Source organism: Paenibacillus sp. Y930 (assembly GCF_056786375.1).
Map to the genome: position 1 here is coordinate 230,687 of NZ_JBXCIX010000004.1, position 57,671 is coordinate 288,357.

The 57,671-nt window shown below is 39.6% G+C and carries 61 protein-coding genes, 1 other RNA gene and 1 other annotated feature (2 of these 63 running past the window's edge); of the genes, 53 read left to right on the top strand and 9 right to left on the bottom strand.

Annotation, left to right across the window (positions count from 1 at the left end; all coding sequences use genetic code 11):
* The 18 genes from AC1TO5_RS13380 to rnpB all read left to right on the top strand — a co-directional run.
* On the top strand, positions 1–735 hold the 3' portion of the coding sequence (locus AC1TO5_RS13380; RefSeq protein ID WP_482063323.1) for a PhoH family protein. Its footprint begins 237 nt before the window's first position; 735 of the gene's 972 nt are visible here — the last part of the coding sequence; the start codon falls outside the window, past its left edge; it ends in the stop codon at positions 733–735.
* 39 nt (positions 736–774) lie between these two features.
* Positions 775–3,024 carry an HD family phosphohydrolase gene (locus tag AC1TO5_RS13385; RefSeq protein WP_482063324.1) on the top strand — a complete coding sequence of 750 codons (2,250 nt, stop codon included), beginning with the start codon at positions 775–777 and terminating at the stop codon, positions 3,022–3,024.
* A 5-nt stretch (positions 3,025–3,029) separates the two neighbouring features.
* The gene (gene ybeY, locus AC1TO5_RS13390; protein WP_482063325.1) at positions 3,030–3,527 is read left to right on the top strand and encodes an rRNA maturation RNase YbeY; all 498 of its coding nucleotides are present in this window, start codon (positions 3,030–3,032) and stop codon (positions 3,525–3,527) included.
* On the top strand, positions 3,527–3,889 hold the full coding sequence (locus AC1TO5_RS13395; protein WP_482063326.1) for a diacylglycerol kinase family protein: 363 nt from the start codon (positions 3,527–3,529) through the stop codon (positions 3,887–3,889). Before ybeY ends, AC1TO5_RS13395 begins: the two co-directional genes overlap by 1 nt.
* 35 nt (positions 3,890–3,924) lie before the next feature.
* Positions 3,925–4,329 (top strand): cytidine deaminase, encoded by a 405-nt coding sequence (cdd, locus tag AC1TO5_RS13400; protein WP_482063327.1) that lies wholly within the window; start codon positions 3,925–3,927, stop codon positions 4,327–4,329.
* Positions 4,330–4,693: 364 nt separating this feature from the next.
* On the top strand, positions 4,694–5,611 hold the full coding sequence (gene era, locus AC1TO5_RS13405; protein ID WP_482063328.1) for a GTPase Era: 918 nt from the start codon (positions 4,694–4,696) through the stop codon (positions 5,609–5,611).
* 95 nt (positions 5,612–5,706) lie between these two features.
* The gene (locus tag AC1TO5_RS13410) at positions 5,707–5,865 is read left to right on the top strand and encodes a YqzL family protein (RefSeq protein WP_482063329.1); all 159 of its coding nucleotides are present in this window, start codon (positions 5,707–5,709) and stop codon (positions 5,863–5,865) included.
* A gap of 51 nt (positions 5,866–5,916) precedes the next feature.
* A complete protein-coding gene (recO, locus tag AC1TO5_RS13415) occupies positions 5,917–6,660 on the top strand; it encodes a DNA repair protein RecO (RefSeq protein ID WP_482063330.1) in 744 nt (247 codons plus the stop codon).
* A gap of 334 nt (positions 6,661–6,994) precedes the next feature.
* The gene (gene glyQ, locus AC1TO5_RS13420) at positions 6,995–7,873 is read left to right on the top strand and encodes a glycine--tRNA ligase subunit alpha (RefSeq protein ID WP_482063331.1); all 879 of its coding nucleotides are present in this window, start codon (positions 6,995–6,997) and stop codon (positions 7,871–7,873) included.
* Position 7,874: 1 nt separating this feature from the next.
* Positions 7,875–9,959 (top strand): glycine--tRNA ligase subunit beta, encoded by a 2,085-nt coding sequence (gene glyS, locus AC1TO5_RS13425; protein ID WP_482063332.1) that lies wholly within the window; start codon positions 7,875–7,877, stop codon positions 9,957–9,959.
* 13 nt (positions 9,960–9,972) lie between these two features.
* Positions 9,973–10,788: a pyruvate, water dikinase regulatory protein gene (locus AC1TO5_RS13430; protein WP_482063333.1), complete on the top strand. Its 816-nt coding sequence runs from the start codon at positions 9,973–9,975 to the stop codon at positions 10,786–10,788.
* Positions 10,789–10,868: 80 nt separating this feature from the next.
* Complete coding sequence (locus AC1TO5_RS13435; RefSeq protein ID WP_482063334.1) at positions 10,869–11,312, top strand: YaiI/YqxD family protein; 444 nt, start codon at positions 10,869–10,871, stop codon at positions 11,310–11,312.
* A gap of 60 nt (positions 11,313–11,372) precedes the next feature.
* The gene (dnaG, locus tag AC1TO5_RS13440; RefSeq protein ID WP_482063335.1) at positions 11,373–13,214 is read left to right on the top strand and encodes a DNA primase; all 1,842 of its coding nucleotides are present in this window, start codon (positions 11,373–11,375) and stop codon (positions 13,212–13,214) included.
* 25 nt (positions 13,215–13,239) lie between these two features.
* Positions 13,240–14,373 carry an RNA polymerase sigma factor RpoD gene (gene rpoD / locus AC1TO5_RS13445; protein WP_482063336.1) on the top strand — a complete coding sequence of 378 codons (1,134 nt, stop codon included), beginning with the start codon at positions 13,240–13,242 and terminating at the stop codon, positions 14,371–14,373.
* A gap of 77 nt (positions 14,374–14,450) precedes the next feature.
* Complete coding sequence (locus AC1TO5_RS13450) at positions 14,451–15,287, top strand: hypothetical protein (RefSeq protein WP_482063337.1); 837 nt, start codon at positions 14,451–14,453, stop codon at positions 15,285–15,287.
* The gene (locus AC1TO5_RS13455) at positions 15,287–16,060 is read left to right on the top strand and encodes a tRNA (adenine(22)-N(1))-methyltransferase (protein ID WP_482063338.1); all 774 of its coding nucleotides are present in this window, start codon (positions 15,287–15,289) and stop codon (positions 16,058–16,060) included. Before AC1TO5_RS13450 ends, AC1TO5_RS13455 begins: the two co-directional genes overlap by 1 nt.
* Positions 16,036–17,157, top strand: a complete 1,122-nt coding sequence (locus tag AC1TO5_RS13460) for a Nif3-like dinuclear metal center hexameric protein (RefSeq protein WP_482063339.1) — start codon at positions 16,036–16,038, stop codon at positions 17,155–17,157. Before AC1TO5_RS13455 ends, AC1TO5_RS13460 begins: the two co-directional genes overlap by 25 nt.
* Before the next feature lie 417 nt (positions 17,158–17,574).
* Positions 17,575–17,978, top strand: an RNA gene (gene rnpB, locus AC1TO5_RS13465) — RNase P RNA component class A.
* Between the two features lie 80 nt (positions 17,979–18,058).
* Here rnpB and AC1TO5_RS13470 read toward each other — a convergent pair.
* A complete protein-coding gene (locus AC1TO5_RS13470; RefSeq protein WP_482063340.1) occupies positions 18,059–19,900 on the bottom strand; it encodes a S8 family peptidase in 1,842 nt (613 codons plus the stop codon).
* Positions 19,901–20,062: 162 nt separating this feature from the next.
* Between AC1TO5_RS13470 and AC1TO5_RS13475 the strand changes: the two genes are divergently transcribed.
* From AC1TO5_RS13475 to AC1TO5_RS13525, 11 genes are all read left to right on the top strand, one after another.
* Positions 20,063–20,563, top strand: coding sequence for a YpuI family protein (locus AC1TO5_RS13475; RefSeq protein ID WP_482063341.1), 501 nt, complete (start codon positions 20,063–20,065; stop codon positions 20,561–20,563).
* Between the two features lie 55 nt (positions 20,564–20,618).
* Positions 20,619–20,831, top strand: coding sequence for a DUF1540 domain-containing protein (locus tag AC1TO5_RS13480; RefSeq protein WP_482063342.1), 213 nt, complete (start codon positions 20,619–20,621; stop codon positions 20,829–20,831).
* Between the two features lie 6 nt (positions 20,832–20,837).
* The gene (locus AC1TO5_RS13485; protein WP_482063343.1) at positions 20,838–21,281 is read left to right on the top strand and encodes a hypothetical protein; all 444 of its coding nucleotides are present in this window, start codon (positions 20,838–20,840) and stop codon (positions 21,279–21,281) included.
* Between the two features lie 215 nt (positions 21,282–21,496).
* Positions 21,497–22,276, top strand: coding sequence for an ABC transporter ATP-binding protein (locus AC1TO5_RS13490; RefSeq protein ID WP_482063344.1), 780 nt, complete (start codon positions 21,497–21,499; stop codon positions 22,274–22,276).
* Positions 22,252–24,714: a hypothetical protein gene (locus tag AC1TO5_RS13495; RefSeq protein ID WP_482063345.1), complete on the top strand. Its 2,463-nt coding sequence runs from the start codon at positions 22,252–22,254 to the stop codon at positions 24,712–24,714. The genes AC1TO5_RS13490 and AC1TO5_RS13495 overlap by 25 nt, the downstream gene beginning before the upstream one ends.
* Positions 24,695–27,001 (top strand): RNA polymerase recycling motor HelD, encoded by a 2,307-nt coding sequence (helD, locus tag AC1TO5_RS13500; protein ID WP_482063346.1) that lies wholly within the window; start codon positions 24,695–24,697, stop codon positions 26,999–27,001. Before AC1TO5_RS13495 ends, helD begins: the two co-directional genes overlap by 20 nt.
* Positions 27,002–27,132: 131 nt before the next feature.
* Positions 27,133–29,037 carry a 1,4-alpha-glucan branching protein GlgB gene (gene glgB, locus AC1TO5_RS13505; RefSeq protein ID WP_482063347.1) on the top strand — a complete coding sequence of 635 codons (1,905 nt, stop codon included), beginning with the start codon at positions 27,133–27,135 and terminating at the stop codon, positions 29,035–29,037.
* A gap of 16 nt (positions 29,038–29,053) precedes the next feature.
* Positions 29,054–30,214 carry a glucose-1-phosphate adenylyltransferase gene (locus AC1TO5_RS13510; protein WP_482063348.1) on the top strand — a complete coding sequence of 387 codons (1,161 nt, stop codon included), beginning with the start codon at positions 29,054–29,056 and terminating at the stop codon, positions 30,212–30,214.
* Positions 30,214–31,329: a glucose-1-phosphate adenylyltransferase subunit GlgD gene (gene glgD, locus AC1TO5_RS13515; RefSeq protein ID WP_482063349.1), complete on the top strand. Its 1,116-nt coding sequence runs from the start codon at positions 30,214–30,216 to the stop codon at positions 31,327–31,329. The genes AC1TO5_RS13510 and glgD overlap by 1 nt, the downstream gene beginning before the upstream one ends.
* Positions 31,330–31,748: 419 nt before the next feature.
* Positions 31,749–33,173 (top strand): glycogen synthase GlgA, encoded by a 1,425-nt coding sequence (gene glgA / locus AC1TO5_RS13520; protein ID WP_482063350.1) that lies wholly within the window; start codon positions 31,749–31,751, stop codon positions 33,171–33,173.
* 17 nt (positions 33,174–33,190) lie between these two features.
* Positions 33,191–35,158 (top strand): glycoside hydrolase family 15 protein, encoded by a 1,968-nt coding sequence (locus tag AC1TO5_RS13525; RefSeq protein ID WP_482063351.1) that lies wholly within the window; start codon positions 33,191–33,193, stop codon positions 35,156–35,158.
* Between the two features lie 153 nt (positions 35,159–35,311).
* On the opposite strand, the gene AC1TO5_RS13530 is transcribed toward AC1TO5_RS13525, so the two are convergent.
* The 5 genes from AC1TO5_RS13530 to AC1TO5_RS13550 are packed head-to-tail and all read right to left on the bottom strand — an operon-like array spanning position 35,312 to position 37,274.
* Entirely contained in the window at positions 35,312–35,749 is a 438-nt protein-coding gene (locus AC1TO5_RS13530) for a spore germination protein GerPE (protein WP_482063352.1), read from the bottom strand.
* Positions 35,739–35,990 carry a hypothetical protein gene (locus AC1TO5_RS13535; RefSeq protein WP_482063353.1) on the bottom strand — a complete coding sequence of 84 codons (252 nt, stop codon included), beginning with the start codon at positions 35,988–35,990 and terminating at the stop codon, positions 35,739–35,741. Before AC1TO5_RS13535 ends, AC1TO5_RS13530 begins: the two co-directional genes overlap by 11 nt.
* A gap of 10 nt (positions 35,991–36,000) precedes the next feature.
* The gene (gene gerPC, locus AC1TO5_RS13540) at positions 36,001–36,807 is read right to left on the bottom strand and encodes a spore germination protein GerPC (protein WP_482063354.1); all 807 of its coding nucleotides are present in this window, start codon (positions 36,805–36,807) and stop codon (positions 36,001–36,003) included.
* A 33-nt stretch (positions 36,808–36,840) separates the two neighbouring features.
* On the bottom strand, positions 36,841–37,050 hold the full coding sequence (locus AC1TO5_RS13545; protein ID WP_482063355.1) for a spore germination protein GerPB: 210 nt from the start codon (positions 37,048–37,050) through the stop codon (positions 36,841–36,843).
* Between the two features lie 5 nt (positions 37,051–37,055).
* The gene (locus tag AC1TO5_RS13550) at positions 37,056–37,274 is read right to left on the bottom strand and encodes a spore germination protein (RefSeq protein WP_258202207.1); all 219 of its coding nucleotides are present in this window, start codon (positions 37,272–37,274) and stop codon (positions 37,056–37,058) included.
* A gap of 398 nt (positions 37,275–37,672) precedes the next feature.
* On the opposite strand from AC1TO5_RS13550, the gene AC1TO5_RS13555 reads away from it, so the two are divergent.
* The 14 genes from AC1TO5_RS13555 to AC1TO5_RS13620 all read left to right on the top strand — a co-directional run bounded on the left by AC1TO5_RS13555 (position 37,673) and on the right by AC1TO5_RS13620 (position 47,908).
* Positions 37,673–38,098, top strand: coding sequence for an Hsp20/alpha crystallin family protein (locus AC1TO5_RS13555; RefSeq protein WP_482063356.1), 426 nt, complete (start codon positions 37,673–37,675; stop codon positions 38,096–38,098).
* A gap of 65 nt (positions 38,099–38,163) precedes the next feature.
* Positions 38,164–38,364: a hypothetical protein gene (locus AC1TO5_RS13560; protein ID WP_482063357.1), complete on the top strand. Its 201-nt coding sequence runs from the start codon at positions 38,164–38,166 to the stop codon at positions 38,362–38,364.
* 17 nt (positions 38,365–38,381) lie between these two features.
* Complete coding sequence (locus tag AC1TO5_RS13565; protein WP_482063358.1) at positions 38,382–38,606, top strand: hypothetical protein; 225 nt, start codon at positions 38,382–38,384, stop codon at positions 38,604–38,606.
* Positions 38,607–38,680: 74 nt separating this feature from the next.
* The gene (locus AC1TO5_RS13570) at positions 38,681–39,118 is read left to right on the top strand and encodes a Fur family transcriptional regulator (protein ID WP_482063359.1); all 438 of its coding nucleotides are present in this window, start codon (positions 38,681–38,683) and stop codon (positions 39,116–39,118) included.
* A 2-nt stretch (positions 39,119–39,120) separates the two neighbouring features.
* Positions 39,121–39,369, top strand: coding sequence for a membrane protein insertion efficiency factor YidD (yidD, locus tag AC1TO5_RS13575; RefSeq protein WP_482063360.1), 249 nt, complete (start codon positions 39,121–39,123; stop codon positions 39,367–39,369).
* Positions 39,370–39,630: 261 nt separating this feature from the next.
* Positions 39,631–39,880: a binding site (T-box leader), on the top strand.
* Positions 39,881–40,015: 135 nt separating this feature from the next.
* The gene (metG, locus tag AC1TO5_RS13580; protein ID WP_482063361.1) at positions 40,016–41,977 is read left to right on the top strand and encodes a methionine--tRNA ligase; all 1,962 of its coding nucleotides are present in this window, start codon (positions 40,016–40,018) and stop codon (positions 41,975–41,977) included.
* 171 nt (positions 41,978–42,148) lie between these two features.
* Positions 42,149–43,264: a metal ABC transporter solute-binding protein, Zn/Mn family gene (locus AC1TO5_RS13585; protein ID WP_482063362.1), complete on the top strand. Its 1,116-nt coding sequence runs from the start codon at positions 42,149–42,151 to the stop codon at positions 43,262–43,264.
* A gap of 79 nt (positions 43,265–43,343) precedes the next feature.
* Positions 43,344–44,135 (top strand): metal ABC transporter ATP-binding protein, encoded by a 792-nt coding sequence (locus AC1TO5_RS13590; RefSeq protein ID WP_482063646.1) that lies wholly within the window; start codon positions 43,344–43,346, stop codon positions 44,133–44,135.
* A 1-nt stretch (position 44,136) separates the two neighbouring features.
* Positions 44,137–44,949, top strand: coding sequence for a metal ABC transporter permease (locus tag AC1TO5_RS13595; protein WP_482063363.1), 813 nt, complete (start codon positions 44,137–44,139; stop codon positions 44,947–44,949).
* Positions 44,950–44,968: 19 nt separating this feature from the next.
* A complete protein-coding gene (locus AC1TO5_RS13600; RefSeq protein ID WP_482063364.1) occupies positions 44,969–45,682 on the top strand; it encodes a cytochrome c biogenesis CcdA family protein in 714 nt (237 codons plus the stop codon).
* A 110-nt stretch (positions 45,683–45,792) separates the two neighbouring features.
* Complete coding sequence (gene mntR, locus AC1TO5_RS13605) at positions 45,793–46,218, top strand: transcriptional regulator MntR (protein ID WP_482063365.1); 426 nt, start codon at positions 45,793–45,795, stop codon at positions 46,216–46,218.
* Positions 46,219–46,703: 485 nt separating this feature from the next.
* A complete protein-coding gene (locus AC1TO5_RS13610) occupies positions 46,704–47,225 on the top strand; it encodes a hypothetical protein (protein ID WP_482063366.1) in 522 nt (173 codons plus the stop codon).
* Positions 47,203–47,376 carry a hypothetical protein gene (locus tag AC1TO5_RS13615; RefSeq protein ID WP_482063367.1) on the top strand — a complete coding sequence of 58 codons (174 nt, stop codon included), beginning with the start codon at positions 47,203–47,205 and terminating at the stop codon, positions 47,374–47,376. Before AC1TO5_RS13610 ends, AC1TO5_RS13615 begins: the two co-directional genes overlap by 23 nt.
* A gap of 196 nt (positions 47,377–47,572) precedes the next feature.
* Positions 47,573–47,908 (top strand): hypothetical protein, encoded by a 336-nt coding sequence (locus AC1TO5_RS13620; RefSeq protein WP_482063368.1) that lies wholly within the window; start codon positions 47,573–47,575, stop codon positions 47,906–47,908.
* A 294-nt stretch (positions 47,909–48,202) separates the two neighbouring features.
* On the opposite strand, the gene AC1TO5_RS13625 is transcribed toward AC1TO5_RS13620, so the two are convergent.
* Together AC1TO5_RS13625 and AC1TO5_RS13630 are read right to left on the bottom strand one after the other, a co-directional pair.
* Positions 48,203–48,508 carry a hypothetical protein gene (locus AC1TO5_RS13625; RefSeq protein ID WP_482063369.1) on the bottom strand — a complete coding sequence of 102 codons (306 nt, stop codon included), beginning with the start codon at positions 48,506–48,508 and terminating at the stop codon, positions 48,203–48,205.
* Positions 48,509–48,528: 20 nt separating this feature from the next.
* Positions 48,529–49,509, bottom strand: a complete 981-nt coding sequence (locus AC1TO5_RS13630; RefSeq protein WP_482063370.1) for a DUF1385 domain-containing protein — start codon at positions 49,507–49,509, stop codon at positions 48,529–48,531.
* Between the two features lie 187 nt (positions 49,510–49,696).
* Here AC1TO5_RS13630 and AC1TO5_RS13635 point away from each other — a divergent pair, with 187 nt between their 5' ends.
* The 5 genes from AC1TO5_RS13635 (at position 49,697) to AC1TO5_RS13655 (ending at position 53,860) form a co-directional block, all read left to right on the top strand.
* A complete protein-coding gene (locus tag AC1TO5_RS13635; RefSeq protein ID WP_482063371.1) occupies positions 49,697–50,194 on the top strand; it encodes a YqhR family membrane protein in 498 nt (165 codons plus the stop codon).
* A gap of 96 nt (positions 50,195–50,290) precedes the next feature.
* Positions 50,291–50,737 (top strand): type II 3-dehydroquinate dehydratase, encoded by a 447-nt coding sequence (gene aroQ, locus AC1TO5_RS13640; protein ID WP_482063372.1) that lies wholly within the window; start codon positions 50,291–50,293, stop codon positions 50,735–50,737.
* Positions 50,738–50,772: 35 nt separating this feature from the next.
* On the top strand, positions 50,773–51,843 hold the full coding sequence (locus AC1TO5_RS13645) for a M24 family metallopeptidase (RefSeq protein WP_482063373.1): 1,071 nt from the start codon (positions 50,773–50,775) through the stop codon (positions 51,841–51,843).
* Positions 51,844–51,902: 59 nt separating this feature from the next.
* Positions 51,903–52,460, top strand: coding sequence for an elongation factor P (efp, locus tag AC1TO5_RS13650; RefSeq protein WP_482063374.1), 558 nt, complete (start codon positions 51,903–51,905; stop codon positions 52,458–52,460).
* Between the two features lie 146 nt (positions 52,461–52,606).
* Positions 52,607–53,860, top strand: coding sequence for an aspartate kinase (locus tag AC1TO5_RS13655; RefSeq protein WP_482063375.1), 1,254 nt, complete (start codon positions 52,607–52,609; stop codon positions 53,858–53,860).
* An 85-nt stretch (positions 53,861–53,945) separates the two neighbouring features.
* Here the strand turns inward: AC1TO5_RS13655 and AC1TO5_RS13660 are convergent, their stop codons facing one another.
* A complete protein-coding gene (locus tag AC1TO5_RS13660; RefSeq protein WP_482063376.1) occupies positions 53,946–54,674 on the bottom strand; it encodes a 2-phosphosulfolactate phosphatase in 729 nt (242 codons plus the stop codon).
* Positions 54,675–54,897: 223 nt separating this feature from the next.
* Between AC1TO5_RS13660 and spoIIIAA the strand changes: the two genes are divergently transcribed.
* The 5 genes in view from spoIIIAA to spoIIIAE are tightly spaced (at most 15 nt apart) and all read left to right on the top strand, a layout consistent with a single transcriptional unit that may run on beyond the window.
* On the top strand, positions 54,898–55,848 hold the full coding sequence (spoIIIAA, locus tag AC1TO5_RS13665) for a stage III sporulation protein AA (protein WP_482063377.1): 951 nt from the start codon (positions 54,898–54,900) through the stop codon (positions 55,846–55,848).
* A complete protein-coding gene (spoIIIAB, locus tag AC1TO5_RS13670; RefSeq protein WP_482063378.1) occupies positions 55,848–56,366 on the top strand; it encodes a stage III sporulation protein SpoIIIAB in 519 nt (172 codons plus the stop codon). Before spoIIIAA ends, spoIIIAB begins: the two co-directional genes overlap by 1 nt.
* 9 nt (positions 56,367–56,375) lie before the next feature.
* Positions 56,376–56,582, top strand: a complete 207-nt coding sequence (gene spoIIIAC, locus AC1TO5_RS13675) for a stage III sporulation protein AC (RefSeq protein ID WP_373425830.1) — start codon at positions 56,376–56,378, stop codon at positions 56,580–56,582.
* 9 nt (positions 56,583–56,591) lie between these two features.
* Complete coding sequence (gene spoIIIAD / locus AC1TO5_RS13680) at positions 56,592–56,987, top strand: stage III sporulation protein AD (protein ID WP_482063379.1); 396 nt, start codon at positions 56,592–56,594, stop codon at positions 56,985–56,987.
* Between the two features lie 15 nt (positions 56,988–57,002).
* Positions 57,003–57,671, top strand: partial view of a stage III sporulation protein AE gene (spoIIIAE, locus tag AC1TO5_RS13685; protein WP_482063380.1) — the 5' portion only. 540 nt of this gene lie beyond the right edge of the window; the window shows 669 of its 1,209 coding nt (coding positions 1–669); it begins with the start codon at positions 57,003–57,005; its stop codon lies beyond the right edge, outside the window.

Genomic DNA, 57,671 nt, shown 5'->3' on the forward strand with positions numbered 1-57,671 from the left:
GATATGACTTATGCACTGGATCTTGCATTGAAGATGCAAGCAGAGGAGCTATTAGATTTATTCAAAAAACCGTTAGCTACTACATATCGCGGTAAAAAGATTATGGTCAAAACGCTTGGCCAACGTCATTACGCAAAATTAATTCGCAAGCTTGATATTGTGTTTGGTATCGGTCCAGCTGGAACAGGTAAAACATATTTAGCTGTTGTACTAGCTGTTGCGGCATTGAAAGAGAATTTAGTAAAGCGGATTATATTGACACGTCCAGCAGTAGAAGCAGGTGAAAATCTAGGCTTCTTACCAGGTGATCTGCAGGAAAAGGTAGATCCATATTTGCGTCCGCTATATGATGCTCTTCACGATGTACTTGGCGCAGAACAAACGGTTAAAGCGATTGAGCGTGGAATGATAGAAATTGCTCCACTTGCCTATATGCGGGGAAGAACGCTTGACGATGCTTTTATTATTTTAGATGAAGCTCAGAACACAACGCCTGAACAGATGAAAATGTTTCTTACTCGACTTGGTTTCGGAGCGAAAATGGTTATCAATGGTGATGTTACGCAAATTGATTTACCAAGAGGGAGAAACTCTGGATTAATTGAAGCGAAGCGTGTTCTTTCAAATATCGATGAGATTGGGATGATGATTTTCACGGAACAGGATGTTGTTCGTCACACGCTTGTTCAAAAAATTATTATGGCATACGATCGTGATGCTGAATCCCAATCATAATCCATATAAATCTAGATTTTAAGGAAAGGATGATGGTGAATGACACATCAAAATAATAGCCGAAATGTTAAGGATAGTAACTTAAAGTTCACGGGCTGGAGACAAAGTACTCTAGTAAAATGGATGTTGATGGCGTTATTCGTCGTTCTTTTCTATTTCAATCTAGCATCACATATTATCCCCGAGACGTACAATATTTCTGAGGGATCATTGAGTGACAAAGAGATTAAAGCACCAACACAAATTAGAGATGAGAAAGCAACGAGAGAAGCAGAGGAAGCAGCTGCCAATCAAATCGATGATGCTTATTCGGTCGTTGTCTTGCGTAATGAATCTTTAGTTGAATCTATATTTCTAAGAATTGAACATTTAAATGCAGATGATCAAGTTAGCAAAGAGGATAAAATAGATATTTATCGCTCAGAAATTCCTAGTCGCTATGAAGAACATATTAAATTATTTGTGAAAACCACTCATGCTATTAGCACTTACAATGAACTATTGCTGGAAGAAATGAGTAATATAGTGAAAGAGCAACGCTACACGATTCCTGAAGAGACCTTCTACAAGCTACCACAGATGACACAAGAACAGCTTGCTGAGATGAGAATGGTAGCAAAGGAAATTGTACGAAAGCTGACAAGTGATCCAATTCGGAGTGCTGAAACGGTTCGAACTCAAGTAGCTGAAATGGTCAATTCGAGTGTCATATCTAACCGCACAGCTCGTGAGATTGTTCAGGAAATGGCTCGGTTTTCAATTATGCCGAATAAGTTTTTGGACAAAACAATGACAGATGAAGCAAGAGAAGAAGCGCGTAACAATACAACACCGATCATTTACAAAGAGAATGAAGTTATTGTGCAGAAAAATCAAGAAATTACACCTGAACTCTATGCCTTGTTAACGGAAGCGAATATGCTTCAAGGTACTGATCATCATTGGTCACGAGTAGGTGTAGTACTTTTATCCTTAATGCTAAGTGCGTTTCTCTATGTGTATTTATCACAAACGTCAGGCGTGGGCTTGAAATTGGCAAGATACAATAACACACAGCTACTTATGCTATTGCTGATCTTCCTAATTAATTGCGGTGTTCTTCAACTCACTTCACTCATTCAGTCGGAGACGGCAAATATTGCAGGTTACTTTGCTCCTGCAGCACTTGGCGTTATGTTAATTACACTGCTGATCGATGAACATTTGGCGATGGCAAGTACATTTATTTTCAGTATTGTAGGATCGGTTATATTGAATACAAGTACGACATTGCTGCTTGATTTCAAATTTGGAGTATATATTATAGTTATTTCATTAGCAGCTATATATTCGATTAAACATGCTAGTCAACGATCTGCAATATTAAAAGCAGGAATAATGGTAAGCTTATTTGGAACGTTCTGTGTATTAACGATGCTATTAATGGCGGAACAATTAGAACGGATGTCAGTATTATATTCTTTGGCAGCAGCTTTTGGCGGAGGATTAATTACATCTATCCTTGTCGTCGGTCTAATGCCGTTTTTTGAAATTTCATTTGGAATATTGTCTGCTTTGAAGCTTGTAGAATTATCTAGTCCGAATCATCCATTACTTCGCAAATTACTGACAGAAACACCTGGTACATATCACCATAGTGTAATGGTCGGAAATCTGGCAGAAGCTGCAGCAGAATCGATTGGGGCAAATGGTCTGTTGTGTAGAGTAGGCTCCTTCTATCATGATCTAGGTAAGACGAAGCGACCAAGCTATTTCATTGAAAATCAGTCGAATATGAGTAATCCTCATGACACGATTGATCCAATGCTGAGTAAGTCAATTATTGTTGCGCATGCAAAAGATGGCGCGGAAATGTTGAAAGCTTACAATATACCTAAGCAGTTAAGAGATATTGCGGAGCAACATCATGGAACTACCTCTTTGAAGTTCTTCTATTACAAGGCGTTGCAAGAAGCCAAAGACCAAGATGTCGATCAAGACTTCACGGAGGATGATTTCCGTTATCCTGGTCCAAAGGCGCAGTCTAAAGAAGCAGCAGTTGTTGGAATTGCAGATTGTGTGGAAGCGGCGGTTCGAAGTTTGCGTAATCCTACGATTGTACAAGTTGAAGAAATGATTCACAAAATAATTAAAAACAGAGTAGATGACAATCAGTACAATGAATGTGATCTGACGATGAAGGAACTAGATAAAATAGCACAGTCATTAAAGGAAAGCTTAATGGGAATATTCCACTCACGTATCGAATATCCAGATGATGTGAAGCTGAAAACTAACGAGAAGGAGTAGAATTAATGAGCATAATATTAGATTGGAATAATAATCAAACTCAATTTGATATTCCTGACGTATGGATCGAAAAATTAACGGCTATATTACAAATTGCAGCTGACAATGAAGGATTAACTTCGGGCGAAGTGACCTTAACATTTACTAATAATGAAGAAATTCAAGAATTGAATAAACAGTACCGCAATATTGATCGTCCAACGGATGTATTATCTTTTGCGCTTAATGATGATGGTGTAGATGAATTGAATATCATTTTTGAAGTTGAGAGTGAAGGTGAAATCGACCCAATATCAGGCATGCTGGGAGATATTATTATTTCTGTAGAGCGTGCGGAAGAGCAACGAATTGAATATGGTCATTCGCTTGAACGTGAAATAGGCTTCTTATTTGTACATGGGTTTCTACATTTGCTTGGCTACGATCATCAGGATGATAAAGCTGAAGAAGTGATGACTCAAAAACAAGAAGCAGTACTGCAACAAGTTGGTTTGACACGCTAATGATTAAGTTTGTTCGTAGTGTGGGCTATGCATTAGAAGGAATTTGGTATGGCGTTTCAACACAACGAAATATGAAAATCCATTTGACAGTGGCACCAATAGTTCTTATACTTGGTGCCATTGTTTCACTTACACGTGTAGAATGGGGTATCATTATTTTGGTTATTGCTGCAGTAATTAGCTTAGAGTTAGTTAATACAGCAATTGAAGCATTAGTCGATCTTGTAAGCCCACAGCATCAGCAACTAGCAAAAGTAGCGAAGGATGTTGCTGCAGGTGCTGTTCTAATAATGGCAATTGCCGCTATCTGCATCGGCTGCATCGTTATTGTACCGAAGCTATGGGAGCTATTATTCTTTTAGCAACACATTCTGATCACAAGCGAGAGAAGGGGATAATGATGGAGCTAGTGATGCAAACGCACCTACTCTCCCAAGCCAAGGAAGCGATGAAGCTTGCATACGTACCCTACTCACAATTTCGAGTGGGAGCGGCCGTTATAGATCAGAATGGACGTATCCATCTTGGATGTAATATTGAGAATGCTGCGTATGGACCTACGAATTGTGCGGAGCGCACAGCACTTTTCAGTGCTATTGCTTCAGGAGTTACACCAAGAACATTTACAGCGATTGCAGTTGTTGGTGATACGATTGATCCGATAACCCCTTGTGGTGTTTGTCGTCAAGTGATGATAGAGTTATGTGAACCAGATACATTGGTCATTATGGGGAATTTAGCTGGGGAATATAATGTGATGACGGTGCAGGAACTACTTCCAGGAGCATTCTCCCTAAGGTAGTTCAAAAAATGTACTTTGATAACGATGCGTATGCTAATGTAGCGTACTCGACGTCGCATCTAAAGCGAACTTGGAAAGTACGGTTCGCATGTACGTAATCATGTACACTTGCGCTTCCGCCTTTCTCAAGTAGCGCTTTACCTGCTTGATTCTGAAAGCCCACTTTTTGAACTTTTATTGGAAGAGGTAGTTCAATACATCCACATGAATCTTTATTAAAATCTTCGCACATTTGACCACTTATGTACTCGAGCCGTACATATTGCTGGGCTTGATTTCATCGAGTGATAACGATGCGTATGCTAATGTAGCTAAATTTCGTATTAAGTAGTTAATAAATATTTTTTAGGAGGAGCAATAATTAATGAGTCAACAAGGAGATAACAGCAAGAATAAATTTCGCTCTGGCTTTGTAGCGATCATCGGTAGACCGAATGTAGGTAAATCTACGTTGATGAATAATCTTATCGGCCAAAAGATTGCGATTATGTCGGACAAGCCACAAACGACCCGTAACAAAATTCATGGTGTATATACAAAGGATAATATGCAAATTGTATTTCTAGATACGCCAGGTATTCATAAACCGAATTCCAAACTTGGAAATTACATGATGAAATCAGCGGAAAGTGCACTGCGTGAAGTTGAAGCGGTGATGTTTCTAATTGATGCATCTGAGCCAATTGGCGGTGGCGATCGTTATATTATTGAACAATTGCAAAAGGTTAAAACGCCGGTCTTTTTAGTTATAAATAAATTAGATAAAGTTGATCCAGAATCGTTAATGAAAACAATTATGAAATATAAAGATTTATATAACTTTGCTGAGATCGTTCCTATTTCTGCGTTAAAAGGAAATAACACTGAAACATTGATGGAACAGCTTGGGAAATATTTGCCGGAAGGACCGCAATATTATCCAGCCGATCAAGTGACGGATCATCCTGAACAATTTGTATGTGCAGAAATGGTACGTGAGAAGATTTTACATCTAACTCGTGACGAAATTCCACATTCTATTGCAGTTAATATTGAAGATATGCGTGTGCAGGACAATGGAGTTGTCTATATTGGAGCGGTTGTGTTTGTTGAGCGCGATTCGCAAAAAGGGATCATTATTGGTAAACGCGGCGCACTTCTGAAGGAAGTTGGCCAAAACGCGCGTATTGATATTGAGAATTTACTTGGCTCAAAAGTGTTCCTTGAAATATGGGTGAAAGTTAAGAAGGATTGGCGCAATCAGGACAGAGTATTGAATGATCTTGGGTTCAAGCACGATTAGTAAATGACGTAATTTACTAAGGATAGTTTTCGCTAATTTGTTCATCCTAATACCATCTGGAGTAGCATTTCCAAGGGCGGAAAGGATGGATACGAATGAGAGAATTTTCGTGGAAATATTTTGCGTTAACCGGGGATGTCGAATCTTACTTGCTGTTCAAAGCAATGGAGGAGCAACAAGATTCGATCAATACCGATGCAATTGGTATTCAGGATGATGTAGAAGAATTACCGCTTGAAGATGGGCAGTTGTAACTCCTCAAGCGCGTTAACTTTTGATCGTCCGTGGTTGGGGGAAGCAATATAATGCTGTATCGAGTTGAAGGTGTCGTAATAAGAACGATGGACTATGGTGAGACACATAAAATAATAACACTCATTACGAATAATTCTGGTAAGGTAGGCGTGCTTGTACGCGGTGCCAAAAAGGTCCGTAGCAAGCATGCTTCGCTTGCACAGCCTTTTACATATGGAGAGTTCTCATTTGTGCGAAATACAGGATTAGGCACATTACAAACTGCTGAAATTATTTCCTCAAATCATGCTCTGCGGTCAGATCTTGATCTGTCTGCCCATGCATCCTACATTGCAGAATTAACCGATCGTGGTATTCTTGATGAAGAAGTGAATGTTCAACATTTTGAACAATTAAAAGCATGTTTTGCTGCACTCTCAGACGGTAAAGATTACGAAGTAATTACGCAACTGTATGAATTGAAAGTGCTACAAATGACGGGGTATAGTCCCGTTGTTGAAGAGTGCATTCATTGTGGTAATCATGTTGGTCCATTTAAAATGTCTTTCTATTCAGGTGGAATTGTGTGCTCCAGATGCTCATCTAATGATGCTTCTACAATACTGATTAGTGAATCTGCACTAAAACTACTCAGATTTTTCAAAGGAATAGATATGCGTAGAATAGGAAATGTTTCGGTTTCGACAGAAACGAAAAAGGAATTAACAATACTTGTTCGTGGTTTAATCGATGCGCAATTAGGATTGAAGTTGAAATCTCGTCAGTTCTTAGATAACTTAGGCAAATTAGTTTGACATTTGACTCTTTGTTGAATAGAATATGAGAATATCAATATGAGGCTAAGAAAGAGAAACGTATAGATGTGTTCGCTCAATAAGCGAGTTAGGGGTGGTGAAAGCCTAACAGGTCGAACTCAATACGTGGCGCTCTGGAGCCGTTCGAATGAAAGTGGATTATTCCGTAGAATAGTCAAGTAGGGTGGAACCGCGGGAATAGAACTCTCGTCCCTATGTCTGGTAACAGGCGTAGAGGCGAGAGTTTTTTTGTTTGCCAAGATGACCTGCACCTGTGTTAGTTCTACGCAAGGAGCTCGACTAAATAATGAAAAGATTAAGGGGTTGAACGTGAATGAATTTTCAAAACATGATTTTAACACTGCAACAATTTTGGGCAGAGCAGAACTGTATTTTAGTACAGCCGTATGACGTTGAAAAAGGTGCAGGAACGATGAATCCAATGACATTTCTACGCTCAATCGGGCCTGAGCCATGGAATGTAGCGTACGTAGAGCCATCTCGTCGTCCAGCAGATGGTCGTTATGGTGAGAATCCGAATCGTCTTTACCAACATCATCAATTCCAAGTTATTTTGAAGCCTTCACCTGACAATATTCAAGAGTTATATCTTGAAAGTTTGAAACGTCTTGGTATCGATGCAAGAGAGCATGATATCCGTTTCGTCGAAGACAACTGGGAATCTCCAACGCTAGGTGCTTGGGGTCTTGGCTGGGAAGTTTGGCTTGATGGTATGGAAGTTACACAATTTACGTATTTCCAACAAGTTGGCGGCATCGATATGAGTCCGATCGCAGTTGAAATAACTTACGGTATGGAGCGTCTAGCTTCATATATTCAACAAAAAGATAATGTGTTTGATCTTGAGTGGGTAGACGGCGTTACGTATGGTGATGTATTCCACCAACCGGAGTTTGAACATTCCAAATATACATTTGAAACTTCTGATACTGCGATGCTATTCTCTTTATTCAATATGTATGAAGAAGAAGCCAAAAAAACAATGGAGCAAAGTCTTGTGTTCCCTGCTTATGATTACGTATTGAAATGTTCCCACACATTCAACTTGTTAGATGCACGTGGTGCGATTAGTGTTACCGAAAGAACGGGCTACATTAGTCGTGTCCGTAATTTAGCTCGCTCGATTGCTGCAACATATCTAGAGGAACGTGAACGTCTAGGATTCCCGTTATTGAAGAAAGGAGAGAAATAAGATGGCTAAAAACTTATTGCTAGAGCTTGGTTTGGAAGAAGTTCCAGCTCGTTTTGTACGAGGAGCAATGGAGCAATTACAACAAAAATTCGAAAAATGGTTAGTTGACCATCGCATTTCTTTTACAGCAATTAATAGCTATGCAACACCACGTCGATTAGCTTTAATTATAACGGATGTAGCAGACAAGCAAAGTGATATAGAAGAAGAAGCAAAAGGACCAGCTCGTAAAATTGCTCAGGATGATGCGGGTAACTGGAGTAAAGCAGCACTAGGATTCGCACGTAGTCAAGGTGTTGAGCCAGAAGCATTGTACTTCCAAGAGCTTGCTGGTGTGGAATACGTTTATGCGAAGAAAAGTAGCATTGGCGTAGAAACATCCAGTCTTCTATCTCAAGGCTTCGTTGATGTTATTACATCGATGTCATTCCCGAAAAATATGCGTTGGGGCAATTATGAGATGCGCTTCGTTCGTCCAATTCGTTGGATGATTGCATTATTTGGTAATGATGTGGTTGAATTCGAACTTGCCGGTGTAGCTACTGGACGCATTTCTCGCGGACATCGCTTCCTTGGAAAAGAAACTACGATTGATAATGCTAGCGATTATGTTGCTAAGCTACGTACGCAATCTGTCATTGTAGATGTAGAAGAGCGCAAGCAATTAATTGTTAAGCAGATTGAAGCACTTGCAACAGAGAAAAGTTGGGAAATTTCGATTAAGGATGATTTGCTGGAGGAAGTATTATTCCTTGTTGAATATCCAAGCACATTGTTTGGCACATACGATGAATCATTCCTGCATATCCCGCAAGAGGTTCTAATTACTTCGATGCGTGAACATCAACGTTACTTCCCGGTACTAGATCAATCTGGTAAGCTACTTCCGTACTTTGTAACTGTGCGTAATGGTGACACTCATTCTATTGATGTTGTTGCTAAAGGTAATGAAAAAGTGCTTCATGCTCGTCTCTCTGATGCGAAATTCTTCTATGAAGAAGATCATAAATTAACGATCGAGGCGGCATTAGCGAAGCTTGAAAATATTGTGTATCATGAGGAATTAGGTTCAGTTGGTGATAAGGTTCGTCGTACTGTAGCTACTGCCAATCTTATTGCTGAGCAATTACAGGTGGATGCGTCCATTCAAACAAAGGTAGAACGTGCAGCAGCTATTTGTAAATTCGATCTAGTATCACAAATGGTATATGAATTCCCAGAGCTGCAAGGCATTATGGGCGAAGATTATGCGAATCGTCTTGGCGAGGATGCTGAAGTTGCTAAAGCGATTAATGAGCATTATCAGCCACGCTTCTCAGGTGATCTAGTTCCATCACAAACGGTAGGCGCAATCGTCAGTCTTGCCGATAAGATTGATACTATTGTCGGATGTTTCTCGATTGGTATCGTACCAACAGGGTCTCAAGATCCGTATGCACTACGTCGTCAAGCTGCGGGTATTGTACAAATTTTATTAGCGCATGATCTTCCATTATCATTGAAGCAGCTATTTGAGCTTAGTCTAGCTGTTCACGAACAGCGTGGAATGAAGCGTGCGATTGATGAAATTGCGAAAGATTTGCAGGATTTCTTCGGATTACGGGTGAAAAATTGGTTATCTGAGCAAGGTGCTAAATACGATGTGATCGATTCGGTTATGGTTGCAGGCTTCAGTGATTTGCTGCTTACGAAGAAACGTGCTGAATTATTAATGAAGCAATTGGAAGAATCGCATAAAGCGAATTTCAAAAACAATGTAGAAGCATTTAACCGTATATGCAATTTGGCTTCCAAAGCTGAAACGAAGCAAGTGGATGAGTCACTATTCCAAGAAGCTTCAGAACAAGCGTTATTTACTGCTTGGAACAATGTACATCCTCAATTTGTTGAGATGATGTCTGAGCATAATGTAGAAGCTGCTTATGAGCTACTTTCATCGCTTCGCGAAGCGATCGTTGCTTACTTCAATTCAGTTATGGTTATGGCAGAAGATGCTGCAGTAAAACGTAATCGTCTAGCTACACTTGCATTAATTGCAGACGATATTCATCAAATCGCTGATCTTTCCAAATTAGTTTGGGCTTAAGGAGGCAGTGTCAATGCCAGATACACAATCTGATGTCATTGTCTATGTTGTTTCAGATGCTGCGGGAGATACTGGCGAGCTTGTAGTAAGAGCAGCAATTGCACAATTTCATCCTATTCATGCAGATATTCGTAGAGCGCCATTCGTAACGAATGAAGCCGCCATTGATCAGGTAGCTTTAAAAGTGAAGCAGTTAGATGCTATCGTGATGTACACGCTTGTCATTCCACATTTGCGTGAGCGAATGAAGATGTTAGCTGAACAATTCGACATTCAAGCGATTGATCTGCTTGGTCCCTTTATTGAAACATTGGAAACTCGCACGGGTAAAAAATCTCGTGAAGAGCCTGGCCTTAACCATGTTCTTGACGCAGATTATTTCAAAAAGGTTGAAGCGGTAGAATTTGCCGTCAAATATGACGATGCGAGAGATACTTCTGGGGTAAGAAAGGCTGATATCGTTCTTATTGGGGTGTCTCGTACATCTAAAACTCCTTTATCTATGTATCTAGCACATCAAAAGTTTAAAGTGGCCAACGTTCCGCTTGTCCCTGAGATCAAACCACCTGATGAGTTATTTCAAGTGAACAGCTCTAAAATAATCGGTCTAACAATAGATTTGAATTATTTGAACATTATACGGAAAGAACGTTTAAAGGCATTAGGTTTACCCGATACAGCCTCTTACGCTACAACAGAGCGGATAAAGTATGAGCTTAATTACGCTGCATCTATTATGGAACGAGTGAAATGTACCGTTATTGATGTATCTCATCGTGCAGTTGAAGAAACAGCAAGTCTTATTATGGAAAAGATCAGAAAAGGCTAATTCATAATAAAAGGATTTTTTACCGATATAACGTATATAATAATTAATACATTATATTTGAGCCTGCGATATCTAAGAAGGTGAATAAGTTGAAAATTATCGTTGATGGTGATGCATGTCCTGTCAAAACTGAAATCATCGAAACTGCTCGGAAATTTCAGACTTCAGTATGTATGGTTGCATCATTCGATCATCGTCTGCCTGATGTAGCCGATGTGGAAATGATTCAAGTAGACCGAAGCGATCAATCCGCTGATATGTATATTGCTAACTATGTAAAAAGAGGTGATATTGTTATTACGCAAGATTTCGGACTGGCATGTATTGTTATGGCAAAACATGCGATTACGATCTCATTTCGTGGAGAACAATATACTGAGGACAATATTGACTACTTATTAGAGCGTAGAGCAGAATCAGCGAAAAGACGTAGACAAGGCTTACGCAGCAAGGGTCCAAAGCCATTTACAGATGAAGATAGGAAAAGATTTCAACAAAAGCTGACAAATATTTTAGAGAATTAGCAGGAGAACTGTGAAGTTTAGCGAATATTAATATGGTGTTAATAGTGAAGGTGATGAACTATGGCTGGAGACTTAATACCAGATGAAGTCATTGATGCAGTAAGAAGACATCATGACATTGTAGAAGTGGTCGGGAAATACGTTCATTTAACTAAAAACGGTAAATATATGAAGGGGTTATGCCCATTTCATTCTGAAAAGACTCCTTCATTCACTGTTACCCCTGAGTTACAAATTTATCATTGCTATGGCTGTGGTAAAGGAGGTAATGTGATTCGATTCGTCGAAGAAATGGAGGGATATACGTTTCCGGAAGCTGTACGAATGCTTGCGGAAGATGCAGGATTACCAATTACGTGGTCTTCTAACACTAGTGCTCACTCTCATGCACAAGATAGTATTCGTCACAAAATTATTGAGGCTCATGAACTAGCAATTAAGTTCTATCATTATTTGTTGAATAATACACAACAAGGTGCTGATGCCAAAAATTATTTACTATCGCGAGGATTGAGTGATAAGCTTATTGATCAATTTATGATCGGCTTTGCACCAAGTGATTGGGACATTTTGACGCGGTTTTTAACAGGACGCGGATTTGAACCTGCATTGTTGGAAAAAGCGGGATTAATTTCTACGAAAAATGACGGGACGAACTATTTTGACCGTTTTCGTAGTCGGATTATGTTTCCAATCTGGGATCGAAATGGTAAAGCTATCGCTTTTGGCGGCAGAATAATCGGAGAAGGACAACCTAAATATTTGAATTCTCCAGAAACGATGTTGTTCACGAAAAGTAAAATGCTCTATAACTTAAATCTAGCGAGACCTGCCATCAAAAAGTCGAAGCAAATTGTGCTATTCGAAGGATATATGGATGTTATAAAGGGGTGGTCTGCAGGAGTAAGTAATGGAGTTGCTACACTCGGAACAGCATTGACAGATGAACATACCTTGTTGTTGAAGCGTCATGCAGATGAGGTTATTGTTTGTTATGATGGCGATTCAGCTGGACAAGCAGCTGTCTACAAATCCATTCCTTCATTAGAAGCGGCAGGTGTTGTAGTCAAAGTAGCTTTACTTCCGAAAGGAATGGATCCGGATGAATATATAGAAGCATATGGAGCAGAAAATTTTCTCTATCAAGTTATAGAAGAAGCTGTCTCAGTTACAAAATTTAAGCTTATATATTCTAGAAAGAACCATATACTTTCTAAAGAAGAAGGCAAACGGGAATATATCGTTGATGCAATAAAAATTGTTGCGGAGTTAGATTCATCTACTGAGCGAGAAATTCATCTGAAGGAAATGTCAAAAGAATTTGAACTATCTTTGGATGCTTTGAAGCAAGATTGTAATGAATACCGAATTCAACAGCAAAATTTAAAGCCTCAAAGGGATAATAACCAAGTTTCGTGGAATAATGGTAGGAATGAAAAGCGAAAAACAGAGATACGCTCGACTGTATTGCCTGCCTACGTGAATGCAGAACGTCGTTTATTGCATATTATGATGCGAGATCGTGATGTTGCCATGGCGGTCCATGATAAATTGGGTGATTCCTTTAACGTATACAATCATGCAGCATTAGCTGCATATTTATATGCGTATTATGCATCAGGCTATGATGCAGATGCTTCACGCTTTATGGCTACATTGGAAGATGAGCAGTTAGAGCGAACAGCATCTGAATTGTTGATGATGGACGGTGGATTCCCGTTCGATGATGATATAATGAATGCTTGGATACAAGATATACGTAAAGTTCCGAGACAGCAAGAACTGGTACAGAAAAAAGAGTTAATGGTACGTGCTGAACGTGCTGGTGATGCTATATTAGCAGCGCAATTAGGTATTGAGATTATATCCCTTGAAAGAGAACTTAACAATTCTCTTAGTTAATATCTAGGGAGGAGGGAGTCGTAAAATGGCGAATGATCAGCATACTGAATTAGATACTGAGCAAAAGTTAGATCACGCGAAGGATCAACTGATTGAAATAGGTAAGAAAAAATCTTCATTAACTTATAAAGAAATAATGGAGAAATTAGCTCCCTTCGATCAAGAACCAGAGCAAATCGATGAATTTTTCGAGCAATTAGATGACCTTGGTATAGAGGTATTGAACGAAAAAGAAGAAGTAAACCCTCTTGCGCCTTCTGGAGATGATCAGGAGCGTGAAGAAAAGGATGACTTTAATTTTGATGATGATCTAGCGTTGCCGCCAGGTATCAAAATTAATGACCCTGTACGTATGTATCTTAAGGAGATTGGTCGAGTTCCATTGCTATCTTCAGAAGATGAGATTGAACTTGCTATTCGGATTGAAAAGGGTGACGAAGAAGCGAAAAAACGTTTGGCAGAAGCGAACTTGCGACTTGTTGTAAGTATCGCAAAACGCTATGTTGGACGTGGAATGCTTTTCTTAGACTTAATTCAAGAAGGTAATATGGGGCTACTTAAAGCAGTTGAGAAATTTGACCACGAGAAGGGCTTTAAGTTCAGTACGTATGCTACATGGTGGATTCGTCAAGCCATTACACGTGCGATCGCTGACCAAGCACGTACGATTCGTATTCCTGTTCATATGGTGGAAACAATCAACAAGCTAATTCGTGTTTCTCGTCAATTACTACAAGAACTTGGGCGCGAACCAACTCCAGAAGAAATTGCTGCTGAGATGGAATTAAGCACTGAAAAAGTTCGTGAAATTATGAAGATCGCTCAAGAGCCAGTGTCACTTGAAACACCTATCGGTGAAGAAGATGATTCTCATCTTGGTGACTTTATTGAGGATCAAGAAGCACTTGCACCAGCAGATGCAGCTGCTTATGAATTATTAAAAGAACAGCTTGAAGATGTACTAGATACTTTAACTGAGCGTGAAGAGAACGTACTTCGCTTACGTTTTGGTCTAGATGATGGTCGTACACGTACATTGGAAGAAGTTGGTAAAGTTTTCGGTGTAACTCGTGAACGTATTCGTCAAATCGAAGCAAAAGCGCTTAGAAAGCTTCGTCATCCAAGCCGCAGCAAACGTCTTAAAGATTTCCTTGAATAGATGATATATGATGAGATGACCTTTCTGCGCTGCAGTTAGGTCATTTTCTCAATAAAGCTAAGGAAAGGAATATGTGCATGAAAGCTGAACGCAGAACGATCATTGTTCGAGAAATTGAACATTGGCGAAGATCCAAATTATTGCCAGATCATTATTGCGACTTTTTAATTAACTTGTACGCTGATCCAGTAGCAGCTCCCAAATCGGAGGTGCCAGAGCATCTCGTAGGAAAAGCAATTATGGCTGTTTCTCAAGCAACAGGAAAACAGTGGTTTCTAACCTTTGGAATTTTCACCTTGATTTCGTTTGTTGTGCTTTATTTTAGCGTTTTTCACATTGTATTGCAAATCGCTCTCATCTTAGTTGGAACGGCGCTATTATTATGGCTTGGAGAAAGAATTAGGAAGAATAATGCACCGATCGGATTTTTAACGATTACATTAGGTCATTTATTGTTTTTATGTGGTGGATTATTTATGATCCATGATCATGAATTTACAGGTTGGTATTGGAATGGCGGCTTAATCGTTATTTGCGCACTCATTTGGATTGTATATGGAATTAAACAAAAATTAAGTGCTCTGCACTTTAGTGGCTGGCTCGCATTTCTTTTAGCCTATTCGTTAATGTTATATCAGCTTACAACAGCTCAAGCGTGGTACGAGGTTCAACTGTACTGGGTTCCGCTAGCTATTCTATATGGTTGGTTATCATGGTTTGTTCATCGCTTTAGCAAGCCTGTAGCGGGCGTGATGTTATTAACAGCAATCTTTACTTGGTTCATGCCTGAAATGTTCCAATTTATGTTCATTGATCAAACAGACTTTCTTCATCTTCAACTTATTGCTAAGATGATTACTGGTGGATTAACGTTATTTTTACTTCGAAAACAATGGATGGTGTGGGTAATTTAATGATTCAACTTTCAAAAAGACTTCAAACCGTTGCAAATTACATAACAGCAGGCAATAAAGTAGCAGATATCGGTTCTGACCATGCGCTATTGCCGGTTTATCTCGTTCAGTCAGCAAAATGCCCATCGGCAATTGCTGGAGAGTTGAATGAAGGCCCGTGGCAAGCAGCCCGTAAGCAAATTGCGAATGCGGGCTTAACCGCGAAAATTGATGCTAGACGTGGTAATGGATTAGCTATTCTAGAGCAGAATGAAGTAGATACGGTTACGATTTGTGGCATGGGCGGCGTATTAATGTCCGACATTCTTGAAGCAGGTCTTCTAGCAGGTCAATTAGAAGGAGTAAAAGAATTAGTTCTTCAGCCTAATGTAGGCGAGGATACAGTTCGAAGCTGGCTAGTTCGTCATGAATGGGCACTTATCGATGAGATGATTATCGAGGAAGATGGTAAAATCTACGAAGTGCTTCATGCCATCAAATCAGTTGAGGCACTACAACATAACAAGCAATTATTCAGTGGTACACATATGACATTACCATTTAACGATACGATGAATGAAGCAATGATGTTCAGAATGGGACCACATCTGTTGCCTAAACGCGATAAAGTGTTGCTAAAAAAATGGAAATCTGAATTACAAAAGCTTGATTACATTATCAATTCGCTGCAGCTATCTACCCTAGATTCTGCAAAAGCGAAGCTTGAAGCTACAGAGCGAGAGAAAAATCACATTTCGGAGGTACTGGAATGGCTGTTCACGGACAAACAATAATACAATATATGGAGCAGTTCGCACCGAAGTATTATGCAGTTGAGCACGACAATATTGGATTGCAGCTCGGAACACTAGATAAAAAAATCGATACTGTACTCATTGCACTTGATGTTACGTTAGCGGTTGTGGAAGAAGCCATTTCTATTGGGGCACAATTAATTATTGCGCATCATGCGATCATTTTCAGACCCATTGCCAAAATAGATACGTCTACCCCTGCCGGGAAATTGTATGAATTATTAATTAAAAATGATATTGCTGTATATATTTCACATACGAATCTTGATGTTGCAATTGGTGGTGTTAATGACTTATTAGCAGATGCTGCTGGAATGGTGTCAGACGGGCGTAAAACACTTGAAACAACTTATGTCGATCCAATGTATAAATTAGTCGTATTCATTCCTCAGAAGTCCTTAGAGAACGTTCAGCAAGCAATATGGCGTGCAGGCGGGGGACATATAGGCAATTACAGTCACTGCAGTTATCAATCTGCGGGTATAGGTACTTTTATGGCTGAAGAAAATAGCAATCCACATGTCGGGAAGAAGCATGAGCTCCATCATGAAGAGGAAGTCCGATTTGAATGTATTGTACAAGGTAGCAATCAACGTAAAGTTGTGCAAGCGATGATTAAGGCGCATCCTTATGAAGAAGTAGCTTATGATCTCATTCCAATTCATAATCAAGGCATTCAATATGGCTTGGGTCGAAGTGGAGCTCTTATTGAACCAACTACACTTGGTCAGCTAGCTGAGAAACTAAAAAAAGTTTATGATGTGCCTGCATTACGTGTTGTAGGTGAGCTTAATACGCCGATCAAAAAAATCGCTGTACTCGGTGGTATGGGAGCCAAGTATGTGAAATCTGCCAAATTTTCAGGTGCTGATGTATTAATTACTGGAGATATAGATTTTCATACTGCTCAAGATGCGCTTGCAGATGGCATGACCATTATTGATCCAGGTCATCATATTGAGAAAGTTATGATTCAAGGTGTTACAAGCTGGCTTACGAACAAATGCAGCAAAGAAAAAGCGGATGTAAACATTGTAGCTTCTTCAGTAGATACTGAGCCTTTTACTTTTGTATAGTTATATTGATTGAGACATTATTTGAAATGCGACGTTGAATATGCTTCAACGCGTTACATCGTGATTACAAGCAATGAAACGAAACCTAGCAATGTGTACGGTGCGAGTACACAAGCGAACAATGCCCGAAACTTTAAATAAAAGTTCAAAAAGCGGGCTTTCAGAACCGAGGAGGTGAAGCGCTACTTGAGAAAGGCGGAAGCGCAAGTGTACATGATTACGTACACGCGATCCTACAATGTTTCTGCAAGAAACATACATCGAAAGCTTATGCTTTACTTTCTAAGTTCACTTCAGATGCGATGTCGAATACGCTCCGCCAAGCATACCCATCGTTATCAAAGTCCGCTTTTTGAATTTCCTAACCTTTACACTTGAGTTATTGTGCGGAAATAGGTATACTGTAATCTGCATCGGAAAGTTTGACAGACAATCGCTGGTAGCCTAGATGCTACGAGAGGAAAGTCCGGGCTCCGCATGGCAGGATGCTGGATAACGTCCAGTCGGCGCAAGCTGAAGGATAGTGCCACAGAAATGGACCGCCGATGGCTGACTTATGTCAGAACAGGTAAGGGTGGAACCGTGGTGTAAGAGACCACGAGGGGCGTGGGTGACTACGTTCCTGGTAAACCCCATCTGGAGCAAAACCGAGAGAATACAGTAGCTTCGAGCTACAGCCTTAGCCTGAGGCGCGTTCGGGTGAGTTGCTTGAGCCATATAGCAATATATGGCCTAGATAGATGATTGTCACTTGTAGTGGGAGGGTCGTTCCCGTTAATACCACTTACAGTACAGAACCCGGCTTAAGGCAAACTTTCCGCACGACTAATGCTAACAACAAAGAGCCATCCACATATCGATTTCGCGATTGCGAAATGTTATGTGGATGGCTCTTATTGTTTTACTGATTAATTAGTCTATCTAATTTGTGTTTAACGGATTGGGGATACGTTTGAAGCGTTCCTTCAAAGGCAGCTGCCATTGTTAATGCGCGATAGACATCGATTTCGCCGTAGCCAAAGTAATCATCTTTTCCAGTATCACCTAGATCAGTTGCGCTTTGTCGCATAATTTCCATAACTTGCACATTGGTAAGTGCAGGATTAAGTGTTCGAATTAATCCGGCCAATGCTGCGACATGAGGAGAAGCCATGGAAGTGCCAGACAAGGATGCATACTGACCACCGATGTATGTGCTCGCTATGGAATCGCCTGGGGCAACGACATCGATATAATCACCATAATTGGAAAATGCTGCGCGCTGTCGATTATTGGAGGTAGCCCCAACTGCGAACACTTCTGGATAGGCTGCAGGATAACCAGGGCGACTCGTATTATCGTTTCCGCTTGCTGCAACAAGCACGACATCATGATTGTAGGCGTATTGGATGGCCTCATGCAAAAAATCAGCTGATGCGTAATTACCTAGGCTCATATTAATAACTTTCGCTCCGTGATCAGTAGCCCAAATAATGCCTTGAGCAACACTATATGTTGAGCCAGCCCCACTACTATTGAGTACTTTCACTGGTAATATTTTGTTATACCAAGATACACCTGCAACTCCTTCATTATTATTAACTGTAGCTCCAATAATACCTGCAACATGAGTACCATGGCCAAAATCATCGTTTGAATTGGTGGAAGAATCGTTTGCGTTATACCCTTCAAGCAGGCGATTAGCTAGGTCAGGGTGATCTGATTGAACTCCAGTATCTAGAACAGCGATAATAACATCCTCGGTACCCTTAGATATATTCCAGCCTGTTGTTGCTTTAATATTTGAAATATTCCATTGATATTTCGCAAACAACGCATCGTTAGGGATAGTTTCATTACTAGTTTCCTCGTTCGTCATATACAAATAGTGGGGCTCAATAAATTTTATTTCATATTTTTCTTTGAAATAAGCAATTAATTGTTCAGTACTTAATTCGTTCGACTTGAAAATAAAGGTAGAATTCATTTTTAAAACTTGCTCACAATGAATATCTTGCTTTAATGACTCCAATTGCTGCTCATTAAGCGCATTTATAAATTGGACAACGACTTCGTTTTTGTAATAATGACTTGCATCGCCGTTATCTTCGCCGTCAATAACGGTAGTATCTACTGTTGAATTGGGTTTTACGGATTCAATTTTCATTTGTCCTTCAGCAGGATACGGAATTAAGCGTAAATTGTTCCGTTGATGCTGTTCCACTTGCGGAAGGATGGATTCTTTCACAACAGCAATAACTTTTGTTTGATCTTTAATTAGACCAAGTACTCGATATTTCACATGATCTAATCCATAAAAACTATCCGAGTCATACCGATCGCCGTTCATATATAATTGAGCAGCTTTTTTCATATATGAATTAGCAAGAGCTTGTTCGGACGAGGGAATATCGCCGCGTTGAATTTTTGTCTTATCACTTTCCCAGCGAATATAAACATAATGCGGATGCTCAGCTTGGAAACGAGACATGATGATTGAAGCTTTTTTTGCTTGCTTTTCATTGGCGAGTAGCTCCAAATCAGATTGCAGCTCAGCAATGACAAGCTGTAAACTGGTGTCCATATTTTTTTGTAGTATTGTCAGCTTTTGACCTTCTTCAATGGCGGCATGTTCACTATCACTTTTCACATTCAATTGAGGCAATTGCGCGATTTCATTGCTTCTTTTATTATTAGGCAAAAGCTGCATTATTAAAATGACAGCTACGATTGCGCCAATAATGGTATACCATTTTTTGGACATTTCATTACACTCCTTAGTGATCTGTTTTGACGTATCCTTATTTTTAGTAAAAGTCAGTATTTTATGCAGAAGAAAGAGTTAAATAGTACCGCTTTGGCACAATTTGTGATAGTATGTAAATGTTATAGTTTTGGTTTGGAATATGAAAGGGGATCTACCAACATGCCTTCGACTAATGTTAAGGGGCTGAGTGAATCAGCTCGTGAGAAACTAAAGGAAGCGATTGCTCAACTTGAACCATTCCTTAACAATTTCTCACTCGATCATCTAATAAGTGAAGAAAAAACAGAAGAAGAACAATTATTTTACAGAGGTTTTCTAGCTGATCTTCGTCATTTGCTTGTATACTCAGAGGTTTCTTTCGAGAAGCTAGGAGTACTACTTAGAAGACCGAATTTTGATACAGATTTTGCCGAACGCGCATTGTATGAAGTATATCATAATTGTGTAAATGCCTTTTTCTATCCTAAAAATGAATGCTATTCCGAGGATGGCCGTTATGCATATACAGGTCAAGATGCGATTCGTTTTCGTTTCAAGCCGAAGCGGGAAGCAAGAAATATTATTATGAATATTACCAAATATTACGAAGACCTACGTGACGAATTGGCATATTACGAAAGTGATTACATGACTCAGCGTCGCATGATGGGGAAAAAATAGGATCGAATAAATCATCTCGATATCAGGGCAAACTGATAGTGGAGGTGATTTTTTTATGCCAAAAGGCGTAGCTTGTAGTGTATCGAATTGTAATTTTTGGGAAGAAAACAATCAATGTGGTGCAGCATCAATTCAAATTGAAATTGACGCACATGCAAATCGGAATTTTATGAATGAGTTTGCCGATGAGCTACTATCTAATGAACATCAGGATGCTGCGAATGAATCAGCAGAAACCTGTTGTCTAACATTCCGTCCAAAGGAGTGATTGTAGATGGCAAGAAATCGGAAATATGGTGGGTTGAGTCGTAATTTTCGTAATCTACCGATAACGCACCGCAGTAATATCCCTCATGATGATACGGCAGTATTGCAGCATGAGCCAATCCCACCATTAGAGCATGGCGGCATATATGAAGAGATGGGTGCAGACTTTACGTATGAGGAAATGGCAGCTTACGATCATGCACCGCGGAAGCTAATGAGCTTCAACGAATCTGATCAGCGTGTAAGTGCTATTGGTTGGTATGTCGGGGTATTAGCATTAGTTATTGCAATAAGTGCATTATTTATTTGGCCATTTTGGACAGGGTTATCGGCATTAGCGTTATCTTTTATGTCTTATTCACAAGGAACAAAAGCAATTGCCTGGCTTACAGGAACGATCGCTGTCGTTGCTATTGCATCATCGATTATTGAATATTTTATCTTATTGTAGTAAGTGATTGAAAAAGCAGGCAGCTGTTCACTTTTTGCAGTGAACATCTCCCTACTAAGACTGTAGATAAACTCCATATAGGAGTTTATCTACAGTCTTCTTTTGTTGGAGGTGGAAATATTACAATACTCTAATAGCTGCTGGAATTGAGAGCAAAGTCAACTATATCGTGGTAGAATGAACATAATACATATGGCGTTATTGGAGGAATTATTATGATTGTAGAAATAGATAATGTAACTTGGGAACGAGAAGATAAAGTAATACTGCAAGATTTAAATTGGTCCATTCAGCAAGGTGAACATTGGTGTTTGCTAGGATTGAATGGTTCTGGAAAGACTACATTACTCAATATGATTAATGGTTATCAGTGGCCAACATCTGGTGCGATTAGTGTATTGGGGCATCGCTTTGGTACATACGATTTACGAGAACTACGTAAAGAAATTGGATGGGTAAGTACGGCACTACAGCAAAAACTATATGGCAGCGATGATGCGCTTAACATTGTTTTGAGTGGAAGAGAAGCATCAATAGGAATATATGACCAACCTTCTGAAGAGGAAATCGAGAAAGCGATGAATCTGTTGCGAACACTACGTTGCGATAATCTCGCGCAACGTGCTTATCGTACATTATCACAAGGTGAGAAGCAAAGAGTGCTTATTGCTCGAGCATTGATGAATGAGCCTAAGTTATTAATATTAGATGAGCCTTGTACAGGACTTGATATTATTGCAAGGGAACAATTACTGGATATGATCGATAACCTATCAAGACGTTCTAATTGTCCGACACTAATCTATGTGACGCATCATGTAGAAGAAATTTTACCTTGTTTCAGTCATACTTTACTATTAAAGAAGGGGGAAATATTTGCTCAGGGTGAAACTTCAGATGTGTTAACCCCTCAGACGATGAGTCAATTTTACGAGGTTCCCGTACATTTAAAAAAGGAGAATGAGCGGTTTTGGTTAACGATTTCGAAGAGGTAGAAGAGGTAATGAAAGAACAACATGTTCAAAAACCATTGAAACAGAAAATGTACGATTGGGTGGAGAGAAGATGGAATCACGTTCGCTTTAAGGAATCTTCTTTTGTTACATCGTTTTCGCTTATTTTCTTGCTTGCACTTTGTCTGGAGTGGGTCGTTGTTATTCCAGGGATACCTACGGGACTGGGAATTATATTTGATTATGTCATATTTGGAACAGTATACGTAATCTCCTTGTTGTTCGCATTCACTCTTATGAGGGCGATATTTGCATTTTTTTATCTACATAAATGTGCAAGTATGATCACAAGTATAACGATATTAATCGCACAAAGTTATATCGTAATGCAGAGATCGAATTGGGGCTGGAAAGTTGCTTTACTTGTGACGGCAATCATCATAGTTATTACTGGTCTCGTTGCTTTATATGCGGCATATTTACGCGCCTTTCGCCAAAAGTCACTTTATTATGTTTCGTGTAGTCTCGTTATACTGTTTCTAGTTATTGCGCTTACCAATGAAATACGTGAAACAATCGTTGGAGATGATGGAGATCAAATTATTCAATTATATAAAGATGTGCTGCTAAGCTCTGATTTGTATTCAAATAAGGAAGATAGTAGTGGAGACATCTCATCGAATGATGAAGATACTAATTCTAAGCTAGATGATGGTGGAGATACAGAACAATCACTATTAACGTTGGATAGATTTACTACTAATCCTGCAGAACAAGGGACGTACGAAGTTAGACATTTCGATTACGAAACTTACACAGACAATGCGGATTTAATGGTAGAAGAAGTGGATGATATTATTTATACGCTGCCGATGGATGGATCAGATGTGCTAAAGGATTGGAAATGGACGAAAGAATTATATTGGGGCTTTACGGAAGATCAAATCCCGATTAATGGTCAAGTGTGGACACCAGTTGGTGAAGGCGAATTTCCAATTGTGTTCATCATGCATGGTAATCATGTAGGAGAAGAAGATTCCTCAGATGGTTATGCTTATTTAGGTGAATTACTAGCTTCTCAAGGGATGATTGTTTGTTCCATCGATGCAAACTTTCTAAACTACTCTGTGTGGTCTGGCATCGTTGACGATGACCAATTATTGCGTTCTTGGTTAATGTTAGCCCATCTGACTTCATTCTACGAACAGCAATATGATCAGCTATCCATTGATTGGGATCAGGTGGCCTTAATCGGTCACTCGCGTGGGGGTCAAGCTGCAGCAATGGCTGTAGATGCCAATAAATGGTTTGTAGATAATGAGATCACCGATATATTAGACAAAGTAGCTGTTAAAGCTGTGGTTGGTATAGCACCAACAGATTACCGGGTTGATAGTAAGCAAGCGAGTTTACACAATGTGAATTATTTGACCCTACATGGTACGATGGACTCCGATCTTACAGAATCGTTTGGTGATAGGCAGTATGAACGTACGCGATTCAATGAGTCTGCTCACTTTAAGGCTACTGTAGAATTGTATCATGCGAATCATGGACAATTTAATACGGTGTGGGGAAAGTATGATGAACAATTTCCGGGAGCTATATTGCTGAATACTGCTGATCTTATATCTGGGGATGACCAGCGATTAGCAACTCAAATATATATTAGCAGCTTTCTACGCGCAAGTTTATTGCAAGAAGCACAATATGAAGCGGTATTCCAAGATTTTCGCACGGTAGGGCAATATTTACCTATAACAGGATATGTTACTCGTTATAGTCATTCGAAAGAAACGTTGATATACGATTTTGAAAAAGAATATGGTGACACGGCGTGGAGTACAACAGCTGAACTAGAAGCAGAAGTTATTGATCTGAAGGGTCGAAGTGATGGAGACAAGCAGAACAGTGGGTTATGGCTGCAATGGCTGGGTGAGCAGCAACAAATTACGTTCAATCTTTCGCGGCAGCAGCAATATATGTTGAATAAACAGATTGAGGCGATCACGATTTCGGTTGCCCGAACGAGCTATCGTCAAGACGAGGAAGCTAGTAATGATGAAGAACAACAATCTACCGCGAACAATGAAGAAAACGAACGTGGTGAATGGATTCCAGATATCGATCAGCTAGACGCAACGCTACCAATTGAGTTAGAATTGTATTCCGAGCAATTTGGGACGATTCGACTTGATCTCGCCGCCTATTTCAGCTTGTTAGCACCTGCGGAAAATGATTTTACGAAATCAAGTGTACTTGAAGGACGGATTAAAAAAGGCAAGTATGATGTTACGATAGAGCCACTATTGCAAACGTATATTATACCAGTTGCTTTATTGGGAACAGAAGCCTCGACGATGGATTTAGCAGATCTACAGCAAATGACACTACATTTCAAACAAATAGTAGGAAGTCTAATTGTTGATAACATAGGAGTTATTACAGAGGGAGGAACACATGTCCAATATAATAGATGATCGAAATAGCGAAGAGCAGCGAGTACACTATATTACACAATTAGTTCGACAGCGCTTGGAAAATATAGAGGATGAAACAGGGGATGTCAAGTCAGATATAGTCAATATAAAAACAAATTTTTGGGATGATGTGACGATAAATTTTGAGGATTCGACAGAAACTGCCGAAACCTATGCAAGTATGAAGCAACAAGCAGAATTACTTTCTGAACGAGAACGTAGCTATAGATTATTGTCTGAACAAATTCGTTTGCTGCATAAATTAGAACAGAGTCCTTATTTCGGCAGAATTGATATTGTTGAAGATGGAGAACCTGTCGAAGCTATTTATCTCGGGGTAGGCTCATTGCTTGATGATAATAATGATAATTACTTGATCTATGATTGGCGTGCTCCGATCAGCAGCGTTTACTATGATTATGGTCCAGGTCCGATTACTTATCGTACACCTAGCGGTACCATTGACGGTGAAATGACATTAAAGCGTCAATATATTATTCGGTATGGAAATTTATTAAGTATGTTTGACACGGGTGTTACGATTGGCGACGAGATTTTACAAGAGGTTCTTGGCAAGCATTCCGATGCTCAGATGAAAAGTATTGTTGCGACGATCCAACAGGAGCAAAATGCGATTATTCGTAATGAACAAGCGAAGCTATTAATTGTTCAAGGAGCTGCAGGCAGTGGTAAAACTTCTGCTGCACTACAACGTGTAGCTTATCTATTATATCGCTATCGCGAAAGCTTGAATGCCGACCAGATTGTATTGTTCAGCCCCAATCCAATGTTCAATAGCTATGTTTCAACAGTGCTACCCGAGCTTGGGGAGCAAAATATGCAGCAAACAACGTATCAACAATATTTAGAACGTAGATTAGGTCGTAACATTCATCTAGAAGACCCATTTACTCAGATGGAGTATAGCTTAACCCAGTATGAGGATCCATCTTATGAAGCGCGTATGGCAAGCATTCATTTGAAATCTTCTACACAGTTTATGGGTGATATTGATGCCTACTTGAAGCATTTAAGTAAGCGGGATATGAAGTTTAAAAATATTGTATTCCGTGATAAAATTCTTATCTCACATGAGCAAATAACGGAGAAATTTTATAGATTAGATTCTTCACAATCGATACCGCTTCGACTGAAGGAATTGACAGAATGGCTGCTGAAGGAATTAACATCGTTAGGGAAAATAGAGCAACGAGAAGCTTGGGTAGATGAGGAAATAGAATTACTTGATACCGAGCAATATGTCGAAGCATTTCAGCATTTGAACAATCGTAAACAATCTAATGAAAACTTGTTCAATGAATTCCAAGCAGAGCATGATTTTTTGGCAGGGAAGATTGTTCAGCAGAAGTTCAAAAAACTAAGAAAGCATGTGAAACTGCTTAGATATGTAAATGTTACAGGCATTTACAAGGAAATGTTTATTGGGCAGCAATGGAGTCGTGACTCCATTCCACTTTGGCGTGAAATAGCGGATTTAACATTAAAGGCATTGGCACAAAAAACGATGCTGTATGAAGATGCAACACCTTATTTGTATTTGAAGGAAAAATTGGAAGGCTTCCAGACCAATACGAGTGTGAAGTATGTATTTATTGACGAAGGTCAAGATTATTCAGCGTTTCAATTGCAATATATGAAGCATGTTTTTCCGAGAAGTAGGATGACAATCGTAGGCGATTTGAATCAATCTATTTTTGTTCACTCGTCTTTGCAGGAAAAGTTCACTCCTTTCGAGAATTTATTCTCAGAGGAAGAAACGGAGCGTATGACATTGCTTCGGAGTTATCGCTCTACTCATGAGATTATTGCCTTCACAGCGTCGATGATTGAAGGTGGCGATCAGATTGTACCATTCAATCGTCATGGTAGGGTTCCAGAAATTACTGTGCTTGATTCCGTCGATCAGTATGATCAACAAATTGATGAAAAGCTACATCATTGGATTCGTGAAGGCTATACGTCGATTGCAATTATTTGCAAGACGGCTCATGAGAGTAAGTTAGTGTTTGAACGACTAGAAGGTCGTTGGAAACGACTACGCTTAATTGATCAAGAAACTGTTACGTTCCAGCACGGTATTATGGTCATTCCAGCATATTTAGCTAAAGGTGTAGAATTTGATGCGGTTATGATCTATAATGCGAGTTCAACCCAATATCATTTGGAAAGTGAACGAAAATTGTTCTACACAGCATGTACGAGAGCGATGCACGAATTACATCTATTTTCACTAGGCACCCCGTCGCCATTTATTCCAAGTAACTAGCATTATAGTACATGTTCAAAAGCTCTGCTTTGAACAATCTCTTATAGTTATTATGGCAAGCTATACGTTATTATATTATTGTAAAACGTATAGCTTGTTTCAATTATAAGTTGTAATATTGGGGGGAAGTGATGGATACTACTATGTTCGGTATTACAAAACAGGAGCTCTATTTGTTCAATCGTGGTTCATCGCATCATAGCTATAGGTTTATGGGAGCACATCCTATTCACTGGAAAGGCGAGGACGGTATTCGCTTTGCTGTATGGGCACCTCAGGCGAAAGCAGTTTCGGTTGTTGGTGATTTCAATCAATGGGATGGCAAGCTTCATAAATTGAGCCCAGTAGTGAGCTCAGGTGTTTTTGTAGCTTTTATTCCTCATTTGCAAGATGGTACACGATATAAGTATGAAATTTTAACGCAGCACAATGAACGAATATTGAAAAGTGATCCATACGCTTTTTATAGTGAGCGGCGACCTAATACAGCATCGATTGTCGTAGGCTTGCCAAGCTTTACATGGACTGATCAAGAGTGGTACAAGGAGCAAGCGGTAAAGCCATCGTACGAAAAACCAATGCTAATCTATGAGGTTCATGCAGGATCATGGAAAATTAAAGGTAAAGAAGATTACTATACATATACTGAGTTAGCCGAGCAACTCGTTCCTTATGTAGCAGATCGGGGATATACTCATATCGAGCTGTTGCCAATTACAGAACATCCACTTGATCAATCTTGGGGCTATCAAGTTGTAGGGTTTTATAGTCCAACGAGTCGGTTTGGGTCACCCGAGCAACTGAAGCAATTGATTAATGCATGTCATCAACACCAGCTTGGTGTTATATTGGATTGGGTTCCTGGTCATTTTTGCAAGGACGATCATGGCTTAAGAAATTTCGATGGCACCCCAATTTTTGAAGGGGCGGATTGGAAGCGAGCTGAGCTGCCTTTATGGGGCACGTTAAGCTTCGATTATAGTAAGCATGAAGTTCAAAGCTTCCTAGTTTCAAACGCGATTTATTGGTTAGATCAATTCCATTTTGATGGCTTACGTGTTGATGCCGTTGCTTCTATGCTCGATCTACACATGGATAAGCCACCTGAATTACATACATTAAATGCTGATGGCGGACATATTAATTTACACGCGATCGCATTCCTCCACAAATTAAATGAAACGATATTTCATTACTACCCCGACGCATTGATGTTAGCGGAGGATTCCTCATCCTACGCATCCGTAACAAAGCCAACTTATATGGGCGGCTTAGGATTTAACTACAAATGGAATATGGGCTGGATGAACGATATGCTCAAATACATGTCGCTCCCGCCGTCAACCCGCACCCAGCAACATCATCTCATAACTTTTTCTATCTGGTACGCATTCAACGAAAATTATATACTACCACTTTCCCATGATGAAGTTGTTCATGGAAAACGTTCTCTACTTAATAAAATGTGGGGAAATTACGAACAGAAATTTGCACAGTTGCGATTATTCTATGGCTATTGGATGACCCATCCTGGTAAGAAACTACTTTTTATGGGTAGTGAATGGGGACAATTCGATGAGTGGAAAGATCAACATCATCTCGATTGGGACGTTTTAAAGTACGACTCTCATCAAAAAATGCATCATTATACGAAGCAATTGAATTGGTTATATCGTAATACTCCTATTCTTTGGGAAAATGAGTTTAATCCGAGTACATTCGATTGGATTGATGTGAACAATGCAGAGCAATCGATCATTTCCTTCAGTAGACAAAGTCAATCTGGAGTGCTTGTTGTAATCGTGAATTTTTCACTTCAATATTACCCGGATTACCGTGTTGGCGTGCCACAAACAGGCATATATACGATATTAATGCATAGTAATGAACTGGAGTACGGTGGTACAACCGAACATGTTCAGCAGGAAATACAAAGTAAAGCGATCGGTATTCATGGTCGTGAGCAAAGTATTTCTATTGAACTCCCCCCATTCACTTTTATGCTATACACACTTCATTCGGGGGACACCATTTAACAAGGAGATGATGTCTATGGTTCGAAAAGAAATGATAGCAATGTTACTAGCCGGTGGTGAAGGTAAACGATTAGGTGTATTAACGAAGGATTTAGCAAAGCCCGCTGTTTATTTTGGCGGGAAATATAGAATTATTGACTTTACATTAAGTAATTGCGCTCATTCAGGCATAGATACTGTTGGCGTGCTCACACAGTATCAGCCATTAGAACTGAATCGATATTTGGGAATTGGTACACCGTGGGGACTTGATCGTCGTGACGGTGGTATGACGATTCTTCCCCCCTATATGCAAAAGAATGGCGGCGTCTGGTACAAAGGGACAGCCAATGCCATCTATCAAAATATTCCGTTTATAGAACGTTACGATCCTGAGTATGTGCTTATTATATCAGGCGATCATATATACAAAATGGATTATGATCTCATGCTTCAAAATCATAAACAATCAGGAGCAGCCGTGACGATCGCTGGTTTTGAAGTCGATTGGAAGGATGCTAGTCGGTTTGGCTTAATGCATATTGATGATGATTCGGTTATTACTGGCTTTGAAGAGAAGCCGAAAAATCCAACAAGTAATTTAGCGTCGATGGGCGTTTATATATTCAACTGGTGCGACTTGAAACGATATTTAGTTAATGATGAGAACAATGTGACATCGAGTAATGATTTTGGTAAAGATATTATTCCGGCAATGATGAATGATAGTTTACTATGCTCATGCTATATTTTCGATGGGTACTGGAAAGATGTCGGAACGATTGATAGTTTATGGGAAGGTAATATGGACTTGTTAGAAGACCAACCATCGCTTGATCTTGGTGATCCGAACTGGCGTATTTACTCGGTGAATCCCAATCAGCCTGCACAATTTGTAACTTCAACTGCCAAGGTAACCTCCAGTCTTATAACGGAAGGCTGCTTTGTCGAAGGCGAGGTTGACCGTTCCATTCTCTTCTATGGCGTCACTCTTGGGGAAGGTAGCATTGTGAAAGAATCAGTCATTATGCCTAAAGTAAAAGTAGGTAGAAACGTGCAAATCTATCGGGCGATTATCGGTGATGGAGCGATCATTGAGGATGGAGCAGTAATCGGTACGCCTGCTAACGAAGAAATAACAGTTATTCCAGTTGGTGAGCATGTGTTTCCACAGGATCAATTGTTGGAGGTGAAGTAATGAAGAATCAAAAAATTATGGGTGTTATTAATCTTATTCATGAAAAAGATGATCTTGATAAATTAACGCAAGGCCGTTGTACAGCAACTGTCCCTTTTGGTTCTCGCTATCGCATTATTGACTTCACACTTTCTAATATGGTTAATTCGCGAATGAATGAAGTAGGCATCTTTGTCCATCAAAAATATCGCTCACTAATGGATCATATCGGAAGCGGGAAAAGCTGGGATCTACAGCATCGTCAAAGTGGGTTATTTGTATTACCTCCGATTACAGATGATGTGCAGGAATTAAGCCGTGGTGATCTATTTCATTTCTACCAAAATCGTGATTACTTCCTACGCTCACAGCCAGAATATGTGCTAATTACTCGGAGTCATATGATTTGCAATATTGATTATCAACAAGTACTTGCTCACCATCTAGAGCAAGAAGCTGATATTACGGTTGTATGTAAGGAAAGTATCGAGCCATTACTTGGTAGAGCAAGAAAAGTGCGGATGAATGAAGCAGGCCGAATTAGTGAAATTCAAGAATCTTATGGGCCTATGATTAGTGACTTTTCTAATATGGAAATGTATTTGATGAAGAAGGAATTACTGATGGATCTCGTAGAAACTTCATTGGCCAAAGGTCATGATCATCTTGTCCGTCATGCTATTGTGTCTAAGCTGGATCAATTGAAGGTGTATGGTTATATCCATGATGGTTTTCTAGCATGTGTGAATACGATTAATAGTTACTATGCCAATAGTATGAAGCTACTTAATCCGAAAGTTTGGAGAGAGTTATTCTATGAACCAGGACCGATCTACACAAAGGTTAAGGATGGTCCACCGGCGCGTTATAAGCAAAATGCTGTTGTGGAGCAATCTATTATTGCCAATGGCTGCTTAATAGAAGGCACAGTTCGCAATAGTATTTTATTCCGCGGGGTACATGTTCATAAAGGAGCAGTCGTGGAAGATAGTATCATCATGCAAAATGGAATAATTTTACCAAATAGTGTAGTGAAATGCAGTATTTTCGATAAAGATGTTGTTATTAAAGAAAACAGAGAAGTCCGTGGTGTGGAGTCGGGACCATACCTAGCAGCAAAGCGTCGCATCATCTAGGTAGGGAAGTTCAAAAAGCGAACTTTGATAACGATGTGATGCGTTGTAGCTTACTCGTATCGAATATGAAGCGAATTTCGAAAGTACGGTTCGCATGTACCAAACACGTACATTTGCGCTTCCGCTTTTCGAAAATTAGCTCCATCTTCTCGGTTCTGAAAGCCCGCTTTTTGAACCTCGATTGGAAGAGGAAGTTCAAAAAGCGAACTTTGATAACGATGTGATGCGTTGTAGCTTACTCGCATCGAATATGAAGCGAATTTCGAAAGTGCGGTTCGCGTGTACCAAACACGTACACTTGCGCTTCCGCCTTTCTCAAGTAGCGTTTCATCTTCTCGGTTCTGAAAGCCCGCTTTTTGAGCCTCGATTGGAAGAGGAAGTTCAAAATACTAGATAAAAAGTTATTGGAGGGAATAGGGATGAATATACTGTTTGCAACTTCTGAAGCGGTACCTGTTGCTAAGAGTGGTGGATTAGCTGATGTCGCAGGTGCATTGCCAAAGGCGCTAGATGCACAAGATGTAAAGACAAGCGTCGTATTACCGAAATACGATTCCATTCAGCCTCAATATTTAGAGCACTTCACACTTATCGCTGAATATGAGGTAGGCTTTGGTTGGCGAAATCAATATTGTGGTTTGTGGAAGGGTGAGCTCGAAGGAATCACTTACTATTTAATCGATAACGAGTATTATTTCAAGCGTGGCGGCTTATACGGCTATGATGATGACGCTGAACGATTTGTATTCTTCTCAGCAGCCGTTCTTGAGGCGGGACCGTATTACGGCGAGAAATTCGATATTATCCATTGTAATGATTGGCAGACAGGTTTAATCCCGTTTTTATTGCGGACAAGATATGCTTATCACCCGGATTGGTCGCAATCTCGCTCCGTATACACAATTCACAATCTGATGTATCAAGGGATATACAGTATTGATAAGATGAAGGAATTGCTAGGGATTGGCGATGAGTATTTCAATGCAGAAGGTCTTGAATTTTTCGGGAATGCAAGCTGCATGAAGGCAGGCTTACAATATGCGGACAAGCTTACAACGGTAAGTCCATCATATGCCGAGGAAATTCAAACCGCCTATTACGGTGAGAAGATGGAAACATTGCTCCAATATCGCCGTGAAGATTTGATCGGCATCGTTAATGGTATCGATGAAAAAATGTTTGATCCAATGGTGGATACTCATCTCGTAGCACCTTATCGTAACTCGCTACCTCGCAAACAAAAAAACAAGCTAGATTTGCAGATTGAAATGGGATTGCCGCAAAATAGTGAGATTCCATTAATCGGTGTCGTATCAAGATTAGTGGAACAAAAAGGTTTTGATCTCATTATTGCTACGTTGGACGAGCTATTACAAGAAAATGTACAGATCGTTATACTTGGTTCTGGTGATGAGATGTATGAAAAATATTTCTATGAGGCTTCATTACGTTACCCAGACAAATTAAGATTTTGGTTAGGCTATAGTGACAGAATCGCAAGCCGGATCTATGGTGGAGCGGATATGTTTCTAATGCCATCACGATTCGAACCTTGTGGCTTAAGCCAATTAATCTCGCTAAGATATCGTACGGTACCAATTGTTAGAGAAACTGGTGGGCTAAGGGACACTGTTCTTCCATATGATGAATATACTTATTCTGGGAATGGATTCACATTTACCAACTACAATGCACATGATTACTTATATACCGTTCGTTATGCTCTTCGCTTATACAATGACAAAGAGGTATGGAAACGCATTGTAAATAATGGAGCCCGTGAAGATTATAGTTGGAATCGCTCCGCAAAACGATATAAAAAGCTATATCAACAACTTAGCTAAGGAGAGGAGATGGCTTCATGGCACGTCACTTAGCTGTAGGTAATGGGAAGATGTTGCTTAATATGGATCAGCACGGCTTTATTAGAGATATTTATTACCCGTATGTAGGACAACTGAATCATGTAGGAGGGCATTATTGTCGAGTTGGTATTTGGGTACAAGGTGAATTTTCATGGTTGGACCATGCGGAGTGGAAGTTCGAGCTTGATTATCTGGAAGACTCTCTTGTTACTAACGTTATTGCCAGGCATGACCGATTAGGCATTGAATTACAAATTAATGATGGCATTCATCAAAGAGAATGTATTTTCATTAAACAAGTAACAATCCGCAATTATCGTGAAGAAGCTCGGGAAGTGAGAATTTTCTTCCATCAGGATCTAATGATCGAGGGAACAGAAGTTGGAGATACTGCAGTGTATTACCCGGAAAATCATACGATCTATCATTACAAGCGCTCTAATTACTTTATGTTTAATGGATTTTCTGATGAAGGTGGAATCTTACAATATTCTACTGGTGTGAAACGATTTAATACCGCTGAAGGTACTTGGAGAGATGCTGAAGATGGTACGCTTATGGGGAATACAATTGCTCAAGGCTCCGTTGATAGTACGTTAAGCTTCCGTACCATTGTTGGAGGGCATAGTGAAAAGACGATTTTCTACTGGATGTCAATCGGTGCCAATCTAGAGGAAGTGAAGCGTCTAGACCAATATGTTCGTGATCAGCACCCAGAGAAGCTATTAAGCCGAGTGGTTGTATACTGGAACCATTGGTTGCAACGCGCGGAGTCTGATCTCGGAGATTTGCCGAATGAGGTACGTAAATTATTCAAATTAAGCTTATTGCTCGTTCGCACGCAAACCGATGAGAATGGCGCTATCATCGCTGCTAACGACACAGATATTTTGCAGTACAATCGCGACCACTATAGCTATATGTGGCCTCGTGACGGTGCGCTAGTCGCTGATGCAATGTCATTAGCTGGGTATCAAAGTATGATAGCACCATTTTTCCAATTCTGTGCGGATACGATTTCATCTGATGGCTATTTGTATCATAAATACAACCCAGACGGAACGGTAGGCTCCAGCTGGCATCCGTATATTGTGCAAGGGAATCGTCGCTTGCCGATTCAAGAGGATGAGACGGCATTAGTTCTGTTTGCATTATGGCAAGATTATGCTCGCCATCAAGTTATTGAATTGCCACAAGGGCTGTATACGAAGCTTATTCGCCCAGCAGCTAATTTCTTAAGCAGTTATATTGAAGAAGATATGAATTTACCGAAACCAAGCTATGATTTATGGGAAGAACGTTATGGCATATGGACCTATACGACGGCCTCTGTCTATGGTGGACTAATCTCCGCCGCTTCATTCACTGATTTATTCGGGGATTATGATCGTAGTGATCATTATCGTAATATTGCTGAACGAATTAAAAGTGGTATGCTAGAGCATTTGTGGGATGAGGAAGCAGGACGATTCGCTCGCGGTCTAGTGATGAAGGATAATGTATGGGTCAAAGATATGACGCTTGAAAGTAGTATGTTTGGTATTTTGGATTTTGGTGTGTTGCCTGTCGATGATTATCGTGTGCAAAAGACGATGCTATCGATTAAGCAAGGACTACAAGTGAAAACAGAAGTAGGCGGAATTGCTCGTTATGTGAACGACTATTATTTCCAACAATCCGGTGATATTGAACGTATACCAGGTAATCCATGGATTATTTGCACATTATGGGTAGCTAACTTTGAGATTGCGTCAGCGAAAACGATTGCCGACCTTGAAAGCCCAAGACGTACATTGGAGTGGGTTGCCCAGCATACTTTATCAAGTGGGCTGTTAGCAGAGCAATTGAACCCTTTTGACGGTACACCATTATCGGTAGCGCCGTTAACATGGTCACATGCTACGGTTGTTCAGTCGGTATGTAAATACGCTGCAAAATACAAGCAATTAAACCAAATCGTATAGTAAGTAAAAATATTGTTATTCAGTAATAACAATATTTTTAACAGACGGTACCGCAGTAATGATGAACTGAACCCCGAATAGCACACTTTTTTTATAGTGTCTACTATTCAGGGTTCAATTCACGAATGACAAAAAGGTATCCTTTCTTAACCGTTAAGGTGAGAAAGGATACTCTTTTTTGTGTGGTTGGGCAACGAAGTGCTGCTCAAAGCTTTTTGAGCGGTACTCGGAATACATTTGCTTGCCATTACCTATCTGGATATTCGACGAGTCAGAGTTAGATATTACTTTCAGTCGGCCGATGGTGATATCTGGTATGGCGTTAAGATCCAATGGTTGCTCCATATCAGATGCTCGTTCAACGATTTTGCTAGGGTAGAGGAGTCGCTTTAGATTGGGAGATGGCTTACAAAATAATTGATATTGATTAAAATTAGGCTCATCTCCCGTATTCCTTGTTACGTCTTGTAATACAACGATACTTCTACTGATCATCGAAGTATTGTCGCGATCACCCACTTGAATGATCGAGCTTGAGGAGTTACTAATAACATTTACGTTTGTGACACTAGAAAGCGTATTATGACTCATAACGATATTTCCCCTTACTTATGGAAGGCTGAGGTAATTGAATTATTTTACCAGATGGACATAGTGCAGGCTTTGAAGCAGAATTAAAGGGGCCAATTTGAAAGCCATCAGGTGGTGTTTCGATAGTGGAATAAAGTATAACTTGGTCGTTATCCCCAACTTGGATATTTGAACAACTTGAGTTAGCGATGACATTAACTTGGTCCACATGCAGATGTTGCTCTTGAATAATAATTTTCATTGGTAATCTCCTATCGCACAGCTTTTTCTTGTAAATAGTGCCTAATTGCAGTCTCTATATCATGCCATGTACGTTCACTTACCGATCTCTCTATCTTTTCCCATTCATGTTGCAGTTCTTGATCAGAAGAGGGAGCAATTCGATTCAAAGAGGGTGCCTCATCAGCTACGTAATGATGAATTCGAGCCTCAATTTGCTTTTCAAGATCAATAATGATTTGGGTGATATGATCGTCATTAATTGGGATGTCTAATCGTGAACTCATCTTGCGAATATAGCCTACTCCTTGTTCGTGAAGATAAGTGCGTAATTGATCACTCAAATGCTGCTCAAAACCGACGGGGAAGTTCGATGGATTTTCAGTTGGAGGGGCATTATTTGCCGAAGGAATGCTATTGTGCACGGATGTTTTCATTGGTTTGGAAAGATCGTGAGCGGTATTACCTTCCACAATTTTTGCCTTGGAATTGGGATGTGCTGAATTACTATGAATATTTTTCTGTTTCATTGCTAACTCTTCTATCATTGTCGGCAATTGACTGGCACTTGCTGTTGACATACCAATTTGTAAGGAACCTTCTAATGTTTCTACTTTTAATTGATCAAAATGATATTCAATTTTATCAACATGAAAAATTGGAGGGGTATTAGAGCTAGGATTTTGTTTTTGAACTGCTAGTTGTTGCTCAAGTTGGGATATTGTTGCTTGTAATGTATCAATCGTATCTTGTTGTTCTTGCAGTCGTTGTTCGATACGGAACGCCCATTGTTGCCATGGGTTCAACTGCGAAGATGACGAAGATTCAGAGTTATACATCGTAGATCCAGCCCTTCTATAATTGAATTGTTATTATCCTGGATTGGGAAGTGGGACAAGAAAAGGTGTAAATTGATCCATGGGAGACATCCCATCAGGTCCTGTTGATGGAAGTAATGATTGTGTAGATACATGAGAAATAGCAGAAATAGCTCCTGAAGTACCAATTTGAAAAACGGAGCTATTCGAAAGCGTCTCAATATGAATACTATGAATGTTAATTTGTTGCTGTACCGTTAACATAGCGATCACAATACTCCACTGACATTGTCTACAAGATCATTATCTAATGAATTGGTAGCACTTAGTCCCGTATTAGAATTTGCTAAACTACCTGTTAAGAAAGAACCAGCGCCAGCATAGGTTTTGGAAGAGCTAGAAGGTGATACTTGAACAGCATCACCGAACTGTACGATTCCACTAGAGCCGTTACTAACTACATTTACAAAGCCAACGATTGATGGCATGAACTCACCTACTTCACTGTTTATTGTAGTTTATGCATTATAAGCCTAAGCGTTCCTTGTAGCGGAAGTTCAAAAAGCGGACTTTGATAACGATGATCGCCTTCGTAGTTTATTCGACGTCGAATATGAAGCGAACTTGGAAAGTACGGTTCGCGTGTACCAAACATGTACACTTGCGCTTCCGCCTTTCACAAGTAGCGCTCCATCTTCTCGGTTCTGAAAGCCCGCTTTTTGAACTTTGATTTGAAGAGGTAGTGCAAAAATCAGACTTTGATAACGATGATCGGCTTCGTAGTTTATTCGACGTCGAAAAAGTCCTTGATCAGTTAATAACGAGTAGCCTACTTGTTAGCTGGTGCATAAGCTAATCTATACATGAAATAGATGAGGTGGGATTATTGAAAAATTGGGATGATTTCGAGAAGTGGTTTAGCAATGCTAATTTTCCGAAAAATCTGGAGAGCCTAAGGGAAATTCCAGTGGTCGATAATTGGATTAATCAGATTAAGCAAGCAACGGGTACTCCAGCAAAAAAAAACGAATATGGATCCAAAAGTAGCTATCAGATAAAAGAAGGAAAAGAGTCGCTTGAAGTGATTTTTCAACTTCCGATAGGATATGATCAAGATGAAATTATACTCTATGTTAGGGAAGACTTTGTGAAAATAGAAGGGCTGCCAGATCAGCATATTGAATTGATTAAGCTGCCAAAATTAGTGAAATCTAGAGAGTGTAAAGCAAAAATTGAAGAAGATCAGCTAATTATTCGATTGACGAAACGACCAAGACCAATAAAATTTTATCGACATTATATAACAAACTAGCTAATAATCTCGCGATCTAGTATAATGTCTAATGATTACGATTAGATCGTGAAGGAGTGTCCACCGTGTCAGTAGTAAATGTAAGCGATGTTTCTGCGGATTTATTTATAATTGCCATTATTTTTATTTTACTTATTTTTGGCTTGTTGAGCTTTGGGATTTTACAAATGTTTCAACAAAGATTCCGTTTGGGTTGGTACAATTTTGCCGGTGCTCTAGTTAGTTTTATTGTGCTAATGATTATTCTTAATATTTGGTACTTATAGCAACTGGAGGTGTCAGCATGTATTGGCAAGTCATATGGTTCGGTGTTAATCTATTGTTCGTCGCTTCGCTTATTACGACGTTATTTCTTCACCGATCTGTCTCGATGGCTCGTCTAGGGCGAGCGCCGGAGACCAAGATTCGACAGTTGACATTGATTCGTAATTTGTTATGGGGATTAACAGCAGTGTTTTTCGTAAGTATGAGTGGTGCCTTTGTGGCAGATATGTATTATAACGGGTAGAATACGAAGCTCTCTTTATACAAGGGGGCTTTTCTCAATACATGATAATAATATAGTTGTTGGGAGGTCAATTGATGCAAACATTTGATGAAATCGTTACGCTTATGTCAGCTAGAGGTTTACGAGTAACAGATCAGCGTAAAACATTAGCGAAGCTATTCTCAGAATCGGTAAGCTACTTGTCTCCGAAAGATGTATACGATCATATGGGGAAAACGTATACAGGACTTAGCTTTGATACGGTCTATCGAAACCTTCGCGTTATGGAGGAGCTAGGTGTATTAGAACAAGTGATGTTCGAAGAAGGCGTGAAGTTCAAAATTCATTGTCGTGCGCATGATCATCACCATCATATGATTTGTCTTGGCTGCGGAAAAACATATCCGATTAAATTTTGTCCAATGGATCAAACAGATGTTCCGACTGATTTTAAAGTGATAAGGCATAAATTCGAAGTATTCGGTCATTGTAAGGCTTGTGCTGAGGAAGAGCAAATTCAAGGCGGCGAATAATAATGAGTATCGGTCATGTTATGAAATCAATCGTTAAGGCTCCTATTAAATTTTACCGCTTATTCATCTCGCCACATAAGCCACCGACTTGCCGATTTCATCCGACGTGCTCAGCCTATGGTCTTGAAGCGATTGAAAAGCATGGTCCGTTCAAAGGAACATGGTTAATGATTAAGCGTATTAGTAAATGCCACCCGTTTCATCAAGGTGGTATCGATTATGTACCTGAACCTAAACCGAAGAACAAATAGCGTCACTTGACATTGGCGTCTACATTTTTTATATTAGAGATATATCATTTAATGAAAGTTCAATAAGGTTCAATGAGAGTTCAAAAAGTGGGCTTTCAGAACCGAGAAGATGGAGCTAATTTTAGAAAGGCGGAAGCGCAAGTGTACATGATTACGTACACGCGAACCGTACTTTCCAAATTCGCTTCATATTCGACGCCGACTATGCTACTTCAGCATATACATCGTTATCAAAGTCTGCTTTTTGAACTACCTATACAGTAATAGCCAGTGAAGAGATGAGTACAATACCCTTCCTTTGTAGAGAGTACGGCGCTTGGTGGAAGCCGACATGCTGAAGGTGTTGGAATATGGTCTTGGAGGCTCCTTGTTCGAGCGGATAACGTGAGGGCGAGGCGTATGTCTGCGATAAAGATATTGCCAGTTGGCAATCTAAGAAGCAAGACGAGCGCGATTTTTGCAAGTCTTGGAATTTGGGTGGTACCACGTGAGCTTAGCTCTCGTCCCATGTTGGACGAGAGTTTTTTGCGTTCAGAGGAAGTTCAAAATCGCTGACTGTGATCACGCGGTAATGCTCCGTAGTTGATTCGGCGGCGAATATGCCCGCTTATTGTACAATAATATATTAATTTAGGAGAGTGGTTACATGTCCAGCAACAACAGCTTCTATATCACAACACCAATTTACTATCCGAGTGATAAGTTACATATCGGTCATGCCTACACAACAGTAGCGGGAGACGCTACAGCACGTTATAAACGTCTACGTGGCTATGATGTATGGTATTTGACGGGTACAGATGAGCATGGTCAAAAAATCGAACGAAACGCTTTGAAAAATGGTAAAACTCCGATTGAATTTGTTGATGAAATTGTTCATGGAATTCAACAGTTATGGGCTAAGCTAGAAATTTCCAATGATGATTTTATTCGTACAACAGAAGAGCGTCATAAAGTCGTTGTTGAAAAGCTATTCAAGAAATTACTCGATCAAGATGATATTTACAAAGGATCATATGAAGGCTGGTACTGTACACCATGTGAGTCTTATTTCTTAGAAAATAAATTAGTCAACGGAAACTGTCCTGATTGTAGTCGTCCGGTGGAATTACTGAAAGAAGAAAGCTATTTCTTCCGCATGAGCAAATATGCAGATCGTTTGCTGCAATATTATGAAGATCATCCAACGTTCATTCAGCCAGAATCACGTCGTAATGAAATGATCAACAACTTTATTAAGCCTGGTCTAGAAGATCTAGCCGTATCGCGTACATCATTCGATTGGGGTATTAAAGTTCCAGGAGATCCAAAGCATGTGATCTATGTATGGATTGATGCTTTGTCCAACTATATTACAGCTATTGGTTATGGTGATGATACGAAAAAAGATATGTTTGAGAAATATTGGGCTGCAGATGTGCATCTTGTTGGGAAAGAAATTGTACGCTTCCATACGATTTACTGGCCGATTATGTTAATGGCATTAGATTTACCGCTGCCGAAAAAGGTATTTGCACATGGTTGGTTATTGACGAAGGAAGGTAAAATGTCAAAATCTAAAGGGACAGTTATTGATCCTGTTATCCTTATCGATCGTTATGGTCTAGATGCACTTCGTTATTACTTGCTACGTGAAGTGCCATTCGGTTCTGATGGTGAATTTACACCGAATAACTTTATCGAACGTATTAACTTCGATCTTGCCAATGATCTAGGTAATCTGTTGAATCGTACCATTGCGATGATCGATAAATATTTCGCAGGAAATATTCCAACAGACTTTGGTGTGACTTCTACATTTGATGAAGAACTTGAAAGCTATGCGCTATCTACGCTGAAGCAAGTAGAGGAAGCAATGGATAATATGGAGTTCTCTGTAGCGCTAACTGCGATCTGGAAATTTGTAAGTCGCACGAATAAATATATCGATGAGACTCAACCATGGGCATTGGCGAAAGATCCGGCAGAAGCTACTAAGCTAGCTTCCGTTATGGGTCATCTAGCGGAATCTCTTCGTTCGATTAGCATTATGATCCAGCCATTCTTAACACATGCACCGCGTCAGATGTGGCAGCAGCTTGGAATTGTTGAAGGTGAATTAACTGCTTGGGATAGCATTGCCATTTATAATAAAATCCCAGCAGGTACGAAAGTAGAGAAAGCTGTTCCTATTTTCCCTCGTCTTGATCTTGAAGAGGAAGTAACATTCATTACTAGCTCTATGAAGGGCGGCAGTGCTACTGTTGAACCTACACCTGCTATTGAAAAACCTGCAGATAGTAAAGAAGAGATCGGAATTGAAGATTTCTCTAAAGTAGAATTACGTGTTGCACAAGTCATTCAAGCGGAACCTGTACCAAAGGCTGATAAATTGTTGAAATTGCAGCTTGATCTAGGTTACGAGCAACGACAAGTCGTATCCGGTATTGCTAAGTTTTATAAACCAGAAGATCTTGTTGGCAAAAAAGTTATTTGTGTAACAAACTTGAAGCCGGTGAAATTGCGCGGAGAACTATCTCAAGGAATGATCCTTGCAGCTTCTGTAGATGATCAACTGACGTTAACAAGGGTTCCAGACAGTATGCCTAATGGTGCAATTGTGAAATAATAAAGTGTATGAAAGAGCTGTTTATTGCTAATGATGGCAATAAACAGCTCTTTTTTTGTTGGTATGAAAGGGTTGACACTAGTCTATTGAACTACTATAATGAAAAGCGTAATAGTAATGATTACTATTAAGGGTTGCTATTAACAAAAAGCATTTATAGGAGATTATTACATGATTAATACAATGAACAAGCGTTTAAGTACAATTGTTGCTATTATTGCAATGATTGTTATGATTACAGGTTGCGGTAATGATACAAAGTCAACGAACGCAACAAAAGACTCTTCACAAATTCAAGTGGTAACTAGCTTTTATCCTATTTATTACTTAACGAAAGAAATTGGTGGAGAGCATGTAGATGTTACTAATCTCATTGCAACGGGTGTAGAACCACATGATTGGACACCTAAGAGTAAAGATCTTATTACAGCTTCCAATGCAGATCTTCTACTTTATCATGGAGCAGGACTTGAAACATGGATTGAAAATTTTCAGCAAGGGCTGGAATCTGATAGTGGAGTTACTGTAAAAGAAGTTAGTGCAGGCATGACGTTGATAGATACAGCTGACGAGGAAGCTGAGCACGATGCTACGACAGAAGAATCACATGACCATGAGCACGATGCTACGACAGAAGAATCACATGACCATGAGCATGACGCCACAACAGAAGATGCGCACGATCATGAGCATGATGCTGCATCCGAAGAAGCACACGACCATCAGGAAGAAACCACTGAAGATGAAGGACATACTCATAGCCACACGACTGATCCACATACATGGGTGTCACCCAAATCGGCATTAATTCTTGCGAGTAATATTAAAGCAAGTCTAGTGAAGGTTGATCCAGACCACGCCGCACAGTATGAAGAAAACTATAATATTATTGTGGAAAAACTAACAACTATTGATCAACAATATACCGAAGCGTTATCTAATCTTACAAAACGTACAATTGTTGTATCACATCAGTCATTTGGCTATGTTGCACGCGATTATAATTTAGAGCAAATATCAATTATGGGCCTTAGTCCTAATGCGGAGCCTAGAGCACAAGATATTCTTGAAATTACTAAGACAGTTAAGGCGAACGGTGTGAAATATATATTCTTTGAAGAACTAGTCTCGGATAATTTAGCGAAAATGCTTGCATCCGAAGCAAAAGTTGATACTATGGTACTATATTCTCTAGAAGGACTAACGACAAGGCAAGAAAAGGCTGGCGAAGATTACATTAGTTTAATGGAGCTGAACTTGCAAAATTTAGTTCAAGCATTACAATAGTAGTATTGGATTGGCTGCGGAGCTTAATAAGCTCCGTTTTGCTGTCTTACAGTTAAATGAAAAGTTTTAGGAGGAAATGATGGCTACACAAATAGATGCTACATGCCACCGTGATGTTATTACAGTTGATTCGGTATCGTTCTCCTATCAGCAACGGGAAATATTGAAAGATGTTAGCTTTAGTGTGAAAGAGCGAGATTTCATTGGCTTAATCGGAACGAATGGAGCGGGTAAAACAACGACACTGCGCATGATTGTTGGCTTGTTAAAACCAACATCTGGCGAAGTGAAATTATTTGGTCAGCCGCTTTCACAATTCAAGGCATGGGAGAAAATTGGTTATGTACCGCAAAAAAATTCGCTCAATCCTTTGTTCCCTGCTACTGTTCGCGAAGTAGTACTTTCAGGACTAGTTGGAAAGCGTAAATGGTTTGGGAGAAATTCGAAGGAAGATTACATAAAATGTGATGATGCTCTGATGGCAATGGGCGTAGAGGATTTGGCGGATAAAAAAATTGGTCAATTATCGGGTGGACAACAGCAACGTGTATTTCTAGCACGCGCACTTATTAACAATCCTTCCTTGTTAATTCTCGATGAGCCGACGGTTGGGATCGATGCCGAGACCCAAGAGAGTTTCTTCCATATGATCAAGCATATGCATCAGCATCATAATATGACGTTCTTAATGGTGTCTCACGATATGGAAATGATCAAAGGATATCTTGGAGAGAAACCAGCAGCAAGCTCTGGTAAGCTGAATTTCTATGTGCGACATTCTCATGAAACTCAAGACTGTGTGGAGCAAAATTTAGCACATAGCTTGCGGCATTTGCGCACTCAATTGGAAAGTAAGAAAGAAGGAAAATAGATTGGATATTTTGATGAGTGGATTTTTCCAACGTGCACTAATTGGGGGAATACTAATCGGTATAACGGCTCCATTGATGGGAATATTTCTAGTATTGCGTCGCTTATCGATGATTGGCGATACATTGTCTCATGCAGCTATTGCTGGGGTGGCGCTAGGATTTGTTATTGGGAAGTCTCCGATTCTATTCGGATTGATCTTTGCACTAATAGCTTCATTTGCGATTGAGAAACTTAGAAAATCATATAAGTCGTATGCAGAGTTGTCACTTGCCATTATTATGTCTGGTGGAATCGCGTTAGCATCGATCTTCTTTACACTAGGTCGCGACTTGAATATGGACCCTAATAGCTTCTTATTCGGCTTCATCTATACATTAAATTCGAGTGACCTATGGCTGATATTTGGTGTAACGGTTGTTGTGCTATTCATAATCGGTAAACATATGCATGGACTGTTTCTACTTACATTTGATGAGGAAGCTGCATCAGTTAGTGGTGTCCCTGTAAGTTTTTATAATATACTTATTAGCGTAATGACTGCATTAGTTATAAGTGTTTCTATTAAAATTGTCGGAGGATTGCTTGTTTCAGCTTTATTAACGATTCCTGCTGCATGTAGTTTACTACTTGCTCGAAGCTTCCGACAAAGTATATTTATCGTTGTATTAATCGGTGAGCTCGCAGTCATTATCGGTCTATTAGTTGCTGGTGTATGGAATTTGGCAGCAGGAGGTACCATTGTTCTTGTATTAATTGCCTTCTTATTATTAATTTTGCTAGGTAAAAATTTATTGTTAAGAAGTAGATTATAAGCAGAAGAGGTGACTAGAAGTGAGTGAAATTTCGATTTGGGTAGCGTTTGGTATAGGGTTTATATCATTTATTTCTCCTTGTTGTTTGCCATTGTATCCATCGTATTTATCCTACATAACGGGTATTTCAGTAGCAGAGCTGAAAGAAAATGAGATGGGATCTAAAAAGAGATGGCTTATGATGAGTCATACATTCTTTTTTATACTTGGTTTTAGTACGGTGTACTATGCATTAGGCTACGGTACGAATGCGTTTAGTGAAGTTTTATACGATTATAATCAAGTCATTCGCCAAGTTTCAGCAGTTCTTATTATCATTATGGGACTATTTCTACTCGGTATTTTTCAGCCGCAATTATTAATGAAGGATAAGCGGTTCAATCTTATCCCTAAGAAAAGTAGCTATGTTAGCTCATTTATATTTGGAATAGGCTTTTCAGCAGGATGGACACCTTGTATTGGTCCGGCACTAGCAGCTATTCTATCAATGGCTGCTGCGGAGCCAGGTACATGGTTCAAGTTGACTACAGCGTACTCTTTAGGTTTTGCGATTCCATTCTTCATACTTGCCTTTTTCTTAGGCTCGTCGAGATGGATATTGAAATATTCTAGTCAAGTTATGAAAATAGGTGGTGCCGTTATGATCGTAATGGGTATTCTCTTATTTACTGATCAGATGACGGAGATTACAATTTGGCTTAATATGATGACACCAGAGTGGTTGAAATTCTAATCTGATCAAGTAATGGACAAAAGGTTGCAGGCTTCCTATGAAAAAGTGTATCATAGTACGAGTGACACCAAGGCTAAACTGGTGATGAAGTAATGTAAGGGGGTTCTTCAATGCCGACTCCGAGCATGGAAGACTACTTGGAAAGAATTTATAAGCTAATGGAAGAAAAGGGATATGCTAGAGTCTCAGATATTGCGGAAGGCTTGTCTGTACATCCGTCTTCTGTAACGAAAATGATTCAAAAGCTAGATAAAGATAATTATTTAATCTATGAAAAATATCGTGGATTGATCCTTACACCCAAAGGTAAAAAAATGGGCAAACGCTTGATGGAACGCCATGAATTACTTGAGGAATTTCTAAAGACGATTGGTGTAAAAGAAGAAAATATATATGCTGATGTTGAAGGTATTGAACATCATTTGAGCTCTGATTCGATTACTTGTATCGAGACTCTAGTAGAATATTTCCGCAGAGACCCTGCTCGTATGGAACAATATAAGCAGCTAAGAGCTGAGCTGGATAATGAAGAATAATAGAGTGGAAAAAGGTTGTTCGAAGGTCATTGGAAAATGATTTTGAACATATTAGAAAGTAAAAAATTTTTTTTGGGGGGGGGGGAGCCGATGGCTTTCCCCTTTTTAAGTCTAATGTTTTGTGACGACTGTCTCAAAAGAGGTTATTGCGCTTCGAGTAGTAGGAATCTTAGTATCTGTAGCGTCAAAATTGATGTTACAGAGTTAGAATATCTCGATTAGTGTATCTGTAGCGCCAAAATTGATGTTACAGAGTTAGGGTATCTCGATTAGTGTAGTTGTAGCGCCGAAACAGATATTACGGACTTTGGTGGGTGACGTAGGTAGAAAAGTAAGTGTATCCTAGAATTAGATATTTATGATATTATATTTCTAAGTATTCTATGATACAATGTTTTCAAGTATATTGTGATGAAGCACATCCTGTACTCCAATTTGGGGTACGGGATTTTTTTGTTTTTGAAAACTTTTGTGAGGTGATGGGAGTGAAGTTCGAAGAGGTGCATGAAGCTTGGCTATCTCAGCACATGAAGAAAAGGTCGGGAGAAAGTAAGGATAGATTGAAGCGAGGACATAGTCATGGCGAAAAATTGTTTTTGACTAAAATTTGGTGGCCGTTATTTGGTACATTGGAGGATATGCATCCAGAGTACGAAGTTGCAGATTGGCGGGGATCGAAGTTTTATATTGATTTACTATATTGGAAAAATGATATCCGTATTGCTTTTGAAATAAAAGGCTATGGGCCTCATGTGGAACAAACTGATCGAACGAAATATCGGCGAGAGCTCGGTAGAGAGTTGTTTTTACATGGAATGGGGTTTACAGTAATTTCAATTGCATATGATGAACTTGAGATTAATAGCGAGTTAGTCAAATCTATGGTTAAACTTATTGTTCATTCTCGTGTTGAAAATGTAAAACGTAAAAGTGGGACATATTGTAAAGTGGAGCGAGATATTATTAAATTAGAAATTCAACAAAATGGAATTCATTCATCCAATTGATGTTATTCGTGTATTGGAAATCAGTCAAGGGACTGCATGTAAATATCTTAGACAGCTTGTTGTCAAAGAAATCCTTCGTCCTTATAATGAGAAAGCATTACATCGAGTGAAAAAGTATGAATTAATTGGTTCAATGTTGGGTGACTACTGAGTATATTAGAAAAGTTGCATGAGAATGTCAGTAGCGTCGAATGGTATCGGGACTAAAGACGCTATGCTAATGGACAGGAGAGTGTGTACTACTTCCAAAGTAACAGTAAAAGACAAGGCTTTCTTTTTGGATTATTTGTAAAATTATGGGTATCCGTGTTATAATTTATGTATAACATTTGCTAGGGGGATGCACTATGGCGATAAGGAAAGATTTTGGTTATGGAACGTTTGCTTTAGTTCTACTGCTTTTTGGATTTTTAATGAACTGGAATTTTGGCAATGACTTTATTGTAAGCCATTCTCTATTTAATATACTTGGACTAGATATATACTCAAATGGAACAGATGGTTTTCACTATCCTTTTTTAGCTTCAATACCATTTTGGTTAGCTGCAGTATTAATATCTAAAAGGAACTACAATGATTTTGGTGCAGTCTTGGGAGAGAATATTGGTATGCTTATGCTTTCTATAAGCGTAATTGTTATGTTAATCTTTCTAGTACTCCCTATTTGGTTTGAGATTTATTGAGAATTACAAAGCCAAAGCATTGATAGTCTAATCTTGCCACTTATCGGAGGGCAGATCTTAAGTCAATTCAGCATTCATAACCGCTATATCGAGCTTCTGCCTACGGCATGCATTATGATGTAATATAACGGCTTCTGTGTCCGTTCGGGTGAAGTTTTGATCTCGTCAAGCACTGATTACTGTGGTGAACCGTGATGATATATACAAAAGGAAAGGGAATGAGTTCGGCTTCAACCGATCTCATTCCCTTTTTCGTTACACACATAAATTTAGTAGCGTCGCTAATGTCGCACATCAGTGAAAGCGCGGTGTATCGTTATCGTCTCTGCCACCTTCAATAACTTTGAAAGGAACAGATTTTGAACGAGGACGATCTTTTTTTGGTTTGCTTTGCTTAGTTGTAGAAGCACTACTCCGATAATAAGTCGCTTGTTTATCCTTGCGATTGAAAGATGGAGGACGCTTAATCAAGTAGAAGACTACGCCGAAAATAACTAATGGAATGATAACCATTAATGCATTCTCAGCGAGCGTTACGCCGATGCCGAGTACTAATAAAGCAAATATGATTAGAGTACTGAACCAATGACGGAACTTCATTCAGTGATGCTCCCTTCACTTTATTTTGTAGGTGTAGTTCCTTGAGCAATCTTGTTGTCTAATTCTAGCATACGATTAAATGAAGCAATTGATACTTCAACTTGATCATCTTTTGGTTCTTTTGTAGTTAAAAGTTGTAACCATAGTCCCGGATACCCAAGGAAACGTAATATAGGTATTTCACGAACGGAATTGGTTAAGCGAAGTACTTCATATGAAACACCAAGCACAACTGGCAGTAGTGCAAGACGAATCCAAATTCGTTCCCAGAGCGAATCCCATGTAAACATAGGCATGGAGTAAATGACTACTCCGACGATTACGGTGAAAATAATAAAGCTAGAACCACAACGGTAATGTAGTCGTGTATATTTCTGTACATTATCTACAGTAAGCGGTACGCCTGATTCATAGGCAGTAATAACTTTATGTTCCGCACCATGATATTGGAAAAGACGCTTAATCATAGGTGTTAATGAGAGAAAGTATAAGTATGCAAGTAATAATATAATTTTAATAAGTCCTTCTAACATCGTATGTCCAACTTTGCTTTCAAACATATTTTGGAAAATGAACTGTTCTACTATAACAGGAACGACGGTGAATACAAATTTACCGAAAATAAAAGAAAGCACACCAATTGCAGCAACACTAAGCACCATGCCAAGACTGAATTTCCCTTCACTTTTGGCTGCTTTAGCGCGTTCCTTCTCTTTTTCTTCTTCGGTCATTTCATCCATTTGATCTTCTGCAAAAGCATCCGCAGAATAATTTAGATGCTGAGACCCTTTTGCACTCGATTCAACAATACCAACGACTCCGCGTAAAAAAGGAATCTTCTTTAGATTTTGAACCCAACTTGTATACGTTCTAGGAACCTCTAAATATTCTATTTCTTTATTTTTACGACGAACTGCAGTTACATTTACATGTTTCCCTTGAAACATTACGCCTTCAATGACGGCTTGTCCGCCATAAATACTACGAGATTTATCTGACAAAAAAAAGTCTCCTTCCTATGCTACAATCTATTGTTCTATTGTACTTGATTTTATTCGATATTGCCAACGACTTACGAATGGGCGATGAAGGACTGGCAAACGGTAAATCGTCCATGTTTACATTAACGAACGATTAAGAATAGTTGGAATTATCCATACTAGAACAAGAGAACTTTAGGAGGCTAGTATGATGAACAATATTTTTCGGAATTTCAAGAGAACAGGTGTAACTAAGCCATTGGCATATGCTGTATATATTGGCTTCTTTGCTGGTTTGTTTTGGAGTTGTATACGAATGATTAGTTATTATTGCAATTTCACTAAGGAACCAGTATCGTTTCTCATAAGCAATTGGTTACATGAAGAGCAAATTACAACTGGATTTGGTCAAACGTTAGGAAGTCTTTCATTTATTGCATTTTCAATAGTAGCAAGTGTTGTATATATGTGGCTTTTTCGTAATCGGCAAGGAGCTTGGCCAGGAATATGGTATGGCTTAGGTTGGTGGGGCATTCTCTTTGGGCTTGGACCTATCATTGGAATTACACATATTCAAACGGGTGTAGGATTTACATTAGCTATGACTGATTTATGCTTATTTGTAGTATGGGGATTGTTCATCGGTTATTCCATTGCATTCGAATTTACAGAGGAAGCTTCACGTGAGCCTGCTCAAACAACGTAATTAACTAAGTTGGACTTCTCAACATGCTCGTTTTTGTGGTAAAATATCAAAGGCTCAATGTATGAGCTATTGAGGGCAATTTGGGAGGTGCAACATATGCATCGTATTGACGTGTTAAATGGACCGAATCTGAATATGCTTGGTATTCGTGAACCTGGTGTATATGGAGAACTATCTCTTTCGGCTATTGAGCAAATGATTTCCGAAAAAGCTTCGCAGCTTGGGGTGCAAGTTACTTTCTTCCAAAGTAATCATGAAGGTGCAATGATTGATCGTATTCATGCAGCATATGGGAATTTGGATGGAATTATTATTAACCCAGGGGCATGGACACACTATAGTTATGCTATACGTGATGCGCTAAGTACCGTTTCACTACCAGTTGTAGAAGTTCATATTTCAAATATACATAAGAGAGAAGAATTCAGACATCATTCAGTAGTTGCACCGGTCGCTATAGGGCAAATCGCCGGCTTCGGCCCGCTTGGCTACACGATGGGCTTAGAGGCGCTAGTCGCGCAATTGTCTCAACATAATGGTTGAGCTACTTTAATGAATGTTGAAAGAAGGTATTGACTATGACAAACCCAAGAACATCCCAGCTTCATTCTCTATTAGAGGAGAAGCAATTAGAAGCAATCATCATCGATAGCCCAATTAATCGACGTTACCTTAGTGGATTTACAGGCTCAGCAGGTACATTATTATTGACGACATCGGCGTCATATTTGTTAACGGACTTCCGTTATCGTACTCAAGCAGCAGAGCAGGCAACCGGCTATCAAGTACTTGAGTATACGTCACAACCAATGGCTGAAATTAAAGTTTTGCTACAAAAGCTTGGTCTACACAAAGTTGGATTTGAACAAGAACATATTACATTTGCCCAATACAAGCAATGGGAAAATGAACTAACTGATATTGAACTCGTTCCAACCTCTGCACTCGTTGAACAAATTCGTATGATAAAAGAGCCAGCTGAGCTTCAAATTATTCAAGAAGCAGCTGATCTTGCCGATCGTACCTTTGCTCATATATTGAATTACATTAAACCAGGCGTTCGGGAGCTGGATATCGCTCTAGAGATAGAGATGTTTATGCGCTCCAATGGTGCAACGAGTTCATCTTTTGATACGATTGTTGCTTCTGGTGAACGTTCATCATTACCGCATGGTATTGCCAGTGAGCGAATTATCGGTAATAATGAATTTGTTAAATTAGATTTTGGTGCTTACTATAAAGGCTACTGCTCAGATATTACAAGAACAGTTGTTGTTGGTAAGGCTACCGAAAAACATCTTGAAATATACAACATCGTACTTGAAGCACAATTGAACGCACTAGCTAATATTATGCCAGGTGTGACAGGTGTACAAGGGGATGCATTTGCTCGAGATGTTATTACAAAGTACGGATATGGTGAGCTGTTCGGACATGGTACAGGACATGGCATCGGGATGGAAATTCACGAAGCACCTAGACTATCACGCTTCAGCGATACAATATTAACACCTGGCATGACGGTTACAGTTGAGCCTGGTATTTACATCCCTGGTTTTGGCGGTGTAAGAATCGAGGATGATATTGTAATCACAGATTCAGGCATTCGAATACTTACACGGTCACCAAAAGAATTAATAACTGTGTAAGGTAGTTCAAAAAGCGGACTTTAATTGTAATGAAAAATTATTTCAGGAGGGAATCATTCATGATTTCAGTAAACGATTTTAAGACAGGCTTAACAGTTGAAGTAGAAGGCGATATTTTCACAGTAATAGAATTCCAACACGTTAAACCTGGTAAAGGCGCAGCGTTTGTACGTTCTAAGCTGAGAAATCTTCGTAATGGTAACACAGTTGAAAAAACATTCCGTGCAGGTGAATCAATCGGTCGTGCGATCATTGAAAATCGCGAAGTACAATACTTATACGGCGCTGCTGGAGAGTACTCGTTCATGGATAATGAATCTTATGATCAATTTACGTTAAGTGAAGAACAACTGGAATGGGAATTACATTTCTTGAAAGAAAACATGAACGTTAATATTTCAAGCTATAATGGAGAAATTCTGGGGATTCAACTTCCAAACAGCGTTGAATTGAAAGTTATTGAAACAGAACCAGGCGTTAAAGGTAACACTGCTCAAGGTGCTACCAAAAGTGCTAAGCTTGAAACTGGACATAATGTTCAAGTGCCATTGTTCATTAACGAAGGTGATGTACTTATAGTAGATACTCGTGAAGGTAAGTACGTCTCTCGTGCATAATTAGTAACTACGGCTGCTTGGAATACTTCAAGCAGCTTTTTTTCGTGCTAGTGTATTCATTAGATGCAATGGGTGATATAATATATAACCGTATGCATATGTAAATAAAGGTTTAATTACCATGTCAAGGTTGGGAGTGAGCAGCTTTGTCTTTGATTGTGATGAAGTTTGGTGGTAGTTCCGTGGGAACGCCCGAGAGAATGCAACGTGTTGCACAACGAATTATTGAAAGACAACAAGAAGGTAACGATATCGTAGTGGTTGTTTCAGCTATGGGTGATACAACAGACGATTTGATTGAACAATCGAAATTGTTAAACGCAAATCCATCAGCAAGAGAGATGGATATGTTACTTACAGTAGGGGAACAAATTTCTGTCGCACTTCTTTCGATGACGATTGAAGCTGCTGGCGGTAAAGCGAAGTCCTTTACGGGATGGCAAGTTGGTATGAAAACTAATTCCGTACATGGCAAGGCGAAAATCGTAGATATTCAGCCTGAACGTTTACAAGAAGCGCTTGAGTCAGGATATGTTGCGATTGTTGCTGGATTCCAAGGTGCTAGTGAAGCAGGCGAAATTACGACGCTTGGTCGTGGTGGCTCTGATACAACTGCAGTAGCACTTGCAGCGGCAACGAAAGCAGATGTTTGTGAAATATATACAGATGTTGATGGTATATATACAACAGATCCACGCGTCGTGAAAAACGCTCGTAAACTTGATGAGATTTCATATGATGAAATGCTAGAGCTTGCGAATTTGGGTGCAGCGGTATTACATCCTAGAGCCGTGGAATATGCGAAGCATAATAATGTACCGTTAGTCGTTCGTTCAAGTTTTACAAAGAATGAAGGCACAAGCGTGAAGGAGGAAGCGATTATGGAACAAGGCGTAGTTGTTCGCGGTATTGCCTTTGATAAAAACGTAGCGAGAATTACTATTAATGGCGTGGAAGATGTCCCTGGTGTATTAGCAAATATGTTCGGTGCACTTGCTGATAACGGTATTGATGTTGATATTATTGTGCAAAGTGGAACTCAAAATGGTAAAGCTGATTTTGCCTTTACTCTTGCTGGTAATGATAAAGAGAGAGCAATTTCAGTTATCGAAGGTATTAGAGATGTCGTTCCATATCGTGAGACACTTTCCGAGGGCAATCTTGTAAAAGTATCTATCGTAGGTGCTGGTATGGTAAGTAACCCTGGTGTTGCAGCGAAAATGTTCTCTACTATTTCTTCACTTGGAGTTAGCATTAATATGGTGAGTACTTCTGAGATTAAAGTGTCATGTGTAATCAGTGCGGAAAAACTCACTGAAGTTGTCGTAGCGTTACACACAGCTTATGGTCTTGACGCAACGGAACAAGTTTTCGTAGGCGGACCTTCTGAAAGAAGATAAGCAGCACCATACAAATAAAAGTTTCCGTATCTACTCGTTATGAAGTCGAGTGAATACGGAAACTTTTTTATTTTGGGGAGAAGCCCTACGGTTTGCCCAAAGCGACAACAACTCCATTAAGATAGACGGGTACAATATCGTACACATCAAGTCTTGCACAATCTTCAATATCAGCTGCCATGTTAAGTTCTTGCAGCCTTGTTCCAGAAATGCCTTGGCTAATGACATGTGAAATGTTGTTTTTATTATGTTCATATAAGGCAAGCAGTGCTTTGCCGAAGTCATCAATCTGGACGATTTGATCCGTAGTAGCAGCATTCTCTAATAAACAGGACAATATATACCCCGCACATAATCCATCCTCTAATGTAAACTGATCGTGGCTACCCGCGCATAAAATGACAAGGTCGTTATCACTTTGAAGTGCAGCATTCGCACAAGCTTTGGCATTGTTTAGACTGGCGATATATATATTTGAAGCTCTCTTTGAGCGATGGATGGCTCTAGTTCCATTTGTCGTTGTAAGAATGACTCTGCGATCCTGAAGCTGTGAACTTCGATACTCCATAGGTGAATTCCCATAATGAAATCCTGAAATACGCTTGCAAAATCGTTCCCCTCCAAGTAAGTCATGTTCTCTGTATATTTGCTTAGCATCCATTACCGTTTCTACTGGAATGACACATGTAGCACCAGAAGCTAATGCACTCACAATAGAGCTTGATGATCTGAAAACATCGATAACTATAGCAGTTTTTCCAATAAATTTCCCCTGATGTGCCTCACTTGCATTGGAAATAACTTGTACTCGCATAGACCATCCTTCTTTCTTTCGCTCTACTCATTATGTTGCTATTATATGCAGCAATAATTAGGCAGGTGTCAAACAAAACATAACCTTTATACGGTGGCGCAACCTAGCATTTCGGATACTCTCTAGCAAGCTATTAGAATGAATGAAATAAATAGGGATATTATTGAAAAGACAAGCATAAATATGTATCGTCAAGAGCATTTTGTAGGGAGTGACCATTACGATGCTAGCAGATATTGTTCAGCTACTTCCAATTGAAATAAAAAAGCTGCTGGAGAAACTACCAGCTGACATGAAGAATGGCATTGAAGAAATAAGGATTCGTGAGCACAGACCATTAGAAATTACGCTACAAGGGAGCTTCTATTTTGTAACGGAAGCGGGGCAACACGAGAAGGATTCGAGATTAGCCTATCATCCTACTACGGAGCAATGTCGTAAGCTACTTGAGAAAATTACGAATTATTCTTTGTATACGATGGAGGAAGAATTACGACGCGGCTATATTACAGTTGCGGGCGGACATCGTATTGGTATTGTTGGTCGAACGATATTGGATGGTGGCTTTGTAAGAGGAATAAGAGATATTGGCGGCTTCAATATCAGAATCGCGCGCGAAGTAATCGGGGCATCGAATCAATTATTACCTAAATTATTTATGCCGATGCGAGGCGGTCTTCAATCCGTACTTATTATTTCTCCCCCACAGCAGGGTAAGACAACTATATTACGTGATATCGCTAGATCATTAAGCTACGGTGATGGCAACAAACGATTACCAATGAAGATTGGTATTGTAGATGAGCGTTCAGAAATTGCAGCTTGTGTGAGAGGAATCCCTACATTTGATGTGGGCCCTAGAACAGATGTAATGGATGCTTGCCCTAAGGCAGAAGGAATGATGATGTTGCTCAGGTCAATGTCACCTGAAGTCATTGTCGTTGATGAAATTGGTCGCTTAGAAGATGCCGTATCTATCCGTGAAGCAGCGCACTCAGGAGTGAAGGTTATCGCTACAGCACATGCAAATGATGTGTTAGAAGTACTTGGGCGACAAGAAATAATGAAATTAATTGATGAGAAAGTATTCGCTAATATTATTGAACTGCGCCGAAGTGATAAAGGGTTTATGCATCGCGTTGTGCCGGTGGAGGAAATAAGGGAGGGAGGATAATGATTAAGTTATTGGGTGCTTTGCTCATTCTATTCGCTGGAACAGCGGTTGGTTTTTTGCAAGCTGCAAAATATGTAGATCGTGCGAAAGAGTTACGAATTCTCATCCATGCGCTGCAACGGCTAGAAACAGAAATCAATTATGGACGAACGGCTTTACCAGTAGCATGTCTTGTAACAGCAGAAGCAACCGAGCAACCGATCCGCGAGCTTTTTCAAATGACTGCTAATTTACTACAAGGGGAACAAGATCTTTCGCTACAGGAAGCTTGGAGTACAGCGGTTGAACAATGCTGGTCTACCACTTCGATGAAAACAAGGGAGAAGGAAGTTTTGCTAAGAATGGGCTCCGTGCTTGGGATGAGTGACTCAGAAGATCAGCAGAAGCATCTCCAGCTTGCGCAATTGCAATTGAAAACTGAAGAGGTAACGGCAAGAGAAGAGCAAGATAAATTCGTGAAGATGTGGAGAAGCTTGGGGGCATTAGGTGCTGTACTAATCGTTATATTGATGGTGTAAGAGGGGTAGATGATAAAAATGGATGTGACAGCAATATTTCAAATTGCGGGGGTCGGCATTATTATTGCGATTATACATTCGGTATTGAAGCAAATGGGTAAAGAAGATATGGCGCATTGGGTGACGGTAATGGGTTTTGTTGTAGGATTGTTCATGGTCATCGATCTACTTGGAGAGCTATTTCAAGAAATTAAGGCGATTTTTCTATTTCAGTAGGTGAATGCTGTGGAAATCATTCAAATAGTAGGGCTTGGCTTAATAGCGACAATACTCGTCTTAGTGCTGAAAGATCAAAAGCCATTATTCGCATTTCTCATCACGTCATTTACAGGTGCTTTCATCTTTCTGCTCGTTATAGGGAAGATCGATGCGGTCATTACTGTAATGAATGAACTGGCAACGAAATCTGGAATTCCCGATGTGTACTTGAAGACGGTACTCAAAATAATTGGGATTGCTTATATCGCAGAATTTGGTGCGCAAATGGTGAGGGATGCAGGACAAGAAAATATTGCTTCGAAAATCGAGTTTGCTGGGAAAGTATTTATACTCGTCCTAGCAATACCTATTATAAATGTCATTATCGAAACATTGCTATCGTTACTTCCTACGGGAAGTTGATAGGAGGAAGACCAGATGAGAGTAGTAAGAAGCCTACTCGGATGGATGATCATGATCACAGTATTTAGCTGCTTCTCGCCAATTGTAGAAGCGAGCAGTACGCCAAATAATGAATATTCCTCCGATATGACATCTACCTGGGTTGAGGAGCAAGTTAATTCACTAGACACGAATACGATTGAACAGTATTGGGAGCAAATGGGCAAGGAATATAGTCAATATTTCCCTAATAAGCAGCTTCCTACTATTAATGAACTTATGTTCTCGGATCAAGGAAATCATTTTGAAATTAGTTCAGTCATTAAAGGACTACTAGCATACTTTGTTCAAGAAATCATTTATAACGGTAAACTTCTTATCATTATCGTAATGTTAGCAGTATTCAGTATGATGCTAGAAACACTGCAGAACGCATTTGAACGAAATGCAATTAGTAAAGTTGCTTACTCCATCGTATTTATGGTGCTCGTAACGATCGCAATTAATAGTTTCAGTGTAGCAATTGGCTATGCGAGGGAAGCGATTGAAGAGATGATCACGTTTATGCTGGCCATGATCCCTTTATTGCTCACATTGTTAGCTTCGATGGGTGGGGTGGTTACTGTATCGGTTATGCATCCCTTAATCATTTTTATGATTCATATTGTAGGAACTTTAATCTATCTTGTTGTATTTCCATTGCTG

Excerpts from the sequence above, each read along its gene's own strand:
- AC1TO5_RS13385 (WP_482063324.1), top strand. The coding sequence starts at position 775 with ATGACACATCAAAATAATAGCCGAAATGTTAAGGATAGTAACTTAAAG.
- ybeY (WP_482063325.1), top strand. The coding sequence starts at position 3,030 with ATGAGCATAATATTAGATTGGAATAATAATCAAACTCAATTTGATATT.
- AC1TO5_RS13395 (WP_482063326.1), top strand. The coding sequence starts at position 3,527 with ATGATTAAGTTTGTTCGTAGTGTGGGCTATGCATTAGAAGGAATTTGG.
- cdd (WP_482063327.1), top strand. The coding sequence starts at position 3,925 with ATGATGGAGCTAGTGATGCAAACGCACCTACTCTCCCAAGCCAAGGAA.
- era (WP_482063328.1), top strand. The coding sequence starts at position 4,694 with ATGAGTCAACAAGGAGATAACAGCAAGAATAAATTTCGCTCTGGCTTT.
- AC1TO5_RS13410 (WP_482063329.1), top strand. The coding sequence starts at position 5,707 with ATGAGAGAATTTTCGTGGAAATATTTTGCGTTAACCGGGGATGTCGAA.
- recO (WP_482063330.1), top strand. The coding sequence starts at position 5,917 with ATGCTGTATCGAGTTGAAGGTGTCGTAATAAGAACGATGGACTATGGT.
- glyQ (WP_482063331.1), top strand. The coding sequence starts at position 6,995 with ATGAATTTTCAAAACATGATTTTAACACTGCAACAATTTTGGGCAGAG.
- glyS (WP_482063332.1), top strand. The coding sequence starts at position 7,875 with ATGGCTAAAAACTTATTGCTAGAGCTTGGTTTGGAAGAAGTTCCAGCT.
- AC1TO5_RS13430 (WP_482063333.1), top strand. The coding sequence starts at position 9,973 with ATGCCAGATACACAATCTGATGTCATTGTCTATGTTGTTTCAGATGCT.
- dnaG (WP_482063335.1), top strand. The coding sequence starts at position 11,373 with ATGGCTGGAGACTTAATACCAGATGAAGTCATTGATGCAGTAAGAAGA.
- rpoD (WP_482063336.1), top strand. The coding sequence starts at position 13,240 with ATGGCGAATGATCAGCATACTGAATTAGATACTGAGCAAAAGTTAGAT.
- AC1TO5_RS13450 (WP_482063337.1), top strand. The coding sequence starts at position 14,451 with ATGAAAGCTGAACGCAGAACGATCATTGTTCGAGAAATTGAACATTGG.
- AC1TO5_RS13455 (WP_482063338.1), top strand. The coding sequence starts at position 15,287 with ATGATTCAACTTTCAAAAAGACTTCAAACCGTTGCAAATTACATAACA.
- AC1TO5_RS13460 (WP_482063339.1), top strand. The coding sequence starts at position 16,036 with ATGGCTGTTCACGGACAAACAATAATACAATATATGGAGCAGTTCGCA.
- AC1TO5_RS13470 (WP_482063340.1), bottom strand. The coding sequence starts at position 19,900 with ATGTCCAAAAAATGGTATACCATTATTGGCGCAATCGTAGCTGTCATT.
- AC1TO5_RS13475 (WP_482063341.1), top strand. The coding sequence starts at position 20,063 with ATGCCTTCGACTAATGTTAAGGGGCTGAGTGAATCAGCTCGTGAGAAA.
- AC1TO5_RS13480 (WP_482063342.1), top strand. The coding sequence starts at position 20,619 with ATGCCAAAAGGCGTAGCTTGTAGTGTATCGAATTGTAATTTTTGGGAA.
- AC1TO5_RS13485 (WP_482063343.1), top strand. The coding sequence starts at position 20,838 with ATGGCAAGAAATCGGAAATATGGTGGGTTGAGTCGTAATTTTCGTAAT.
- AC1TO5_RS13490 (WP_482063344.1), top strand. The coding sequence starts at position 21,497 with ATGATTGTAGAAATAGATAATGTAACTTGGGAACGAGAAGATAAAGTA.
- helD (WP_482063346.1), top strand. The coding sequence starts at position 24,695 with ATGTCCAATATAATAGATGATCGAAATAGCGAAGAGCAGCGAGTACAC.
- glgB (WP_482063347.1), top strand. The coding sequence starts at position 27,133 with ATGGATACTACTATGTTCGGTATTACAAAACAGGAGCTCTATTTGTTC.
- AC1TO5_RS13510 (WP_482063348.1), top strand. The coding sequence starts at position 29,054 with ATGGTTCGAAAAGAAATGATAGCAATGTTACTAGCCGGTGGTGAAGGT.
- glgD (WP_482063349.1), top strand. The coding sequence starts at position 30,214 with ATGAAGAATCAAAAAATTATGGGTGTTATTAATCTTATTCATGAAAAA.
- glgA (WP_482063350.1), top strand. The coding sequence starts at position 31,749 with ATGAATATACTGTTTGCAACTTCTGAAGCGGTACCTGTTGCTAAGAGT.
- AC1TO5_RS13525 (WP_482063351.1), top strand. The coding sequence starts at position 33,191 with ATGGCACGTCACTTAGCTGTAGGTAATGGGAAGATGTTGCTTAATATG.
- AC1TO5_RS13530 (WP_482063352.1), bottom strand. The coding sequence starts at position 35,749 with ATGAGTCATAATACGCTTTCTAGTGTCACAAACGTAAATGTTATTAGT.
- AC1TO5_RS13535 (WP_482063353.1), bottom strand. The coding sequence starts at position 35,990 with ATGAAAATTATTATTCAAGAGCAACATCTGCATGTGGACCAAGTTAAT.
- gerPC (WP_482063354.1), bottom strand. The coding sequence starts at position 36,807 with ATGTATAACTCTGAATCTTCGTCATCTTCGCAGTTGAACCCATGGCAA.
- AC1TO5_RS13545 (WP_482063355.1), bottom strand. The coding sequence starts at position 37,050 with ATGTTAACGGTACAGCAACAAATTAACATTCATAGTATTCATATTGAG.
- AC1TO5_RS13550 (WP_258202207.1), bottom strand. The coding sequence starts at position 37,274 with ATGCCATCAATCGTTGGCTTTGTAAATGTAGTTAGTAACGGCTCTAGT.
- AC1TO5_RS13565 (WP_482063358.1), top strand. The coding sequence starts at position 38,382 with ATGTATTGGCAAGTCATATGGTTCGGTGTTAATCTATTGTTCGTCGCT.
- AC1TO5_RS13570 (WP_482063359.1), top strand. The coding sequence starts at position 38,681 with ATGCAAACATTTGATGAAATCGTTACGCTTATGTCAGCTAGAGGTTTA.
- yidD (WP_482063360.1), top strand. The coding sequence starts at position 39,121 with ATGAGTATCGGTCATGTTATGAAATCAATCGTTAAGGCTCCTATTAAA.
- metG (WP_482063361.1), top strand. The coding sequence starts at position 40,016 with ATGTCCAGCAACAACAGCTTCTATATCACAACACCAATTTACTATCCG.
- AC1TO5_RS13585 (WP_482063362.1), top strand. The coding sequence starts at position 42,149 with ATGATTAATACAATGAACAAGCGTTTAAGTACAATTGTTGCTATTATT.
- AC1TO5_RS13590 (WP_482063646.1), top strand. The coding sequence starts at position 43,344 with ATGGCTACACAAATAGATGCTACATGCCACCGTGATGTTATTACAGTT.
- mntR (WP_482063365.1), top strand. The coding sequence starts at position 45,793 with ATGCCGACTCCGAGCATGGAAGACTACTTGGAAAGAATTTATAAGCTA.
- AC1TO5_RS13615 (WP_482063367.1), top strand. The coding sequence starts at position 47,203 with ATGGAATTCATTCATCCAATTGATGTTATTCGTGTATTGGAAATCAGT.
- AC1TO5_RS13620 (WP_482063368.1), top strand. The coding sequence starts at position 47,573 with ATGGCGATAAGGAAAGATTTTGGTTATGGAACGTTTGCTTTAGTTCTA.
- AC1TO5_RS13625 (WP_482063369.1), bottom strand. The coding sequence starts at position 48,508 with ATGAAGTTCCGTCATTGGTTCAGTACTCTAATCATATTTGCTTTATTA.
- AC1TO5_RS13635 (WP_482063371.1), top strand. The coding sequence starts at position 49,697 with ATGATGAACAATATTTTTCGGAATTTCAAGAGAACAGGTGTAACTAAG.
- aroQ (WP_482063372.1), top strand. The coding sequence starts at position 50,291 with ATGCATCGTATTGACGTGTTAAATGGACCGAATCTGAATATGCTTGGT.
- AC1TO5_RS13645 (WP_482063373.1), top strand. The coding sequence starts at position 50,773 with ATGACAAACCCAAGAACATCCCAGCTTCATTCTCTATTAGAGGAGAAG.
- efp (WP_482063374.1), top strand. The coding sequence starts at position 51,903 with ATGATTTCAGTAAACGATTTTAAGACAGGCTTAACAGTTGAAGTAGAA.
- AC1TO5_RS13660 (WP_482063376.1), bottom strand. The coding sequence starts at position 54,674 with ATGCGAGTACAAGTTATTTCCAATGCAAGTGAGGCACATCAGGGGAAA.
- spoIIIAA (WP_482063377.1), top strand. The coding sequence starts at position 54,898 with ATGCTAGCAGATATTGTTCAGCTACTTCCAATTGAAATAAAAAAGCTG.
- spoIIIAB (WP_482063378.1), top strand. The coding sequence starts at position 55,848 with ATGATTAAGTTATTGGGTGCTTTGCTCATTCTATTCGCTGGAACAGCG.
- spoIIIAC (WP_373425830.1), top strand. The coding sequence starts at position 56,376 with ATGATAAAAATGGATGTGACAGCAATATTTCAAATTGCGGGGGTCGGC.